Source organism: Janthinobacterium sp. NKUCC06_STL (assembly GCF_019345455.1).
GTDB lineage: Bacteria > Pseudomonadota > Gammaproteobacteria > Burkholderiales > Burkholderiaceae_D > Janthinobacterium > Janthinobacterium rivuli.
Genome location: NZ_JAHKQY010000002.1, coordinates 230,687 through 288,357, shown reverse-complemented (window position 1 = coordinate 288,357; position 57,671 = coordinate 230,687). Strand labels below are relative to the sequence as shown.

The following is a 57,671-nucleotide window of genomic DNA, read 5'->3' as shown; positions in this document are numbered from 1 at the left end:
ATCCCCATCCGCAGCCACGACCATTCGCGGCGCCACATGGCCCGCTGCAGCAGCGTCAGCGGAATCAGCCACACCAGGCAGGCGACGAAGAAAAGCGTACGAAAGGCAACTATATAGCCATTACTGTAGGCCGGCAGACCGAGGATGGCCATGCAGGCGCACACCGGCAGCGCGGCCAGCACGGGAACGAGCAAGGGCGTTTCGACCTTCACGCCGGGCTTCCAAAAATGCAACTCCGCAATTCTGTTGTGTCAGTCAGCCATCGAATGGAAGGTAAAACGCGCATGGAAAGTCCCGAGCTACGAAAGCCACCACCTTAAGCGATAGCCGGACGGCGGTCCAGTCAAATGCGCCGACCCGTGCATGCCCTGCGACCAGCCGGTTCAGGCTCCGGTAATGTGCTCGCGGGCGTCGAGTTCATGCGCATGCGCCGCAAGGGCCAGGCCACGCCGACGGTGGCCTGCCAGACAGCGCAGCCGTAGACCTCCCTGCCGCGCTGGCACTTAACAGGTAAAGCCGCCGTCGACGGTAATGCTTTGTCCTGTGATGAAGGCAGAATCGTCGGACAGCAGGAAACGCACGACGCCGACCACGTCGGCGACGGTGCCGAAACGGCCCATCGGCGTGAGACCGATGATCTTCTGTTTCTCCACTTCCGAGGTCGCATCCGCCATCTCGGTGGCGATCAAGCCTGGCGCGACCACGTTTACGCGCACCATGCGTTCGCCCAGCTCGCGCGCGAGGCAGCGGCTGAAGCCGTCGAGCGCGCTCTTGGTCGCGCCGTAGATCGACATGCCGGAAAAGCCGCGCTTGCCGGAAATCGAACCGATGTTAATGATGCTGCCGGCCCCTTCCCTGAGCAAATAAGGCGCCACGAAATGCGTGATGCGGATCAAGGCCTCGAGGTTGGTGCTCAGCAGCTTTTGCAACAGTTCCTCGTTCATCATCGTCAGCAACTGGCCGTCGCTATAGCCGGCATTGTTGACCAGCCCCGAAATGGCGCCGTAGCGGCGTGCCACTTCCTTGACGAATTTCTTGGTCTCGGCGCCGTTGGTGATGTCGAGCGCGCGCCAGCAGAAGCGGTTCTCGTCCGGATCGGCCGCGCGCAGTTCGCGGATGAAGGCCGTCTCGTTGCGGCTGCAGGTAGCTACGATGTGGCCGCATGCCAGCGCGTCGCGCACGAAGGCCTGGCCCAGGCCGCGGCTGCCGCCGGTGATGATGATCGCACCATTTTTTCGCATGAGAACTCCTTAATCGGTTTTCCAGGTGTAGTTGCTGGCACGCCGGTGGGTGCCGATGGCGTAGACGCGGCGCGCCATCAGCATGATCAGGCGGCCCAGCATGTGCGCCGGCTGCGGCATCGGGCGCAGCACGTCCACGATCAGCACGACCCGCACTTCCTTGGCGTCGTTGATGATTTCGTGGTCCCAGCTGTCGTCGAACAGCACTGCCTCGCCTTCCTTCCAGGTGTACTTGGTGTCGTGCAGCAGCAGCGACGGCGGATTGTGCTTCGGCACTTTCAGGCCGAGGTGATAGCGCAGGTAGTAGCGCGAGGGGCTGGTGTGGCGCGGGATCGACTTGCCGGGATCGAGGATCGAGAAGAATCCCTGGCACAGGTGCGGAATCGCGTCGAGCAGTTCGCAGGTCTTCGGGCACTGCTTGCGGTTGAATTCCGGCTTCTCGCCGTAGCAGTACAGCATGAACACGTTCCAGCGCTTCTCGCGGTTGTAGCGGCCCGAGGCATACAACAGGTCGATATCGATGTCGTGGTAGCGCGGCATTTCGTGCTGGTGCGGCAGCACGGCGTCAAGCTCGGCCCGGATCGCGTCGTAGTTCTGCTCGAACAGGCGCAAGGCGGGACAGGTCTCGTCGATGTCGAAGTACAGCGGCCGCTTGTCGCCCCCGATCACCCGGTTGAAGATGGGGTTGAACACGCTGACGATCTTGTAGTTGAGCAGGCGCGTCCTGGCGATGAAGTAGAGTTTTTTCAGCAGCATCATGGTTCCCCGTCGTGGCGCCCGACTGCCAGCACGCCGTTGAGTCCGCCAAAGGCGAACGAATTGCACAGTGCATGGCGCTTGCCATGCCCGATGGCCGTCCCATGGACGATGTTGAGCCTGCTGGCGGGGTCGGGAATGTGCGGCGCGCCGATCGGCGGAACCACCCCGTGTTCGAGCGCCAGCAGCGCGCTGATGCATTCCAGCGCGCCGGTGGCGCCCAAAGCGTGCCCGTGGATCGCCTTGCCGCCCGAGACAGGCACGCTGGCGCCGTGGCGGCCGAACACTGCGTGGATGGCCTCGCTCTCGGCCGCGTCGTTGAGCAAGGTGCCGGTGCCGTGCGCGATCACGAAGCCGACCTGCTCGACGTCGAGCCCGGCACTCTTGACGGCCCGCGCGATGCAGCGCGCCATACTGGCGCTGTCGGGACGGGTCCAGTCGGCGGCCGAGGCGTTCATCGCAAAGCCGCAGATTTCGCCAAGGATGGTGGCGCCGCGCGCGCGCGCCGAGGCCAGCGTTTCGAGCACCAGCACGCCGGCGCCCTCGCCCAGCACCATGCCATTGCGGTCGGCCCCGAAGGGCCGGCAGGCATCCGGCGAAAGCACGCGCATCTGGCGCCACGCGCTGTACAGGCTGTACGACGGCAACTGTTCGCTGCCGCCGGCCAGCATCACGTCGGCCAGGCCGGCGCGTATCATTTGGTAAGCCTGTCCGATGGCGTGCGTGGCCGAGGCGCAGGCGCTCACCACCGAGTGGCTCGGCCCTTGCAGGCCGAAGGCCATCGAGACAGTGCTCGCGCCGGCGTTGGCCATGGCGCGGATCAGGGTTTGTGGCGCCGGCGGACGCCGCTTGACATACACCCGGAAGCCGGCCAGGTTGCGCGCATCCTCGCCGCCCATCGCCGTGCCCAGCACCACGCCGACCTCTTCCCTGTTCTCCATCAGGTAGTCGAAGCCGGCCTGGCGCATCGCCTGTTCGGCCGCGTGCAGGGCGAAGCGTGCGAAATCGTCGATGCTTTCGGGCGATATATTGGCCGCCACCGTGCGCGCGGCCGGCAGGCTGACCTGGGCGCCGATCAGGCGTACCGGTTCCTGCGCCGTCGCGCACCACTGCTCGCCCTCGCGGCTGAGCGCGGCCACGCCGCTGCGCCCGTTGCGCAAATTGTCCCAATAACTGGCCAGGTCGTTGCCGGCGGCCGAGACCACGCCCATTCCCGTGACCACCACGCGCCGTTGGGCGGCCATGTGCAAGCTCGTCATGCCGGGCAACGCTTGATGGCGAGCACCGAATTCATGCCGCCCAGGCCGAAGGAATTGGACAAGGCGGCATCGATCCGCTTTTCGCGCAGTTCATTGGGCACCATGTCGATGTCGCACAGCGGATCGCGTTCGAGGAAATTGGCGGTCGGCGGGATCAGGCCGTGCTTGAGCGCGAGGGTGGCGGCGATCAACTCGAAGCCGCCGGTCGCGCCCAGCGCGTGCCCGTGCACCGCCTTGGTCGACGACACGGCCACCGCGTCGCGCGCACCGAACACGCTGCGGATCGCCGCGCTTTCGACCAGGTCGTTCGATTCGGTGCCGCTGCCGTGGGCGTTGATGTAGCCGATCTGATCGGGGCGCAGGCCGGCCGAGCGCATCGCCTTGTTCATGGCCGCAGCCGAGCCCTGCGCGAGCGGGTTGACCGGGTCGCCCGCGTCCGAGGTGATGCCGACGCCCGCCAGTTCGGCGTACACGACGGCGCCGCGCGCGCGCGCCGAGGCCAGCGTTTCGAGCGCCACCACGCCGGCGCCCTCGCCCAGCGCCAGGCCGCTGCGGCCGCTCGAAAACGGGCGGCAGGTGTCGCTGGCCAGCACGCCCATGGCCTGGAAGGCGAGCAGGGTCGAATAGATGACGCTGGCCTCGCTGCCGCCGCTGATGGCGTAGCCGGCGTGGCCGTGGCGCAGCATCAAAAAGGCCTGCGCGATCGCGTGCGTGCCCGAGGCGCAGCCGCTATGGACCACGAAGGCCGGGCCCGTGAAGCCAAATTCCATCGAGATGCAGCTGACCGACGCCTGATGGTTGGTACGCACCACCAGCGCAGGATTGCAGCTCTTTTTGCCGAGGTGGAACAGGCGGATCGCCTCGGCCTCGCGCGAGGCCTCGCCGCCGCTGGTGGTGCCCAGGATCACGGCCACCTGGTCGCCCGGAACCTGTTCGCGGTTCCAGCCGGCGTCGGCGATCGCCTCCTGGGCCGCCACCAGCGCGTACTGCGAGAACGGGTCGAGCAGCGGTTGCTGGCTGGTGCGTATGTGCTGCTGCAACTGGAAGCCTTCGACTACGGCGGCCGGCGCCGTGATCGTATGCCCCACCTGGGTCCGGGTGACGGGACGGATCGCCGATTTGGCATGGACCAGCGCATCCCAGAACGGCGCCACCCCGATCCCGCTCGCCGACACGCAGCCCATGCCGGTGATGACCACCCTTTGCTCGTCGCTCAGCTCATGCATCGGCGACCACCGTCCCGACCGCTCCGCTCTTGCGGCGCTCCTGGTCGACGTGGACGCAGGCGTCCTCGATGGTATCCAGGGTCATCAAGGTGTAGAGTTCGATCTCGATGTCGAAGGCGTCGTTGATCTCGAACACGATCATCGCCATTTCCAGCGACGCAATGTCGAACTTGTCGAAGCGGGTCGCGGGGGTGAGCTCGGTTTCGATCAGCGAGGGCTTGACCTTGCGGATGGCTTCGTAAATGACACGTTCAGATTCTCGCATAAGATTGCTCCATTTGGCAGGGTTGATTGATTACGACGGGCTGACGACGACACTGAGGGAACTGGTCACGACGTTGCCGTTGGCGTCGCTGACGCTGAGCACATAGTCGGTCGTGACGGCCGGGTTGACGACGACGCTGCCCTTGGCCACCTGGTCGCTGGCGATGGCACGGCTCACGCCGTTCGCGCCAAGATTGGCCGACAGCGCCAGGCTGGTTTGCCATTGCAGCGTCACCGCCGTGCCGGCGGCCACGCTATAGGCGCTGGCGAGGAACACCTGCACCTGCAGCGAAGGATAATCGCCCAGGTATTGAACCACAGGCCCGTAGGCGCCGCTGGCCGTGAGCCGGAAATAGCCGGTGAACTGGTCAACCTGCCAAACGCCGTTGCTCACGCCGACCTGGCAGGTGTTGGTCACGCCGAAGGCCGGATAGCGGAAGTAATCGACCGTCACCGGCTTGAACGGGATGTCGATCTGCGCCAGCACCGGCTGGCCAAGCCCGGTCGCGCGCAACGTGTAGGTGGCCGAATTGCCTTGCAACCTGTTGTAGGGCTGCACGGGCATGCTGCCGGAACTGCCCACCTGTACCACGCCCTTGTCCGTGGTCAGTTGCACCGTTTGGGCGTAGTCGACATTCCAGCTCAAGGTGACGGTATCGAAATAATTGATGGCCGGGCTGTTTTTGGGTTCGAAACTCTCGACCACCGGCACGCTGATCGTCACCACCACGATGTCGCGCGCGAATTCTTGCGAAGGCGTCCACGCGTAGAAAGTGTAGGCGACCTGCACCGCGCCGGGGGCCACGTCCTTCGACGGTGTCGTGACCAGCTGGTCGATGGTCTTGTACTGGTTCGGCAGCGGCGAAATCGTCACGTAGGCGGCCTTGGCCGCCGTCCATTTCAGGGTCGTACTCTGGCCCAGGCCGACAATCTGCGGGATCGCCTGCGCCACGATGCTGAGCACGGCGACGCTTTTTGATACCGGGAAGCTGGTCTTGGCCTGGCCGGCGCCGATGAACTCATCGAGCAGCACGGACACGTTGCCCTGCTCCAGATTGATGACCACCGCATTGAATTCGAAGGCCAGGAAGGCGCCCGCGGCGAGCGTGACGTTCTGGCTCGGCGAAATCAGGAAATTGTACGGGGCGGCCGAGGCGTTCTTGCTGCAGCGCCAGCTGGCAGGCGCCCCGGTGTTGACCGTGCTCAAGTCCGCCGTCAAGTCGGTAGCGCCGCTGCCCACCGGCAGGCAGATGTAGATTTCATCGTTCGGCGTCAGCTGCAAGGGCTTGGCGCCGCCGTTGCTGGCCACGAGGGTGAAATTGACGCGGCTGTTGGCCACGGCCGTGGCCGGGGAGAGTACATAAGTGAGGACTGTCGCGCTCATCGCATCTTTCTTCTATCAGGGTAAATGAAAAATCAAGCCTGGTCGCCGCCCAGGGCGCCGCTCAGCTTGAGCCAGCCTTCGCTCAGGATCGGCCGCGTGGCCGGCAGCGCCGCCACGGCGGCGGCGCTGGTGAGCGCGTCGCTCTCGCTCCAGGTGGTCACGCCGGAGCGCTCGACCCAGGTCCATACGCCTTTCACGCTGGCCGGCAGCGGCAACTGGATCTGCGGCGTTTCAAGCAATACCGGACCGGTGCGGAAGGTCGTGGACATATTGTTGAGCGCGCTGTTAACCGGACCGGCCGGCAACGACAGCCATTGCACCGGCAGGTAGCCGGAGATGGCCGGCATCCAGCCGCGCGGGTCGACCAGCATCGTCACGCTGTGGGTGGTCACGCCGTCGGCCACGGTGGTGAAGCCGGGGTCGCCCACCAGGTAGGAGTTCGGGCCAGGCGCGCCGGGCGCGCCGCTGGCGGCCAGGTCGCTGGCCATGCGCGCGAGTTTGTCGCGCGGCGCCAGAGTGCGGTCGGCCATCACCCGGCGCGGGATGGCGAGCCGGTCGTCATAGCCGTAATAGGGATAAAAGCAACTGTAGTCGTCGTCGAGGAAGTAACCCATCACGCCGTTGTTGCTCAAGCTGATGTCGCCGATGCGCAGCGGCAGCGCCACCGACGTGAAGTCCCCGGTGACGTTCATGCCGGTGTCGGCCCATGACTGGTCGTTGGCGTCCGAGCCGCTCACGCCGAGCGTGACGAGGGCGCGCACCATCGCGATCGGGCGGCCCAGCAGGATCGCCAGATTGCCCTGGATCGGCTGGCCCAGGGGGTCGACTTTCCACAGGCTCGAATCTATCACGTCGAGCAACTCCTGCAGGGCCGGACATCCCTCCGAGCCGCGCAGCAGGATGCCGTCGACGAAATCGTTCAGGTGCCGCATGGCTGGGCCGAATTCGGGCGGGCTGCCCAGCACCGCATTGCTGCCGGGCACGGCGTCCCAGCGCAAGCCGGAGCCGACATCGACCGCGTCGTTGCCGTAGTCGATGAGCATCACCTCGCCCAGGTTGTTGCCGGCCGGGTCGAACACCACCAGGCTATGGTCGATATGGTTCGGGATCACCCAACCGCAGATGGCGCTGGTGAGGTCCGACGAATTGCTGCGCACGCTGTCATCGTCCGCTTTCACCATGCGGAAGTCCAGCCGCAGCGGCTGCGTCACGCGCGGCGTCAGCTGCATGTATTTGCTGTTGCCCTCGCCCAAGGTCACCAGGCTGGCGCTGCGGATCGGTTGGAGGTTGTCGCTCAGTTGCGAGCCGCGCAGGATCTGGCCGTAGGCATCGACCACTTGCAGCTTCGGGATGCGGAAATGGCCGGCGTGGATAGGAAAGAACAGGTCGGCGCCCGCATCGGGCAGGTAGCTGGCCACGTCGGCGAGCAGTTCGGCGATCTCGGTCTTCTGGACGGAGCTGAGCTTGCTCATTTTCAGCTGTTGCATGATCAGTTGCTGGATGATGCCGGACATCGATTGGGCCAGCACGTCGAACTGGCCGATAGTGGCGGCCATGTCGCGCAATTCGTCGATCTGGTATTGCGGCAACAGGGCCGTGTTCGGATCGCTGTTGAGGAAGTCGTTGAGCTTGTCCTGCAGGCCGAGCGCGCTTTGCCCGTTCAGGATGCTGCGTCCGGTGTAGGTGGCGGCGGCGGCTGTCACGGTGGTGCCGGTCCATTCGAAATCGAGTTCGTCGAGCTGCCAGTCCGCCAGCATCGCTTGCGGGGTGGCGGCGCTCGGATGCCATTCGATTTCCCAGTCGAGGTAAATCGGCGCCCACGGCGGGGTCCAGGCGGCAACCGACAGCTTGGCCGGCGGCACGCCATACAGGCCGGCGGTCCCGGCGATCGTGCGCACGTCGACCACCTCGGCGGCCGGCCCGTTCCAGGCCAGCGTTTGCTGGCGCGCGATTTGCGCGCTCAGGTCGGCCAGCTGGGCCGCGCTCGGGACAATGTTCGCCTTTTCGAACGCGCGCGCGGCGATCAATTGGGCGTTGTTGGTGTCGAGCAGGAAGGTCTCGAACCAATAGTCATGCATTTCCTTCGGGATCATGACGCCGGCCGGCCACACGATGGCCGGGAAATCGCCCACCGCCAGCGTCACGTCAAACGGCACCGGTGTGTAGACGACGTCGATCGCGTAAATGGTCTGGCCGGTGAAGCGGGTGAACAGCTGGCCGTCGCCGGCGCTGGAGCCCAGGGCGCCGAACTTGGTGTCCTGGCTGGCGCCAGCGAGCAGAATCACCGGGTCCTGGCGGTAGTTGAAGCGCGCCTGGTTGATCGTGTTCATCGTCAGGTTCAGCGGCGCGACTAGGGTCTGCAGCGCCGCCCTGTCCTGCTCCAGGGTCAGCGTGAGCGCGGCGATCTGGTCTTGCAGCGCGCCGACCTGCGGGCTCAGTGCATCGATCTGCGCCTGCGCCTTGGCGCCATAGCCGGGATTGGTGCGCGGATAGTTTTCCAGTTTCCAGTAAGCCGCGTACAACTGCCACTTCAAGGTGGCCAGCAAGGCGGTGTCGGCGTCGAGCCGGTACTGGTCGCTGTTGAGCTTGATCAAGGCCGCGGTTGCGGCCGGATCGAGCGGCACCGAATAGGCGCCCGTCGGGATGTCGGTCGGCGACGAGGTTTGCCCGTCCTGGAAAACGACCCATTGCTTGCCGCCGCCCTGGGTGGCGAAACGCGCCGCCTGCGACTGGACCAGGAACACGCTGCGGTTGTCGACGTAGTCGTACACCATGTCCTGCTGGAACGCGAGCAGCAAAGCCTCGGCCTCGACGCTGCCGACTTCCTTGGCCAGCCAGGCCGACAGCGCCTCCTCGGCGTTGGCGCCGATCGCCACCGTGGGCGGATTGGTGCCGTCCAGGATCTTGTTGATCGGGTAAAACTCGTCGCTCCCCTTCCATTGCAAGCCATACACGAAGCCGTGGCACAGGTTCTGCGCCGGCCACTGATTCTGGGCGGCGGTCAGGGGCGGGCCGCCGCTGACCGGGTTGGCCGCCAGCCAGGCCTGCCAGTCCAGCTCGGCGTCGGCCAGGTCGGCGTCATTGCCGACGCTCCACTGCATGGTATCCATGATGGCCCGCCACTGCTCTTCGGTAGTGAAGCCGGACGGCAGGTCGACCGTCTTGCCATAGAGCGGATCGTCGTCCGGCGTGGCATACCAGCCGCAGCTGCTGTAGCTGTACACGCCGGCGGCCGCGCCCGCCATGTCGTCGTGGAAGGCAAGCACGTTGGTCATGTTGTCGTACACCGCGACATAGGTCGGGTCGCCCGGCCCCATCGCCTGCAGGAAGGCCTTGCCGTAGGTCGAGGTGGTGCCGTCCCAGGCGCTCAGGTCGAAGCGCCGGCCGATGTAGCGCAAGGTGCTGCCGCCGTCGGGATCGGGAAACACGTGCGTGCCTTCGGGCGCGGGGCCGAGGTAATCGCTCTCGAGCACCCAGGCCGTCAATTGCGGCACGTCGCCGGGCTGGGCGATGAAGCTGCGCGTGACGATCCAGCGGTTCGGCAGCGAGGGGAAGCTGACGCCGCCGAGCGCGTCCACCTGGCCATGGCGCAGCGCGCTGGGCACGGTCCAGATCAGGTGGATACCGAGCGCGGGCGGGTTCGACGCAATTTCAAACGCGCTCGGCTGCGGCTGCCCGAGGCGCAGGCCGAGCTGGTCGTACTGCACCGCGACGGCGGCCCAGTCGCCCGTCTGGTTCGGAGCGCCCACCATCAGCGCGTCGAGGTAGATCGGGGTCAGCAGGACCGGGCCGGCCCAGGTTGGATTGACGATAGGCGTGCTCATGCTTTCACCAGATTTCCGTTGCAAATTTTTCCAGTCGCGGGTTCGAATTGCTGCAAGCCCGCCCCCTTGACCATCTCGACCGCGAATTGCGAGGAAGTAAAAGCAGCGCCGGCCTGCCAGGCGCCCAGGCCGACCAGCTTGTCCACCATGGCGTCCTTGCATTTGACGATGTCGAGCACGCCGCTGGCGCGGTCGCCGTTGCGAAACGCGATCGGCGAGGTGAAGGCATCGCCGTGACTATCGTTGATCTGCTTGCCGGCCGGGAAGGCGCCGCCCAGGCCGCGCAGGGCGATCTGGTATGCGCCCGGCTCGGCCGGCACGCCGATGACGCCGAAATGCAAGCCTTCCGGCGGTTCCGAGAAGTTGACCAGCTGCGGCACGCCGTTGAACAGGGCCAGCAGCACGTTGTCGGACAGCCGGTCCAGGCGCAGCAGGGGAACCGGCCTGGTGCCCAGGACGTCGAAGAAGGCGTTTACCTCCATACCCGGCCAGCCCGTGACGGCGGCCGACCGCAGCAGCACGCCGGTCACCGTGCCGCCCACCTCCAGCGTGGGCGGCAGCGCCTTGCGGCGCAGCTTGGGGCGCACGTTGCCGACGGCGAGCGCGGCCTGCTGGGCCAGGCGCTCGAAGGTGCGCAGCACTTGCGCGTAATCCTGCGACGAGCCGAGCGCGATGTTGACGGCGCCGTTGACGGCGCAATCGGCCCAGTTCTGGTCCATGTAAAAGAAGCGGATCGATTCAGGCGGCAGCATGGCCGCGTCCGGTACCAGATATTCGAACGGCACGCCGTACAGCAGGCACAGCTCGGCCAGCCAGGCGACGATGTCGTCGGGAATGTCGAGCAGGCCATTTTCCTTATCGCCATCGGTCCTGGTCAGCGCCTGCTGGTACATCTTGAGCAACTCGGTCGCGCCGCTATGGCTGCTTGTGGTCATGTGAACTTCCTCGTTTAGTTTGGCTTGCGCACGTGCTGGTGCAACAGGTGCAGCGCGTCCTCGCCGGCGGCGATGCGCTCCTCCCAGTCCGGCACCACGCCGGGCAACAGGTCCTCGTCGCGCCGCTCATGCGCCTTGAGCGGGGCAATCGAGACGGCCTGCCCGGCCACCCTCGAGAGCACCGCCAGCAGTACCGGCGTGACGCCGGCGCGCGGCTGCTGGAACTGGTCGGCCAGGCCGTGCAGGTGGTCCGAGGCGACGGCCGACAGGGCCGCCTGGTAACTGTTGATGCGCCACTGGAACAGCGAACTGGCGAAGGCCGCGTCAGACAAGCCGAGCAACTGGCCTATTTGCCAGGCGCTGGCGTAAGACATGTTGAACAAGCCGTTGGCCGGGTCGTAGCGGATCGCGCGGTCGCTGAAGAAATACGGGCCCAGCGGGTCGGCCTTGGTGGGCACCGGCGACAGGGGGCCGCGGTACCAGGACGTCGTCACTTCGCCGCTGCGGGTCACGTTTTGCAGGGGAATGTAGCCGATCTGGAGTGCCTCCACGGCCGTTTTCTCGGCTCCGCTCAAGACGGCGGGGAATGGTCGGTGGGTCGGCTGCATCAGGTCGACCCCGCCCTGCCCGCACAGGTTCTGCATGTAGTCGAGGAAGCTGCCGCGCGGGCCGGCGGCGGTGAACTTCCAGGTCGCCAGGCAAACCAGGCGGATCGTCTTGTATTGGGCCGCGATGGCGGGGCCGCCGTGCAGATGCGCCTGCTGGCCTTCGAGCGAGACCAGGAAACAGCTGTTGTCGCAGCCGCTCCTGGGCAGCCGGTTGCCGACGGCGACCGAAAACCAGCCGTCCTCGACCATGCCCAGCACCTCTTTCTGGTCCGTGTTGACTTCGCGCACGTGGGCCAGCAGCGGCAGTTCGGCCAGCGACGGCGCGAGCGCGAGGAAGGCGGCCAGGTCGAGGTCGATGGCCAGCAGTTGCGAGGCCAGTTCATCGGCACTGAGGGTGTCCGCGTCGATCAGGGTCGGCCCCAGGATGGACGGGTCGCCCGGGTCGATCAGCTGCGCCACCGTGATCACCTGCGGGGTGGCGCCTTTGAGCTCGTCCGGATACAGCGTCAGCAGGCCGATCCAGGGCGGCGTGGTGCCGTCGTTGTCGCCCGCGTTGTTGGTGTTGCCGTCGATCGACCTGACCCACGGCAAGGTGCGGGTGCGCAACACCACGTGCGGCAGCGATTCCTCGTAGTTGCCGACCATATTGGCCGGCGGATAGACCAGCTGCAAGTCCTGGGACGGCAGCTGGAAGCGCGGGCCGCTCACCAGGAACGGGGTTTGCACGCCGAAGCTGTTGCCCTTCACATCGGCCTTGAGCCCGTCGACCGTCTGCTGCGCCTGCAACCAGTAGGAACCTGCCTGGAGCGGGGGCTCGGCGGCGCAATAGAAGCGGATCTGTCCCGCTGCGAGCGGCACATCCTCGTCGGCGATGGCGATGGCGATATCGTTCATGGACTTGTCCTTATGCTATTTGAAGTTGGCAAGACGGCGGCGCGGTATCGGCCGGCGCCCCCGCGGCGCACTGCATGAGGCCGCTCAAGCCGCCCGATTTCAGGGTCGCCGCGTCGGCGCAAAAGCCGAACACGCCCTGCACGCTGGCCGACGCCGGCGAGCGGTAACAGGCGGTGTCGCGCCCGTGCACCAGCAGCGCCAGGCCAAGCTTGCCGTCGAGGCAATCGGGCACCTGGTACACATACACCTGCAGCGCGCCGGCCTGGAGCACGAATTGCGGATCGAGGTCGTCCTCCCCGGCATACGCCGGGTCGGCGGGATCGTCGGTCCAGCGCGCCTGCACGCGTGGCCGGACCGAGCCGCCGACCAGCACCGCCACCGTCGACACCTGCTCGAAGAACAGGGTTTCGAGCCAGCCCTGCCCCAGGCTGCCGTCGGCCTGGCGCACCTGGTTGCCCTTGAGGACGTCGCTGGCCAGGATCTGGCCGCGCTGCGGTTTTTTCAGCACCGGCGCCGCTTCCGGACGCAGCAGGCAGCCGTCGGCCTGGAAGTAATAATGGTTCAGGCGCGTCCAGTCGCTGTCGTGGTACCAGCCGGCAACGCCGTCCGGGCTGGCGTCGCCGGCGATCACCACCAGCTCGCTGGTGGCGGCTGGCAGCTCGTGGTATGCGCCGCACGCCGGATCGGCGAGGCGCAGCTGCAGCGGCTCCTCGTAGCGGTTGAAGGCGAGCAGGCGCAGCGCCAGGTTGCCGCGCAGCTCCACGCTGCGCGCGGCGTCGTCGCCGAGGCGCACGATGCTGGTCGCGCCCGGCGCCAGGGTCAGGTGCAGCTTGCCGGCCACCTTGGCAGCGAACTGGCCGAGGCCGGCCACCCATTTGGCGCGGCTGCGGTAGCGCATCAGTGGCAAGGCGGTGTCGCCCTTGCCCAGCGCGTGCCGGGTGGCGCCGGCCCGGTAGCGCCGGCTGTGGCCGATCACCCGGCTGGCGCTCACGGCGGCGGGCGCTTCCGCGGCGACCCGCGGCGCCGCCTGCGCCATCGTGGTCGAGGCAGTGATCACCGGCGCGAGATCCATGCCGAGCGGCGCGATGCTGGGCGGCGACTGGAAAATGTTGCCGACGTTGTGTTGCAGCACCGACAGGTTGGGCGCCTCCAGCGCCGGCTGGCCAAACAGGCGCAGCGCGGCCAGGATGTCGTTGCGCAGCAGCACGACCAGCGGGTCCATGATGGTCGAAGCGATCACCTCGGCGCGGTCGGTTTGGAGCGGCTCCGCCTGGGCCGGGTAGTTCGGCGTCCAGGCGAACGGCAGCGGCAGCGGACCCAACGTGACGAAGGCCAGCGTGGCCATGTCCATCGGGCCGACCGGCGCATACAGCAACACCTGGGAGGCCTGCAGGGTGGCGCCCAGGATGGTGCCGGGAATCGACTTCGCCTGCGGGATGCCATTCGGATCGAAGGAGTTCTTCGACCACAGCGCATCGGGCGAGCTGCTTTGCTGCATGCCCACGTCGATCAGGCGCGCATCCAGGTCGATCGCTTCCCAGGTATTGTCCTTGACGGACCAGCCCAGCACGGTCAAGGTCAACGGCGTCGTCACGGTGACTTGCGCCATCGGCTGGATGCCGATGGCCGGACCGCTGAAGCTGGCGGCGGCGCCGGCGAAGCGCAAGGTGGTCGCCGGAACGACGGTGCCGACGGTGAGCGCGAACGGACTCTGGATCACCCAGCCGACATCCGGGTAGTCGCCGATCAGGCCGCGCGTCACTTGCGGCTTGAGCACGGCGTAGGCCTGGGTCAGCGCCGGGGTCGGCGCCTGCTGCGCCAGCGCCATCAGCGCGGCCGGGGCTGTTCTGGCGGCCACCGGCGCCGTGTCGATGCTCAGCGCGGGCAGGAAGCTGAGCTGGAAGGCGTCCCAGTCGAGCGGATTGGTGCCGGGCTGGGCCTGCTTGCTGTCGCCGAACGGGATCGTAAACGAAATCACGTACCAGTCGACCCCGACCTCGCCGGCGATCGGCGGGCCCCACAGAACCAGGCGGGCGCCGATCTGGGCCGTCAGCGACAGCTTGACGCCGGCCACTTCGGTCTCGAATCCGGCGCCGACGGTGATGTAGGCCTCGAGCTTGAAATAGAAAGGCTGCCACTGGATCAGGAAATCGACGCCGGCGGCGAACCAGGCGCGCAGTGGGCCGCTTTCGAACAACACTTTCAGGTAGCCGCCAGCCATGATGGCCGACGGGGTCAGCGCGAAATAGGCGCCGCCGTTGATGTTGAGCGAACCGATCGGCATGGCCATCGGCCAGTTGAAACCCAGGCGCGGCACGACCGGATAGTTCTCGGGCACGCTGAAGGCCGGGTTGTAGCCGCCCAGGGTGATGACGAAGTCGCCCGCGTAGAGGCCGTCATACCAGACGATGGCCGCGAAGCCGCCCGTCAACTGGCAATCCTTGGACAACACGAAGGAGTTCGGCGTCAGTTGCGCGCGCACCGACACCACGCCGTCGCTGGGACGGAACGAGACCAGCAAGCCCAGTTCCACGTAGGCGAGCGCATTGGCCGGCTTGGCCTTGGGCGGGAACGAGGCAGAGCTGATGCCGATCAGGTCGATCGAGAACTCGCGCCCGAACTTGACGATCAGCAGCGCGAACGAGTTGAGCATCTGGAAGCTGGTGAACTGGATGCCGCCTGCGGCCCAGTATTGCCCGATTTCAGGATAGACCACCTTGGAAAGCACGCTCAGGGCCGAATCCGGCGTCGCGCCCGAGCCGAACACGCTGCTGTCGATGGCGCCCTGCACCAGCGGGAATTCGGCGATGTCGCCCACGTCCGGGATGCGCAGGTTGCGGTTGTAGCCGAAACCGGCGGCCAGGCCGTTGATGAAGAAGGCCGGGGTGGGCCCGAGCGGGATGTTCAGATTGACGAAGATGAACAGCGAGGCGGCCGTCGGGCCGTCCGGCCTGGCCGGGTCGAGCGGCACCAGCGCGTACGAGCCGAGCGCCAGCAGGCCGAAGGAGCCGGCCTTGACGGTGGCGTAGCCGTCGTAGCTGAGCGGGTTGTCCTGCTTGAGGAAGCCGCCGGCGATTTCCACGCCACCGCCGCTGAACTGGATGTCGATGCCGGCCAGGTCCATGCTGTAGGCGCTCGGGTCGAGCGGGGTCTTGACAGGCACGCCGACGGACAGCGAATCGAGGCCGATGAACAGGCCCGCCATGGTGACGTTGCCGTCGAACAGCATGTCGAGCAGATACTTGTCCTGCTCCCAGCCGACCCCGATCTGGCTGGCGTACAGGGGGCCGAAGCTGCGCTGCACCGGGAACCACACCTGGGTGCCCTCGCTGCCGTCGCCGCTGAACAGCTCGACGTACAAATCGTTGACATAGGAGGTGCGCACCGAGAAGCCGGGATTGGCGACCGGGTTGGCCGACTGCGGCGAGGCATCGCTGCCGGAGCCGAGCAGGTTTTCCGCCACCGGATTGGCCTTCCCGCCCGGCACGGCCACGTTGGGCGCGAGCGAAATGCCTATATCGCTGAGCATCACGCCCCCGCCGAACGACGTGACCTGGCTGGGTTTGGCGAAGTCGAAGGTGATCAGGCCGCGCGGCGCGACCGCGCCCAGGCTGAAGCGGCTCATCTGGACCAGGTTCTGGCCTTCCTTGCCATGGAAATCCATGCCGATGTTGACCAGTTCAAGCAGCAATTTCCTGAATTCCGGCGAGTCCGTGCTGATCGGCACGTACAGCGAGACGCCGCCCTTCAGGTCTGGGTCGCCGCCGGCCTTGGCGATCCATTCGGTGTCTTCGTCGCCCAGCTGCAAGGTCACGTAGGGCACGGCGGCCAGTTCCAGGCCGGGCACCATCACGCGCAGGCCGAAATAGTCGCTGCCGTCGCTGCGCGGACCGAGCCAGATGCCGCCGGTCTTGCCGATGCTGACCAGCTGGAACTGCTGGGCCAACATGGCGCGCAGGAAACGGGCCAGGAATTGCTCAATGGTCAGGCTTTCCAGCGCGGACAGGCTGTTGAGCATGTACAGCTTGTCTTCCTGGATCATCAGTTGCGAGGCCAGCAAAATGGTGGCGGCGCTCGGCCCCTTGTCCGACGAGAACAGCGGTTGCTCCATCCACTTGCTGACGGCGGCCTGGTTCAGCACCAGGATCGACAGGTAGCGCGGCACGATGTTGAGCAGGATCGATTCGAGCCAGTCAACGACATCCTGGCTCCATTGGGTCGTATCGGGTTGACCGAAGAAGGTCGGCAGCAATTCGCGGTAGTAGCTGCTGGCGGCCAGCGCCGTGCCGGCCGGGTCGACGCCGAGCAGGAACTTGCTGCTGAGCATGTCGAACTGCATCGACAGTTTCGGTCCGCAGCCGTCCTGCAGCGGCGCCAGGATGGCCAGCTGGAAGTTCAGCTGCGGCTTGACCGGGCTGACCGGCGTGCCGTCGGCCAGCACCGGAATGCCGATCCCGGTGGGCGCGATCTCGAGCACAATGCTGTCGCCGGTGGGCAGGTTCAGTTCGACCCACAGGCCGACCTGCAAAGTGCCCGACAGGGTTTGCACCCCCGTCACCAGGGTGACCGGCAGGCTGGCCGATGGCTTGTAGCGCAACAGGCCGGCATCGGTCTCGATGCTGGCGAAATACGGCTTGAGCAGGCCGGCCACGGCTTGCACGGTGGCCGGCGCATTGGCGCTCGACAGGCGTGCGGACAGCCACGCGAGCGCCGCGCTGCCGACCGCGTCCGCGCCCTCCTCGCTGACCGCGATCAGCTGCTGGACCAGCTGCGGCACCTGCAGTTCGTCCGAGGCGCTGCGCAGGCTGGCCACGAAGGCGGCCGCGCCGCCGGCGGCCAGTTCGTCCAGCAGCACGGCGGTCAGTTGCTTGAGCAAGGCTTGCGCGGCTTGCTGCGCGGCCTCGACCACCAGCGTTTGCCATCCGGGGAACGGCAGTATCTGGAAATTCTGCCCGCTCTCGAGCTGCCTGGCCGACAGGTGGAACACCTTGTCGTAGGCGGCCTGGAGCACCAGCGTGGTGTCGCCCGCGACCTTGCCGCTGAGCGAGACCGTGCCAGCCAGGCCGGGCTGGAAGTTCGGCCCCAGCGACAGCGAGAACGCCAGCGTCAGCAACTCGACGCCGTCGGCCAGCGCCAGCGTCTTGCCGGCTGCGAGGCCGGGCGTGATGATGAATGTCTGCGCGGCAACGTCAGCCACCAGCTCGATTTGCTGGCTGTACGGCAAACCGAAAATGCACAGGCCGCCCGTGATCGGCTTGATGCCGACGCCGCTGGAGGCCTGCGAGGCGACCGTGATGGTGGAGAACACGCGCGCCAGGGCGGCGATGTTGAGCTGGCCATTAGCGCCGAGCACGGCGTCGCCCAGCAGCCAGCCGAGCGGATCGCCGAACAGGCCGAGCGGCGACTTGGTGAACCACAGGCCGGTGGCGCTGTCCTGGAATGCCAGCCCGAGCGCCGACATGGCGGTGCGCGCGACCGGATAGGCGTTGAGCAGCTGGGCGTCGACCACTTGCCCGAAAAAGGTCGAGAGCGCGAAATTGGGCGCCAGCGCGATGGTTTGCTCGAGGAACAGCGCGGCGTCGAAGGGATACAGGGTCAGCGGCAGCGGCATTGGCTGGGTGCCGTCGCCCCAGCACAGTTCAACCGCGAACGCGGCCCTGGGCGCCGCGGCGACCGTGACGGCCAGCTTGGAGCGCACTTCGAGCTGCACTTGCGCGCAATACAGGCCCAGTTCGGCGCTCAATTCGCTGCTGCGCAGGTCGAACCCCATTGCCCCGCTGATCTGCAGGAAGTTGCCCCACATCGGCAGCGCGTCGGCCAGCAGGCTGACCTGGATCAGCGCGCCCTCCGACACCGACAGTTGCACCGGCCCCACGATCACCGGCTCGATCTGCGAGCACAGTTCGGCGCTCAGCTGGGCCACGCGCGCCGGGTCATCCATCAGCGCGGTAAAACGGCTTTCCAGTTGCGCCGCCGGATTGGCGGCCAGCGCCACCCAGTCGTACAGGCAGGGGGCGAAGCCGCTGTCCTGGTCCTGTACCAGTTGCAGCGCGTGTAACAGTTGCAGCATCGGCAGCGGCAGCGCCGGAATCGTGATGCCGATGATGGATTCGAGCAGCGCCACCGCCTGGGCCCGGCTATCGGCATCCTGGAACAGCGCGATGCCGCGTTCGATGAAGTAATTGAGCGGATCGGCCAGCATCGCGGTCCAGCCGGCCGAATCGACGCCGGCCAGTGCATCGGCCCTGGACAGCGGGACGACCAGGTTCATCAGGCCCAGCACCTGGTAGGCGTTGCTGATGGCGGCGTTGCCCAGCAACGGCGTGACGAACTGGCCCACGCCCACGTTCAGCAGGCCATAGAACACGGCCACCCATTCGCTGCTCTCGTGCGTCAACTGGTCCAGGTCGTAGACCAGCGTGTCGTCCCCGCTATGCATGGTCAGCAGCACCTGCGGCTGCAGCACGAGGCTGCCCTGGTCGAGCGCCATGTCGATCCCGAGCCGCATCGACACGAGCGTCTTGACGGTGCCGTCGGTGCTCGGCACCACGACGGGCGTTTGCGGCGTGAGCAGGGTCTGCAGGCGCAAGCCTGGCAGGTAGTTGCTCTGCGGCGCGGCGCCCGTCAGGGGCACTTCGACGAAGCGCAGCAGCAGGTCGGTGCTGGTGTCGACACCGAGGGCGCTGAAGCTGAAGCTGCGCTGCAAGCCCAGGCCGAGGGTCTGGCCAAGGGCCGACGTCCACACGGCCAGGTCCAGGTCGCCCGGCAGGTCGACCGCCACCGCGAACGGCGCGGCGTAGCTGCCGCTGCCCGACACCGACGGGATTGGCGCGCCGTCGCTGACGGCCCAGCCCAGCAAGGACATGGCCGCTTCCGTGTAGTCCGCCTGCGCCAGCAGCGCCGAGATCTGGCGCTTGACGTCACCGACCGGGTCGGTGAAGCCGTCCGGCTTCATCACCGGCATCGTGGCCGGCCAGCTCAGGCCGGCGGGCACGAAGGCGCCCAGGTTCGGCAGCAGACCGAGCAAGGCGTTGAGCGCGAGGCCGGGACGGTTGCTGGTGCGGTACACGGCCACGCCGGACAGGGCGGTGACGATGGGCGCGAATATCTGTCCCTGCTTCGTGACGAGTTCATCGAGCGAATCGGCGTCCGAGAACACCATGTCCTGCCCGACCGGCATCGAGGTGCCGTCGACGATGATGGCCGGCTGGCCGACGGCGACGTTCCAGTGCCAACTGTCGTAGGGCGACCAGCTGCCGCTGAAGGAGGCGCCGTCGACGCTGACGGCGGCGCCGGCGACGGCCGGCGTGACGAGGGTTTGCGGCAGCGCGATGTGCGCGGCGATGCCCGGAAATATGCACGCCTGCACCGGCGCGCCGTTACCGAACTGCATGCTCAGCGCGTACACGTCGATGCCGATGTCCAGCGTTTGCAGGCTGGCGTAACTGATGTCCGGGCTCAGTTGCAGGCCCAAGGTGAGACGGTTGGCGCCGCCGGCCTGGCTTTCCACATACGCCAGCAGGGATGCCGGCAGGCTGGCTTCCGTGAGCGTAAACAGCCACGGGTCGGCCGCCTGCCCCTTGCCGCTCACGCTGCTCGTGACGCCGGTCTGGTCGAACAAGGCGCCGGCCGCCCGCAGCAGCCAGTACACGGGCAATTGCCCGTCGACCAGGGTGCCGCCTTGCAGCAGCGCGCTGTAATACGTGCTGAACGCGGCCACCGGGTTCTGGAACGAGGTGACCATTTGCGCGGCGCTGAACGGCGGCGCCAGCGTGGCCGGCCAGCTCACGCCCGCCTCCAGGTCCGGCGCGATCACGCCGAGAAGGATGGCGGCCTGGCGCCCATAGGAGGAGCCGCCGGCCAGGCCGAACACGCCCTGCAGGGCAGCGTCGACCAGGGTGTACAACTCCGTGATCGCCTGCTCGACCAGGGTGCCAGGCTGGGTCAGGTCGATCTGCGCGTATTGCCCATTTGGCGTCGATACATCGACCAGCTGGAACGCGGGCACCACCTTCATCGCCGCGGTACTGCTTTGCAAGACCGAAACTCCGCCAGTCAGGCTGCCAAAGCTGTACTGTTCGCCGCCCACGCTGCCGGCGAACAGCGGCTTGCCGGCGTCGGTGCTGGTCAGCGCGATGCCGACATTGAGGTTGAGGAAACTGGTGCTCACGCCAAGCTGGCCGGTGGTGGCCAGCGAAAACTGGGCCAGGTCGAGCTGGGCCTGGATCAGGATGTGCGCCGGCGCCGTGCCCAGTTGCTGGCCCTTGCCGCGGAAATTGAGGCCCGGCAGCAGGTAGCGGGTGCCGAGCGCGTCGACCTGGGTGACCATGGTCAGCGCCAGCGCGCCGTAGGCCGGCTCACTCAGCAGCGGCACCATGAACGGCGCGGCCACGCTGCCGTCGCCAGCCACCTCGGGCGCGGCCACGCCGAGCAAGGCGCCGATCGCGCCCATCCAGGCCGGGAATGCGGCCTCGTCGGCCAGCAGGCTGTTGAACCAGGCGACGAAGGGCGCGCCCAGCGAGGCGCCCGCCTTCGCTTGCGACAGCAGCGTGTCCCAGCGCAGCAGCGGCAGGCGTACCGCCGAATCGGGGACGATGGGCGACAGGCCCAGGATCGGCAACAGGTTGCTGGCGCGATTGTCCTGGCTCAGCACTTGCTGCAAGGCCGAGACGAACAAGGTCGACACCGTGCTCAGCCATTCCTGCGGCGTGATCTGGGCGATCTGGCTCAGGTTGCGGTCGGCCGGGACCAGTTCGGTCGGCAATTGCAGTTGCATCACCACCACCGACAGGTCGACCGACGGCGCACCCAGGTCGAGCTGGGCGCTGAACTTGACGCCGTTGAACGACAGGCCGTTGCTATTGATGATATTTTGCCCACCCGCGGCGGCGAACTGCACGCCCATGTTGAGCGGGAAGTCGCTGTTCCCCAGCACCATGTGCATGCCGCCCTGCCCGATTTTCAAGACCGGCAGCAAGCCCCAGGCGCTGACCTCGATGTCGCTGACGCCGTCGGCCACGCCCTGGGCCGCGAAATCCCACTGGTGCAGCACGCCGATGCCGAATACCTGGTCGCTGTTGACGAGGTCCGGATTGACGGCGTAATTGACGAGGTAAAAACCGGTCGCCGTCAGGCTGCCCGGATACGGGATCGGATTCCACACGCCCATGCTGCCCAGGTCCTGGGCCGGCAAGCCGAGCGCGCTGGCCGACACTTCGCCGAGCAGCTCGGCGAACAGTTCGGCGATCGTCGCGCCGTTGGTCGACAGATTGTCCCCGGTCAGATTCATGGGGTTCTGGAACCAGTCCGGATTGAGCTCGTAGCTGTTGGCCTGGCCCTGGACCGCGCGCAGAATGCCGATCGCGATGCCCAGCTTGAGCAGCGTGGGCGCCAGTTGCGACGCGTCGAAGGTGGCCGCGCTACCCACGATGGGCCTCACAAGAGAACGTGTTGATGAACATCATTTACTCCCGTTGCATGAGCTTCAAGGACTGTTTCCGTCAAACCAACTTTACTTCGACCACTCCGGGCGTGCCGGCCGAACCGGGATTGCCCGGCAGACCGGGCTGGCCGAATGCGCCATCCGGATGGCCCATCCCGGGAATGCCGGGCGCGCCGCCGGCGCCGGCCGTGCCGCCCGGTATCTGGTCGGCCCGGGTGGTGAAGCTGGCGCCCGGATCGATCGCCTCGATCCACACCCGCAGGCGCCCGCCGTTGCCGCCGGAACCGCCATGGCCGCCGGGTCCGCCGGCCGCGCCGGCGCCGCCCGCCGCCATCTTCCTGGTGGCCGGATCGATGCCCCCCTGTCCGCCCTGGCCGCCCTTGCCGCCGGCGCCGCCATCGCCGCCCTTGCCCGCGCTGACTTCGAACAGCGTGTTGCCGCCCAGGCGCGCGATGGTGATGAGCGCGTCGGGACTGTCGAGGCCGCGACTGCCGTTCCCGCCGGCGCCGCCAAAGGTGCCGGGGCCGCCCGGGGTATGGCTGTCAACGCCGTTCACGCCCGTTGCGCCCCGCGATCCGGCCGGGCCGGCCTGGCCGTCGGGGGCGGTCAGCAAGACCACCCTGGTTCCGCCCGGCGCCGCGCCGGGGCACCATTGATCGACCACAAGATCGGTGTTGGCCGTCAGGACGAGGCGCGCGTCGTCCGCCATCGACAGCGATGCGAGCACCAGGACCACGCGCTGCCCGGCCCTGCCACTCACCAGCAAGCGTTGCCCCGGCCCGAGGGTCAGTGCGCTCAACGCGAACACGGCCGCCTGCCTCGGTCCGACCGACTGGGGCGCCAGGTCGGACTGCGCGGGATCCCCGCTCAGGGCCAGGCCGGCATGCACCGGCCCGGCCAGCGCGGCCGGATCGACCCCGTAGTACTCCAGCTGGCGCAGAAAATACGGCGACATCGCGCGTCGCGTCACAGCGTCCATCGTTCAGCTCCCTGGATTGAGAAGGTCGATATAGTTGTACAAGCCGTGGAAAGTGCTGCCGTTGTAGCTGTCGAAATCACCTCCCGACAACGGCACGGGCGTGCCCAGGGTTTGCGGCGCGCCCAGCAGTTGCAAGGCGGGCATGATGTCGAGCGTCCTGGCCACCTGAAAATTGCAACTGCCCAGACGGCTCAAGCCATAGTTGCGCGAGAACGTGAGATCGGCCGCCGGTCCGGTGCCGAAGGTGTAGACCGAAGCGACCGTGCGATTGCCGACCAGCGGATTGGTCAGGATGTCGACCGCCATCAGGTTGGCCAGCGCGCCGCCGCAGTCGTGCCCGGTCAGGATCACCGGCTTGTTGCCCAGCACGTTGAGCGCGGCGCGCAGGCTGTCGCGGCCGCTGGCATACAGGTCGACCAGGGGCTGGGCATATTTCCCGTAATTGCCGCCGAGCCAGGCTGGCGAGGACGGGGCGGCATTGCTCACGAGGGTGATCAGTTCGATCCACGTGAACGTGCCGCGCAGCGCAATGACGAGCGTGTCGGGGCCCTCGAACAGGCTGGCCCAGACCGTCGCGCCCACGCTCAGGTTTTGCTGCAGCACGTAGGGGCTGTAAGTGAAAGCCAGGGTGCTGCCCGGATGCTGGGCCATCTGGTAGGGGATGGCCGACAGCTTGGCCATCGCAAAGGCCAGCAGCGGATCGAATCCGGGCACCACGGCCGTTGTGCCCGCGCCGTCATTGATGGGGGCCACCCCGGTCAGCAATTGCTGGTAGTACGGACCGTCGCGCTCGACCCAGGGCGAATCGTAGGTCGGGATCGCCATGGCCAGATTTTGCTGCGCGCCGGCCTGGACGTAGCCGCTGGCCGGCAGCGGCTGCGACGGAAACAGGTCGGCCGGCGCCTGCACCCGGTAGGCCGCCGGCACCATGCTGGCGAACGAGGCGGCGAAGGCGGCGTCGGCGAAGGGCGGGCAGGAATACACGTAGGACTGCAAACTGGTCACCGGCGATGGCGACAGGGTCTTGTTTGGCCGCAGGTCGAGCGACGCCAATTGCGCCACCGGCGCGCCCGGTCCGAGGCCGACCACCACCAGCGGCAACGTGGTGGCGAAGGCAGGAATGGTCCGCTGGATCTTGGCCAGGTCTACCCACAGCGACCTGCGGATGGACTGGTACATGGTTTCGAAGCCACCGTCGGCCGAGATCGCCGCAGCGGTGCCGACGACGCTGCTCGGCACCAGGAACAAGGAATGGTTGTCGGGCGTGTAGAAGGCGATGAAATCGCTCCACAGCGCGCCGAGCACCAGCACGCACATGGTCGGCGAGGAAGCTGGGCTGACCGCCAGGAAGTACTGGCAGCCGCCCATCGAAGCGGCGCCGGTGTAGCTGTATGCCAGACCCCAGTCGGACGGCAGGTACAGGTTTGCCAGCGACGCGTTGGCCAAGGCGGCCAGCGGCACCAGTTCGGCTGCCAGCGCGGCGTCGTAGGACTCGAGGGCGGCGTCGGCCATCATGCCGCCACCGCTGTTTGACTCTGCAGGATCAGCACCGCGCCGACGGCGCCGGCCACGCCGGGGTTGCCGCTCGCGCCGGCCACTCCGGCGTTGCCGCTGGCCGCGTTGCTCGGATCGCTGGTGCTCGAGGCGACTTCGTTGGCGCCGCCCAGGCCGCCGGCGCCGCCCAGGCCGCCCAGTCCGCCGGGACCGGCCAGCCCGCCGGTCGAGATCGCCACAATCGGTTGGCTCATGGTGGTGTAGGTGATGGTGACGCCGCCACCGCTGCCGCCAGACCCGGCATTGCCGCCGATGCCGCCATTGCCGCCATTGCCGCCGATGCCGCCGACCGCCGTGCTGCACTCGGGCGATTTGCCGCCGGACGCCTCCAGGCAACTCGTTTCGACCGAAGCCGGCATTTGCCCGGCCGCGCCGCCGAGCCCGCCGAGTCCGCCCACGCCGCCCGCGCCGCCTGCGGCGCCCGCGCCACCGGTCGAGGAGATCGTCAGCAAGCCCTCGACGCTGCCGACGACCATCGTGAAGGTGGGTGCCGGCCAGCCCGGCCCGCCGGGCGAACCATTATTGCCAAAGCCGCCAGGTCCGCCGGCGCTCCCGTTGCTGGAACAGTTGCAGCACTTTCCAGACGTCAAGCTGCCCGCCGTACCGGCGGCCCCCGCCGTGCCAGCGGCGCCGGCGGCGGCGTCCGGGACCGGAATCGCATCCTGGCCAAGCAGACGTATCACTGCAGTGCTGCCATCAAAAGTAGTCATCTCTTCTCCCTTTCAAGACCCCGCGCTGGCTTGCGCGGGGAGGTCACCCACAGTCGTGAAGCTGCCCTTACGCCGGTTGCAGACGCGCCGAGAGGGTACCTGGAGAACCGGTGATGCCGGGCACGCCTGCCGTGCCGGGGTTCCCGGCCGTGCCGCCGCCGGTGCCACCGCTGCCGGCCGCGCCGCCGGCGCCCGACGCGCCGCCCGAGCCGGCGGCGATCGATGAGGTGTCGATCGAAAACGTGGTGTCGGATGTGATCGAGGTGTAATAGATCGTCACGTTCGGCCCGTTGGCGCCATTGCCGCCATTGCCGCCGTTGCCGCCATTGGCGCCATTACCGGACGGGGTGCCGGCGTATGAGTTATTGCAGGGCGCAGCCGCCGCCCCGGCCGCGTTGCCGCCATTGCCGCCATTCCCGCCAGCCTTGCCGGCGCCGCCTTTGCCACCCACGCCGCCGATGTAGGTCACCTGGATCGGACCGGAGATCGCGCCCAGCGAAAACACCGAGGTGCCGGAAATGGAACCGTCCGCGCCCCGGGTGCCGGCACTGCCCGCAGTGCCGTTGCCGCTGGCCGTGGCGGCCACCGGCGAAGGATTGTTGCAATCGCAGTTATTGCCGCTCGGCGAGCCTTGCACGGCATTGCCGCCGTTGCTGCCGTTGGTGCCGGCCGTGCCGTCGGTGCCGTCGCTGCCGTTGGCACCCCGGAAGTTAATGGTCGGAACGGTGCCGCCGGTACCGCCCAACGCTGTCTGGCCGTTGAATACCTGCGAATCCATCTGGGCGGCGGTGACGACCTGGATACTGCCGCCCGGCTCCACCGTCACGACGCCGAAATTGTACAAACCGATCTGGTCGGAATCGAGCACCAGCGGATTGGCGGCGGTGATCGTGATGTCCTGGGCTGCGTAGACCGCCAGCGACATCGGAAAATGGATCGCGTTGATGATCGCCTCGTAATCCTTGACCTTGTTCGAGTTGCCCACCAGGAAAGCGTGCAAGGCCTGCACCACCGCCGCCTTCTGGGTCTCGGTCATGAAGTTCTCGATCAAAGCCACGTCGCGCCCGTGGGACGACAGCGGCGGCAGCGCCAGCTCCGAGAGCGGTTGCGGATACCTGACCTGGGCATCGCTTTCCAGCCCGCGCACATAATCTTCGTCCTTGCAGGCGCACAGGGCCTTCAATTGCGCCACATTGGCGACCTTGAGAATGTTCGCGGGAGGAAAAGTCGAATTGGCGGCAGGATGCCCGCAGTGCAGGCCGTCCTCGGCGCCGGAGGTCGTCACGCTGGTCTGAATCTTGCTCGGATCCACGCCGAGCTGGGCGCAGCGCGCATTGAATTTCGCTACTTGCTCGTCGCTCAGATCTTTAAAGTGTTTAACCATCATCTCGCTCCTTCAGATTGGATAAAAATCCGTCAAGTCATCAGCCATATTATGGGAATGAAGCCATTCATTAATATTCGCGATCTCGACACGAAACATCAACTGCCTGTGATATTGAAAATAAAACGTGACAATTACGACATTCTCGGTGACGAGATCAGGAAACGATGGTCATGGTTTGCACATTCATCTGCAATGTGGACCGCGCCTCGATATAGCCGCCCGGCTGCACCGTGACCGTGCCGAATATCAGGCTGGTGGGCGCGCTCGAATTGTCGACCAGCAATGGATTGGCAGCCGTGATTTCCAGGTCGGTCACCGCGTAGACGGCCATTTGTAGCGGAAAGTGCAGCGTGTTGATGTAGTCTTCGTACTCCGCGACGCGGCTTGAATCACCGAGCAGGTAGGCGTTCATGGCGTCGGAAACGGCTTGGAATTGCGGGCGCGAGAGGCTGTTGCGCAGCTTGACGGACTTCCCGCCAAATGCGGCCAGGTCCGGCATCGCCATCTCGGCCAGCGGCGTGGGGTAGCTGACCTCGGCCGCACCGGTGGCGCCGAGAACATCGTCCACGCCTTCACCACGGCCCAGGGCTTTCAGCTGTTTTATGCTGTCGACCTGGACGATATTATCGGGCGGGAAAGCGGAACTGGCCGCCGGATGGCCGCACAAGACGCCCTTGCCCATATTTTCGGTTGATAATGTCGCCCGAACGGCGGTTGGATCGATGCCATGGCGCCGGCATGTGGACTTGAATTGCTCTTGTTGATTCCAGGACAAGTCATTAAACAGTATTGTCATCATCGCACCCTTCAAGAATGAATCGGGAAATGAACTGGGAAAAGCCATGCTGGAAGTGCGTGAAACTGTCGAATGGCCGTAAATCAAGCACATTGCTCATTTCCGTCATGCCAGTGAATAATATAATCATAAAAAAATGCTAAAAACACTCGCATTGTCACAATTACAAATTTATTTTTAAATCATCCAGACGCGGCGCCGGAGGCTAGTCTCCGGCCGATAAGACAGGCGGAATTTAGCCGGCAACGTGGCTCAGATGCCCTTGCAAATCCGTGAAAAAAAAAGGGGGGGGTAATTTTCAGTGCAGCTTAACGCGGCGGCAGACGGCCACATCCCACCCGCGCCAGCACCAGCTCGATCAGCTCCGCGATCAAGGGCCGGAACGTGGCCGCATCGCCGCCCTGCCCCAGCATGACGGTGCGCGTGGTCAGGTGCGAAAAAACAGCATCGAAGAGGATCTGCGGCAGGTTGGAAAACGAGGTATCGGGCGCGATGCGGCCCTGGGTGCGCTGCTGTTCCAGCAGGCGCAGGATCAATGCATGCCACACTTGCGGGCCGTGTTCGTACCAGGTGAGGCCCACGGCCGGCACGGCGGCGGCACCCGTGACGACGAGGCGGTAGAAATCCACGTGGCGGCGGCTGGTGACGACGGCCACCAGTTCATCGAGAATCAGCTGCAAGCCCTGCTCCAGGCCGACTTGCGAGGTATCGAGCTGGCGTAGCGCGATGATGAAATCGGCGCACAGGTATTCGACCACGGCCACCAGCAGCTCCTGCTTGCTGCCGAAATAGCGGTAGGCGGTGGCTTTCGAGCCGCCCGCCTCGGCCACGATGGCGTCCATGCTGACGCCGTCGTAGCCGGAGTCAAGAAAGAGTCTGGATGCCGCCACCAGCAGCTTGCGCCGCCGCTCCTCGCTTCGGGTACTCGGGGAAGCTGGAACGGTGCGCAACTGGGGCATGAAGCAAACTCTTACTGTGTCTTGGGAAGCGCGTATGCTATCACGTAATCCCCCCGGTCCGGGCTCTGGCGGGCGCCGCCCGCGACCACCACGACGTACTGGCGGCCCGAGGCTGGCGACACATACGTCATCGGCGTGCCTTGCGAACCGACCGGCATGCGCGCCTTCCACACTTCACGGCCGGTGGCGATATCCATGGCGCGCAAATAATAATCCTGCGTGCCCGCATAAAACACCAGGCCGGACGCCGTGCTCATGCCGCCGCCCAGGGTCGGCATGCCCAGCGGGATGGGCAGCCTGGCGCGCACGCCGTTGATGACGGCATCCTGCACCGTGCCGGCCGGACGCTCCCACACTTTTTTCTTCGTCTTGAGGTCGATGGCGGCGAACACGCCCCACGGCGGGCTTTGGCACGGTATGCCCAGCGGCGAATTGAAGGCCTTGTGGTCGATGACGAACGGCGTGCCATCCATCGGATAGGTGCTGCCCACGCCGTGGCCAGCCGTCAGCTTGGCCACGTCCACCGTTTCGCGCGGCACCAGCCTGACCACTTGCGGCATGCGGATATCGTTGACGAACATATAGCCATTGCTTTCATCGACGGCCGCGCCGCCCCAGTTGAAGCCGCCGTAATAGCCCGGATAGATCAAGGTTTCGCGGGTGCTCGGCGCCGTGAACTCGCCCTGGTAATTGAGCTTGCGGAAGCTGATGCGGCAGGCCAGCTGGTCGAAGAAGGTGGCGCCCCACATGTCGCGCTCCGTCAGCGTGTCCGCACCGAGGGCCGGCATGCCGGTGGAGTATGGCTGCGTTTTGGATACCCAGTCGCCGGCCGCGTGCTCTTGCGGCACGGGTTTTTCCACCACGTCCGCAATCGGTTTGCCCGTGCGGCGGTCCAGCATGAAGATCTGGCCACGCTTGGTCAGCTGCACCAGCGCGGGAATTTTGCCGCCCTTGCCGTCCGGGACGTCGTACAGGGCTGGCTGCGCGGCCACGTCGTAATCCCAGATATCATGGTGGACGGTCTGATACGTCCAGCGCTCGCGGCCCGTGGCCATGTCGAGGGCAACGATGGCCGACGCGTATTTTTCCGTCAGCGGCGGACGCTTGCCGCCCCAGAAGTCCGGCTGCTCGTTCCCCGTCGGCAGGTAGACCAGGCCCAGCGCATCGTCGAACGCGGGCGCCGACCACATGTTCGGCGTGCTGCGCGTGTAGGTCTGCCCTTCCGGCGGCAGCTTGGTGATGGCCGGATTGCCCAGGTCCCAGGCCCACACCAGTTCCCCCGTGTCGGCGCTGTAGGCACGCACGACGCCCGACGGTTCATCGGTGGAGCGACCGTCAAAGACCCAGCCGCCGAGGATGATCAGGTTGCGCGCCACCGTGGGCGCGGACGTGTAGGCGTAGTACGGCACGTTCATCTTGACCTTGCCCAGGCCGACGGTCAGGTCGACGGAACCCTTGTCGCCGAAGCCCTCGCACTGCTTGCCCGTCTGCGCGTCGATCTGAATCAGGCGCGCATCCATGGTCACTTGCACGATGCGTTTGGCGCACACGCCCGCCACCGGCGCGCTGTCCGCTGGCATGCCGTCAAAGTGAAATGGCTTTGTCACTTTGGCCGGCTCGTAGTAAGCCACGCCGCGGCAGCGGTTCCACGTTTTGATGTTGGCCGGCTTCGGGTCGAAGGTCCAGCGTTCCTTGCCCGTGTCCGCGTCCAGCGCGATGACCTTGCTCGTCGGCGTACACGTGTAGATGGTGTCGCCGATCTGCAGCGGCGTGTTTTGCGATTCGGACGCGCCTTCGGCCAGCTCGCCCGAGCGGTAGGTCCACGCCACTTGCAGCTGGTCGACATTCTGCCTGTCGATCTGCGTGTACGGCGCGAAGCGCGTGCCCTTCGGCCCATAGCCGTAATGCGCCCAGTTGGCGCTGCCGCCGTTCACCGGCGCCAGCGCATCCTGCTGCGGCTGCACGGTGGCATCGAGCACGCCGTGCGGCTGGAACATGGCGGCGAAACCGGCCACCAGCACAACGGCGAACAAGGCCGCGAAGCCGCGCGACTGGCCAGTGTGCTTGCGCCCCGCCAGCCACGGATGCAGCAAGGCGGCCACCAGACCGATGACGAGGAACGGCGCCAGGCGCGGCACCATGGGCCAGAAGGCAAAACCGATTTCCCACACGGCCCAGGCCAGGGTGGCGATGACCAGCACGGCGACAACGCCGCTGGCGATGGGTTTGCGGCGCAGATACAGCACGCCGGCGAAGAGCAAGCCGAGACCGGCCAGCAGGTAATACCAGGAACCGCCGAGGGTAATGAGTTCGATGCCGCCCGCCGCCAGGGCCAGGCCGGAAAAGCCAAGAAAAGCGCCAAAAACCGTCAAGGCAAGCCGCTTGCCCCTGAAGACCGCCGGGATCACCGGCGCCCCTTTATTTACTGAAGTGTCCATTTTTTATCCATGACGCCTCCCCTGCCCAGGCAAATACGCCGGGGATGGCTGGTTTTTTCAAATCTACGTAGTGAAACTGTACTGTACGGTTTCATTTTATGCCGATTTTTGATGCAAGGAAAGAAAATTTGACGCAGGAGCTTGATTTTTGGCGGGGATGGGAGGAGGTGCTGCCGGTTTTGACGTTTAAACAAACGCCGTTGGAACGCTCGAAAAACGCCCAGGGCTAGGCGCCGCGTCGAAGACAGTACGAATAGTACGGCGAGACGCGGCAACAACGCCCTGGGCTTTTTCTCGAGCGTTACAAAGAGGCCATATCGATCACGAAGCGATAGCGTACATCGCTTTTGACCACGCGCTCAAACGCCTCATTGATATCCTGAATGCGGATGATCTCGATGTCCGACACAATATTGTGCTTGCCGCAGAAATCCAGCATTTCCTGGGTTTCCTTGATCGAGCCGATCATGGAGCCGGACAGGCTGCGGCGCGCGCCCACCAGGCCGAAGGCGTTCACGGGCGGTACGGCGCCGTCCGGGATGCCGACGATGACCATGTTGCCGTCGACTTTCAGCAGGTTGATGTACTGGTTCCAGTCGATCGACGCGCCCACGGTGCAGATGATCAAATCAAACGTGCCGGCCAGTTTGCTGAACGTTTCCGCGTCGTTGGTGGCGTAGTAATGGTCGGCGCCCAGGCGCAGGCCGTCTTCGCGCTTCGACAAAGTCTGGCTCAGCACCGTCACTTCGGCGCCCATGGCGTGGGCGATCTTGACGCCCATGTGGCCCAGGCCGCCCATGCCCAGGATGGCGACCTGCTTGCCAGGGCCGGCTTTCCAGTGGTTCAGCGGCGAGTACAAGGTGATGCCGGCGCACAGCAGCGGCGCGGCCGCGTCCAGCGGCAGGTTGTCGGGAATCGACAGCACATAGCCTTCCTTGACGACGATGCTGTCCGAGTAGCCGCCCTGCGTGGCCGTCTTGCCGTCCGCTTCCAGGCCGTTGTAGGTCTGGATCAGGCCTGGCATGTACTGTTCCAGGTCCACGTTGCGCGTCTTGCAGGTGGTGCAGGAATCAACGAAGCAGCCCACGCCCACGTGGTCGCCCACCTTGAACTTGCTGACGTTGGCGCCGACGGCCGTGACGACGCCGGCGATTTCATGGCCGGGCACCATCGGGAAGGCGGCGCCACCCCATTCGTCGCGCGCCTGGTGGATGTCGGAGTGGCACACGCCGCAGTATTTGATCGAGATGGCCACGTCGTCTTCGCGCGGGGCGCGGCGCTCGAACGTGAACGGTTGCAGTGCGGAAGTCGGGCCCAGTGCGGCGTAGCCTTTGGCGATGGTGGTCATGAAAACTCCTGTATCTAGATGTGTTTGACGAGGGGGACGCGTGCCATGCAGGCGATTGCACAAGTGTGCCCGAGAAGCCGGCCCGCCGTTACCGCGATCCTGCAAGACCTTTGCACGATCCTCCAAATCTGCGTAAGATCAGCCCCTGCCCTACTTCGCCTCACGCATACTGAACACCATGTCCACGCCACTTACTCCACAAGATGAAATCGCCGCCCTGATCAGCCGCCACGCGCCGCGCACGGGCGACTACGCGACGGCCATCGGCAACCTCAGTTTCCACCGCCAGTCCTCGGTGACGGAATCGCTGTTCCATGCGGCGCGCCCCAGCGTGGCCATCATCGCGCAGGGGGCGAAAGACGTCACCCTGGGCAGCGAAACCTTCCATTACAGCCGCATGCAGTATCTGCTGACGTCCGTCGACCTGCCGGTGCAAGTGCGCGTGGTGGAAGCGAGCGAAGACAAGCCGCACCTGTGCGTGGTGCTCGGCATCGACATCGCCGACGTGGCCGCGCTGCTCGATAGCGAAAGCAGCAGCGACAGCGCGGCGCAGCAGAAAATCCTGCCCGCCACGCGCGGCATTTCCGTCAGCGACGTGTCGGCCGAGCTGCTCGACGCCATGCTGCGCCTCGTGCGCCTGCTCGACAAACCGGGCGAGATCGCCGCGCTGGCGCCGTTGATCCGCCGCGAGCTGACGTACCGCCTGCTCAATGGCCCCGTCGGCGCGCGTCTGCGCCACATGGCGCTGGCCAGCAGCCAGTCGCACCAGGTGGGGCAAGCCATCGACTGGATCAAGCACAATTATTGCGAGCCGCTGCGCATCGAGCACCTGGCCGGCATGGCGAACATGAGCATGTCGTCGCTGCACCACCACTTCAAGGCGATTACGGCCATGACGCCGATGCAGTACCAGAAGCTGCTGCGGCTGCAGGAAGCGCGGCGCCTGATGCTGGTCGAGCAGATCGACGCGGGCACGGCCGGCTACCGGGTCGGCTACGCCAGCGAATCGCAGTTCAGCCGCGAATACAGCCGCCAGTTTGGCCGCGCGCCCATGCGCGACGTGGGCCAGGTGCGTGCGCAGCTGAGCGGAGCCACAGCCTACTCCGTCTTGCCGTAAGCGCCGCCGCCCGGCGTCTCGATCACGAACACGTCGCCCGCCTGCATATCCGTCTTGCCGATATGGGGCAGGTGTTCCACCGTACCGTCCGCCCGCTCCACGTAATTGCGCCCCAGCGCGCCCGCCGCGCCGCCGTCCATGCCGAAAGGCGGATAGATGCGATTGTTCGACAGGATCGCCGCCGTCATCGGTTCCAGGAAGCGCACCCGGCGCACGCCGCCATTGCCGCCGTGCCAGCGTCCCGCCCCGCCCGACCCTGCGCGGATGCTGTAGCTGTCCAGCCGCACGGGAAAGCGCCACTCGAGGATTTCAGGGTCCGTCAGGCGCGAATTGGTCATGTTCGTCTGCACCACGTCCGTGCCGTCAAACCCTGGGCCGGCGCCCGAGCCGCCCGATATCGTCTCGTAATACTGGTACTTTTCACTGCCGAAGGTGAAATTGTTCATCGTCCCCTGCGACGCGGCCATGGCCCCCAGCGCGCCATACAGGGCGTTGGTGATGCAGGTCGAAGTTTCCACATTGCCCGACACGACGGAGGCCGGATACTGCGGGTTGAGCATGGAGCCGGACGGGATGATCACCGTGAGCGGCTTCAGGCAGCCGGCATTCAGGGGAATCTCGTCGTCGACCAGGGTGCGGAACACGTACAGCACGGCCGCCATGCAGACGGCGGACGGCGCGTTGAAGTTGTTCGGCAACTGGCTGGACGTTCCCGTGAAGTCGATGACGGCGCTGCGCCGCGCCACGTCGACCCTGATCGCCACCTGAATGCGCGCGCCGTTGTCCAGGTCCAGCGCATAGCTGCCATCTTTCAAGGTCGTGATGACCCTGCGCACGGCTTCCTCGGCATTGTCCTGCACGTGGCCCATGTAGGCCTGCACGACAGCCAAGCCGAAATGCGCGACCATCTTGTGCAGTTCTTCGGCGCCCTTCTGGTTGGCCGCCACCTGGGCGCGCAGGTCAGCCACATTCTGCTGCGGATTGCGGGCCGGCCAGCTGGCGCCCGCCAGCAGGGCCAGGGTTTCGTCTTCCCGCAACAAACCCGTGGCGCCGTCGACCAGCTTGAAATTGTCGATCAACACGCCCTCTTCCTCGATGCGTGTGGAGTCGGGCGGCATGGAGCCCGGCGTGGTGCCGCCAATATCCGCATGGTGGCCGCGCGAGCCGACATAGAACAGGATGGCGCCGCCCGCTTCATCGAACACGGGCGAGATCACCGTCACGTCGGGCAGATGCGTGCCGCCGTGATAAGGATCGTTCAGCATGAAGACGTCGCCCGGCCGCATGGTTCCCGCATTGCGCGTCATGACGGTGCGGATGCTCTCGCCCATGGAGCCCAGGTGCACGGGCATGTGCGGCGCGTTGGCGATCAAATGGCCTTGCGCATCGAAGATGGCGCAGCTGAAATCGAGCCGTTCCTTGATGTTGACGGAGTGCGCCGTATTTTGCAGGCGCAGCCCCATCTGCTCGGCGATCGACATGAACAGATTATTGAAAATTTCCAGCATCACGGGGTCGGCATTGGTCGCTGTTGTCAAACCCTTGGCACGCCGCTCGGGCAAGGCAGCGACCCTGCGCAAGACCAGATGGCCGTGCGCCGTGACGTCCGCGCGCCAGCCCGGCTCGATGACCGTGGTGGCATTGGCGTCGCTGACGATGGCCGGGCCATCGATAGTATCACCAGGGCGCAAGCTGTCCGCCGCATACAGGCCGCTTGGCCGCCACGCGCCGGCGCAATACATGTCCACCGTCTGCACGGGCGCCAACCCACCCGCGCGCGCCGCATAGGCCGGCACGGCCACTTGCGGCGCATCGGACGCGCCGATGGCTTCCACGGAAATGGCCTCGACGATCAGGGCGCGCGCCGGCATCAAAAAGGAAAAGCGTTTTTTATATGCTGCCTCAAACTGCGCCTGCATGCTCGTTACCGTATCGAACAGCACGACGAGGGGCGAATCCGTGCCCTCATAGCGCAGGTGCACGCGCGACACCAGCGCGACGCGCTCCCCTTCCACACCCTGACGCAGCAAGTCGCCGCGCGCCAGTTCGCCCAGTTGCGCAAATTCGCCAGCCATATCCGCGCCCAGGACCGCCTCGATGGCGCGCTCGCGCATGGCGCTCTGGTCGGCCAGACCCATGCCGTAGGCCGACATCACGCCGGCCAGGCTGTGGATGAAGACCGTGCGCATGCCCAGCGCGTCGGCCACCAGGCAGGCATGCTGGCCGCCCGCGCCGCCAAAGCTGGTGAGCGTGTATTCGGTGACGTCGTGGCCGCGCTGCACGGAAATCTGCTTGATGGCGTTGGCCATGTTGCCGACCGCGATGGCGATATAGCCTTCGGCTACCTGCTCCGGCGTCGAGTTCACCGTGCGCGCCAGCGCCTCGAACTGGGCCCGCACGGTGGCCGCATCCAGCGCTTCATTCGCGTCGGGGCCGAAGACGCGGGGGAAGAAGGCGGGCTGCAGCTTGCCCAGCATGACGTTGCAGTCGGTGACGGCCAGCGGGCCGCCGCGCCGGTAGCTGGCGGGGCCGGGATTGGCGCCCGCGCTGTCCGGCCCCACCTTGTAGCGGGCGCCGTCGAAATGCAGGATGGAGCCGCCGCCGGCAGCCACCGTGTGGATGCTCATCATGGGAGCGCGCATGCGCACGCCGGCGATCTGCGTCTCGAACACTCGTTCGAATTCGCCCGCGTAATGCGACACGTCCGTGGAGGTGCCGCCCATGTCGAAGCCGATGACTTTATCGAAGCCGGCCAGCGCGCTGGCGCGCACCATGCCGACGATGCCGCCGGCCGGGCCGGACAGAATGCTGTCCTTGCCCTGGAAGGCGCGCGCATCCGTCAAGCCGCCGTTCGACTGCATGAATTGCAGATGCACGCCGGGCAGCTCCATCGCCAGTTGGTCGACATAGCGGCGCAAAATCGGCGACAGATAGGCGTCGACCACGGTGGTGTCGCCGCGCGCCACCAGTTTCATCATGGGGCTGACCTCGTGCGACACGGACACCTGCGTAAAACCGGCTTCGCGCGCCAGCTGCGCCACCCGCGCCTCGTGCGCGTGATAGCGGTAGCCGTGCATCAGCACGACCGCGATGGCGCGCACGCCACGCGCATGCGCATTTGCCAGCGCCGTGCGCGCGGCCGCCTCGTCGAGCGGTGTCACGACGTCGCCATGGGCGCCCACGCGCTCATCGATCTCGATCACGTCGCCGTACAACAGTTCCGGCACAATGATCTGACGCGCGAACAGCTGCGGGCGGTTCTGATAGGCGATGCGCAAGGCGTCGCGAAAACCGCGCGTGATGGCCAGCACGGTGGGCTCGCCCTTGCGTTCGAGCAGCGCATTGGTGGCCACCGTCGTGCCCATCTTGATGGCGCCCACCCGTTCCACGGGCAGCGGCGCGTCAGGCGCCAGGTCCATCAGCTGGCGCATGCCGGCCAGCGCCGCGTCGCGGTACTGGCCCGGGTTCTCAGACAGCAGTTTATGCGTGGCCAGGCTGCCGTCAGGACGGCGCGCCACGATGTCCGTAAAGGTGCCGCCCCGGTCGATCCAGAATTGCCAGTCCATCGTCCTGCCCCCGCGCTTATGTGAGATGGCTATTGTAGCCGCACAATTTACGGCGCACTGCAGGCGTGCGCGCCTTGCCTTTCGCCCGCTTCGGCCTTATGTTGAAGACATGCTGACTAACGGAACACGCTCCATGCCCCTGATCGACTCTGCAACACCGCTGTACTCCATCGCCGAACTGCGCGCCATCGAACAAGCGGCCATGCAAGACCTGCCGCAAGGGCTGCTGATGCAGCGTGCGGGCCAGGCTGCCGCCAGTGCCGCCCTGAAGCTGCTGCACGCCCGGGAAGATGGCGACGACGACGGCCACCGGCGCGTCCTGGTGCTGGCCGGCCCCGGCGACAACGGCGGTGACGCGCTGGAAGCGGCCGCGCACCTGGCCGGCAGCGGCACCGAGGTGCTCGTCTGGCTGGCGCCCGAGGCGCAAGCCACGTCGCCCGAGCGCGAACAGGCGCTGAGCCGCGCGCGCAACAGCGCCGCGCGCTTGATGGAAGCGGCAACGTCGATGGCCTCGGCCGCGGTGGGCGCGGCGCCATGGCACCTCGTCATCGACGGCCTGTTCGGCATCGGCGCGTCGCGCCCCCTCGATGGCGAATGCCGCGACATGGCGCAACTGGTCAACAATCTCGATTGCCCCGTGCTGGCCCTCGATGTGCCCAGCGGCCTGCACGCGGACACGGGCGCCATCGACGGCGTCGCCATCCGCGCCACGCATACGCTCACCTTCATCGGCGACAAGCCCGGCCTGCACACGGCGAATGGCCGCGACCATGCGGGGGAAGTGGAAGTGGCCGCGCTGGCCATAGCTCCCTCCCTGCTGCCCGCGGCGAAGGCGCAGCTGGGCGGCCTGCACCTGTTCGCGCGCCAGCTGCAGCCGCGCCGGCAAAACACGCACAAGGGCAGCTACGGCAGCGTGGCCATCATCGGCGGCGCGCAAGGCATGGCCGGCGCGCCCATCCTGGCGGCCCGCACGGCTCTGCATGCGGGCGCGGGAAGAGTCTACATCGCGTTTCCGGACGCTCCGCCCGCCTTCGACAGCGGCCAGCCGGAGCTGATGTGCCGGCACGCCAGGGACGTGGACTTCTCGGGCCTGCACTTCGCCGCGCTGGTGGCCGGTCCCGGCCTCGGCGACAAGGCCGGCACGGTGGAACTGCTGCAGCGTGCCATTGACAGCGACAGTCCGCTGCTGCTGGACGCGGACGCGCTGAACCTGATGGCGGCCGAGCCGGAGCTGCAATCGGCGCTGGCCGTGCGCACGGGCGCGGGGGCGACGATACTGACCCCGCACCCGCTGGAAGCGGCACGCCTGCTCGACATGACGGTGGCCGAGGTCCAGGCCGACCGCCTGGGCGCCGCGCGCCAGCTGGCCACGCAGCTGGGCGCCATCGTGGTATTAAAGGGTTCGGGCACGGTGATCGCCGCACCCGACGGCCAGGTCGTCGTCAACAACACGGGCGGCCCCGCGCTGGCGACGGCCGGCACGGGCGACGTCTTGTCCGGCCTGTGCGGCAGCCTGCTGGCGCAAGGCTGGCCGGAATGGGAAGCGGCAATTGGCGCCGTGTGGCTGCACGGCGCGGCGGCCGATGCACTGGTGGCGGCAGGCAGCGGCCCCATTGGCTTGACTGCCGGGGAATTGATACCGGCGATACGCAGGTTGATCAATGCCTTGTCGGCATAAGCTTTGGCGCGGGTGTGTTGGATTACGCTGCGCTAATCCAAGCTACACCTCGGAGGGCGGGTAGGCCGGGTAGGTCGGATTAGCGCGCAAGCGCGTAATCCGACAAACTCGCGCAACAATCACACCAATCGACCAGCAGCAATCGTGATCGTCCGCCCGCAACGGGCCGCGATCGAACTATCGTGCGTGACGAGCACCAGGGTCGAACCACGTTCGCGGTTCAGCTCGAACATCAGCTGGATCACGGCTTCGCCGGTGGCCGCATCGAGGCTACCCGTCGGTTCATCGGCGAACAGCAGCGGCGGTTCCGTGACGAACGCGCGGGCCAGGGCCACGCGCTGCTGTTCGCCGCCGGACAGGTACTTCGGATAGTGCTTCAAACGGCTGCCCAGGTTGACCCTGCCCAGCATGGCTTGCGCCTTTTCCTTCGCCTCCGGGTCGCCACGCAATTCCAGCGGCAGCATGACGTTTTCCAGCGCCGTCAGGTGGGCCAGCAGCTGGAAGGACTGGAACACGAAACCGAGCTTTTCCTTGCGGAAACCGGCGCGGCCGTCTTCGTCGAGGGCGAAGATATCGGTGCCGTCGAGGATGACTTTGCCTTCGCTGGGCGTGTCCAGTCCCGCCAGCAAACCCAGCAACGTGGACTTGCCGGAACCGGAGGCGCCGACGATGGCCAGCGTCTCCGCCGTTTGCACGGTAAAATCGACTTGATGCAGGATGGTCAGCTCACCATCGGCATCGGGTACGCGCTTGGCCAGCTGGACCACTTCGATGGCCGGCCGGGCATTTTGGCTGTTGGGTGCGGCGGGCCGCTGGGCCGCTGCGCCTGATGGGAGAAAACTGGTGGAAGTCGCTTTAGGGAATTCGGGCATGCTGATCTATCTTAAAAAATTTCGTGAACAAATAAGTGTCGAGGGCAGCAGCCGCATGCGGCGGCGCGCGCTGTCCCTGCTTCCTGCGGCAGCCCTGCTGCTGGTGTCAGGCATGACGAACGCCTATTCTGCACCAAAAACGCTGCTGGTGCTCGGCGACAGTCTCTCGGCCGAGTATGGGCTGGCGCGGGGTACGGGCTGGGTCGCGCTGCTGGAACAGCGGCTGCAAGCGCAAAAGAACGATACGCGCATCGTCAACGCCAGCATCAGCGGCGAGACCACCAGCGGCGGCCGCGCGCGCCTGCCTGCGCTGCTGGCCAAGCACCAGCCCGACGTCGTGCTGATCGAACTGGGCGCCAACGACGGCTTGCGCGGCTTGCCCGTGGCGGCCGCCGAAGCGAATCTGCGCGCCATGGGCGAAGCGGCCAAAAAATCGGGCGCGCAAGTGGTGCTGGTGGGCATGCGCATGCCGCCCAACTATGGCCGCGCCTATGGCGAACAGTTTTACGGCGTGTACGGCAAGCTGGCCAGGGAATGGAAGGCGCCACTGGTCCCCTTCATGTTCGAAGGCATCGCCGACCAGCCGCAGCTGTTCCAGGCCGACCGCATGCACCCGAATGCGCAGGCGCATCCGACGATTCTGAAAAATATCTGGCCGCGGCTGGCGCCGTTGCTGAACGCGAAGTAAGCCAGTTCATAAGCTCACTTAATGTTCACCCCGTTTTCACCCCGAAGGCCGACCCCAGTCTTACGCAGTTGGGTTAAATAAAGTTCCGACTCACTGACAAAAAAATAGCCGCTCGAAAGCGGCTATTTTTATGCGTGGAAACTAAATCTTACGGTGCTTCCGGCGCTGCGGCAACCGGCGCGGTGACCGGCTTGACGATCTTCACCTTGGCCTTGGCTTTCAGGTATTCGACATAATCGAACATTTCCTGTTGTGCCAGGATGCCGCTGATCTGGTCTTTCTCTTGCTGGCGGCGCGCTGCGTCCACTTGTGCCGGCTGCTGCACCTTGGCGATGCGGTAGATGCCGTAGCCCAGGGCTGGCAGGTCCACGCCCACATAGGCAGGCAGCTTGCTCGTGTCCGCTTTCATCACTTGCGCGATGGCGGCACGGTTGATGCCGTCCAGCTTGCTGCGCGATACCCATTGCGCCGCGCCGAAACCGGTCGCGTCGCCCGAAGCCTTCAAGGCGGCCAGCTTGGTCTCGCCCGCTTTCTTGGCCAGCTTTTCCGCTTCTTCCAGGGTCACGCGCTGACGGATCATCGCTTCGACTTCGGCCAGCGGACGCTTGCTGGCTGGCTTGAATTCCACCACGCGGCCGGCGATCAGCACGTTAGGAGCGACGGTCACGGCTTCCGTGTTGCGCTTGTCTTTGAGCGAATCGTTCGAGAAGATGGCAGTCAGGAACTTGGCGTTGTTGAACGGCGCCTTGCCCAGTGCTGGCGACGGCGTGCGCGACAGGTTGGCGACGCTTTCCACTTTCAGTTTCAGCTTGTCGGCCACCGGCTTCAGGCTGTCCGATTGCTCGTAGACCGTGTTGGTGAACGTTTCCGCCATTTCCGAGTATTTCTTGGCAGCGAATTGCTTGCGCAAGTCGGCCGTGATCTCGCCGCGTACTTCATCGAGCGCACGCACGTGCTGTGGCTTGAGCGAGGTCACGGTCAGGATGTGGAAGCCGAAATCGGAAGCGACGACGTCGCTGATTTCGCCTTGCTTCAGTTTCGAAACCGCGCTCAGCAGCGGTGCCGGCAAACCATCCTTGCCAATCACGCCCAGGTCGCCGCCCTGTTCCGCGGACGCCGGATCTTCCGACTTGGCTTTCGCCACGGCGGCAAAGCTGGCTGGCGTTTTGCGCACTTCCGCCAGGATGGCTTCGGCCTTGGCCTTGGCGGCTGCCTTGTCGGCGGCCGATGCGTCTTTCTTGACGGCGACGAGGATATGGCTGGCCTGGCGCGCTTCTTCCGTCGTGTAGGCTTTCTGGTTTTTCGCGTAGTAGCCGGTCACGTCGGCGTCGGTGACGTCGACTTGCTCGCCGGCGGCGCTGTCGTCGAGCACAACGTATTCGATCTTGGCTTGTTCCGGGATCTCGAAGAACTTGCTGTTCTTGTCATAGAAAGCCTTGATCATGGCGTCCGTCACTTTGACTTCCGGCACGTACTGGGCGATCGGCAGCAGCAGTTCCTGCACTTCACGCTCTTCCGAGGTGATGTCGGACAGGCGCTTGGAGACGGTGTTCGGCGCAAAGGCCGTGCCTTGCACGGCGCCGGCCAGTTGCTGCAGGGCCATGTCGCTGCGGCGGCGCGCATCGTACATCTGCGGCGTCATGCCTTGGGCGGCCAGCATGGCCTTGTAGCGTTCCAGGTCGAATTTACCGTCCGGCAAGGTCAAGCCTGGGATTTCCAGCACTTCCTTTTGCAGCACGGCATCGCTGATGACCAGGTGGCTACGGCCCACTTCGGCCGCCACGGCGCGCTCGGCGATCAGGTTGTCGAGGATGCTCTGGCGCGCTTCCGGCGTGTCAAACATTTTCTGGTCGAACTGCTCGCCCATCATCTGGCGGTAGCGGTCGATCTGCTGGCGTTGCGCTTCTTCATATTGCTGCTGCGTAACGACCTGGTCGCCGACCTTGGCGATGGTGTTCGCGCCGTCGCCGAAGCTTTGGTAGCCGCTGATACCGACCAGTGCAAAAGACGGGACGATGACCAGCATCAGGAGAAACTGCATCAAGCGTCGATGGGTACGAATAAATTCAAACATGGTCAGCCAATTCGGGATGAGTGGATCACTATAAAAAAAGGCGAACATGCGTTCGCCTTGATTTCTTCGGCGGAATGGACGGGACAGATGTCCACTTCCCCTTTAGATTCAACAACTTGGCGCTGGAACTAAAGCAGGATTCTGACGCCCAAGCCATTATCTCCTGATTCTACAATGCCCATAGCGCTATAGCAAGAGTAAATCAGGGCGCGCGCCCTGCCCTGGCGCCGCCTGGACGGCAAGGCGCCGGACTCGCGCATTTAACCGGACGCAGCTTAAAGGGGATTTAAATGCGGGTGTTTTTATTCAAAACGGCAGGAGGGGATTTTAAAAGCCGGCGCACCGAGATAATCTGGCGCTGAAAAAGAAAAACCCGCGCTACTTATTCAGCAGCGCGGGCTTCTATATTCTGGCGGAGCGGACGGGACTCGAACCCGCGACCCCCGACGTGACAGGCCGGTATTCTAACCAACTGAACTACCACTCCTTAAGAGCGTATTTTTTTGGCGGAGCGGACGGGACTCGAACCCGCGACCTCCGACGTGACAGGCCGGCATTCTAACCAACTGAACTACCACTCCGAAAAATACACAGTACTACTTGCACTTGCATCCAGGGTTGTTATTCGAAGAACTTCAACCCTGAAATCGCGGCACCCGGAGGCGCCGCCAAATGTTTCCGGTGATTGTCACCTCACCGAAGTCCGTTAGTTTACAGCATCCTTCAAAGCTTTACCAGCTTTAAATTTTGGAACTTTTGCAGCTTCGATCGTGATCGCTTCTTTCGTACGCGGATTGCGGCCGGTACGCTCAGCGCGTTCGCTGACCGAGAAAGTGCCAAAACCAACCAGCGTCACGCTGTCGTTGTTTTTCAAAGTTTCCGTCACGCCGCCGATAACAGCGTCGAGTGCGCGCGCAGCGGCGGCTTTGGAAATGTCAGCTTTTTCAGCAATGTGGTCGATCAATTCAGTCTTGTTCACTAGCATCCCCAATTACAAAGGTATAAAACGTTTACCGTATCGTTGCGGCACTTTTGGCACCACAGCTGTCCGGCGAAAAAAATGTGCAGGCGTATTAAACAAGCCACACTGTATATGTGTCAAGCGCTTTGGGGGCGCAATTCACGTTTCAATATAAAACAAGCGCTCTAAAAGCGCTTGTTTGGGGAAAACAGGGGTAAAACGTTAGTGTTTTACTACCTCGCCGGCCGCGTCAGGCTTGGCCGCGGCGGCCGTAACAGCCTCCACCGCAGCGACGTCCGCCAACGCTTCAGGCATGCGTTCGAGGGCGATTTCCAGCACTTTGTCGATCCAGCGCACGGGTACGATCTCCAGTTTGTTCTTGACGTTGTCCGGAATGTCGGCCAGGTCTTTCACATTCTGCTCTGGAATCAGGACCGTCTTGATGCCGCCGCGATGGGCCGCCAGCAGCTTTTCTTTCAGGCCGCCAATCGGCAATACTTCGCCGCGCAAGGTGATCTCGCCCGTCATCGCCACGTCGGCGCGCACGGGAATGCCCGTGAAGACCGACACCATCGCCACCGTCATGGCCGCGCCAGCCGAAGGACCATCCTTCGGTGTCGCGCCTTCCGGCACGTGGATGTGGATATCGCTCTTCTCGAACACGTCCGCCTTGATGCCCAGGCGCTGTGCCCGGCTGCGCACCACCGTGCGGGCTGCCTCGATCGACTCTTTCATGACGTCGCCCAGGGTACCCGTGCGGATGATGCCGCCCTTGCCCGGCATCGACACGGCTTCGATGGTCAGCAGATCGCCGCCCACTTCCGTCCATGCCAGACCGACCACCTGGCCGACCTGGTTTTCTTTCTCAGCGACACCGAAATCGTAACGGCGCACGCCGAGGAATTTATCCAGGTTCTTCGAGTTGACGATGACTTTCTTGTCGGATTTCTTCAGCAGCAGCATCTTGACCACCTTGCGGCAGATCTTCGACACTTCACGCTCGAGCGAACGCACACCGGCTTCCCGCGTGTAGTAGCGGATGATGTCGCGCAAGGCCGACTCGGCCACCGAGATTTCCTCTTCCTTCAAGCCATTGTTCTTGATCTGCTTCGGCAGCAGATAACGCTGCGCGATGCTGGTCTTTTCATCTTCCGTGTAACCGGACAGACGAATCACTTCCATGCGGTCAAGCAAGGCTGGCGGAATGTTGTACGAGTTCGACGTGGCCACGAACATCACGTCAGACAAGTCGAAATCGACTTCGATGTAATGGTCGGAGAACGTGTGGTTCTGTTCCGGGTCCAACACTTCCAGCAGGGCCGACGAAGGATCGCCACGGAAATCGGCGCCCATCTTGTCGACTTCATCGAGCAGGAACAGAGGATTGCGCACGCCGACTTTCGACAGCGATTGCAAAATCTTGCCCGGCATCGAGCCGATGTAGGTGCGGCGATGGCCGCGGATCTCGGCTTCGTCACGCACGCCGCCCAGGGCCATGCGCACGAACTTGCGGTTCGTCGCGCGGGCGATGGACTGGCCCAACGAGGTTTTACCCACGCCCGGAGGACCGACGAAGCACAGGATAGGGGCTTTGAGCTTGTCGACGCGCTGTTGCACCGCGAGGTATTCCAGGATGCGTTCCTTGACCTTGTCGAGGCCGTAGTGGTCGCCTTCGAGCACTTTTTCCGCATTCGCCAGGTCGTTATTGACCTTCGATTTCTTTTTCCAAGGCAAATTGACCAGCGTATCGATGTAGTTGCGCACGACGGTGGCTTCGGCCGACATCGGCGACATCAGTTTCAGCTTTTTCAGCTCGTTGGTGGCCTTGTCGAGCGCTTCCTTCGGCATTTTTGCCGAAGCGACTTTTTTCTCCAGCTCGTCGAGGTCGGCACCATCTTCGCCCTCGCCCAGTTCTTTCTGGATCGCCTTGACTTGCTCGTTCAGGTAGTACTCGCGCTGCGACTTTTCCATCTGGCGCTTCACGCGGCCGCGGATGCGCTTTTCCACCTGCAGAATGTCGAGCTCGCCTTCGAGCTGGCCCAGCAGGTGCTCGAGGCGCTTGGCCACGCTGAAAATTTCCAGGATGACTTGTTTTTGCTCAAGCTTCAGCGGCAGGTGCGCGGCCACCGTGTCGGCCAGGCGGCCGGCATCGTCGATGCCCGACAGGGAAGCGAGGATTTCCGGTGGAATCTTTTTGTTCAGTTTGACGTACTGGTCGAACTGCTGCACGATCGCGCGGCGCATGGCTTCGACTTCCGACTCGTCGCCCGGCTCGGACTCGAGCGGCGTCAGGTCGGCGATGAAGTGCGTCGGCGCATCGCTGATGTGGTTGATACGGGCACGCTGCGCGCCTTCGACCAGCACCTTGACGGTGCCATCGGGCAGCTTCAGCATTTGCAGAATATTGGCGACGCAGCCAATTTCATAGATATCCGAAGGAGACGGCTCGTCCTTCGCGGCTGCTTTTTGAGCGGCAAGCATGATGCTCTTGCCCTGCTCCATCGCAGCTTCCAGCGCCTTGATCGACTTTGGACGGCCAACGAACAGCGGTATCACCATATGCGGGAAAACGACGACATCCCGCAGCGGCAATAACGGCAGTTGAGTTTGCTCAGTTAATTTGGAAGTTGTCATGGCGTACCTTATAGAAAGCGTGTTTACGATGTTGGCGCTCGCTGCCAAAACACAAGACCGGCGAGAATAAATAATTCTGTGAAACAAACATTTTTCTGTTTATTTCGCAAAACACACCCGCATGACGTTAATAAATGCAGTTTTCACAGTAAAAAAGCCACGCGCAGCTAAGCGCCGCGAGTGGCTTTCCGATTGAAGCCTGCACTCATTGATTTAAATTGTACTGCCATGCATTAAGGAATCAAAATCCTTTTTATGCATTTGTCTCAGCAGTAATCAATTTTCTCCGGAGGCCTTGGCAGTCTCTTGATAAATCAACAAAGGTTTGGCGCCGCTGGTGATGGTATTTTCGTCGATGACGACCTTCACCACATTTTGTTCGCTCGGCAGTTCGTACATGACGTCCAGCAAAGCATGTTCCAGGATGGAACGCAGGCCACGGGCGCCGGTCTTGCGCGCCAGCGCCTTCTTGGCGATCGCATGCAGGGCGGCCGGACGAATCTCCAGTTCCGCGCCTTCCATCTCGAGCAGCTTCGAATACTGCTTGATCAGCGCATTCTTCGGCTCGACCAGGATCTGGATCAGCGCCTCTTCCGTCAATTCCGCCAGGGTGGCGATGACGGGCAGACGGCCGACCAGTTCCGGGATCAGGCCAAACTTGACCAGGTCTTCCGGTTCCGCTTGCAACATCAGTTCGCTGGCCGAGCTTTGCGACTTGCTGCGCACCGTGGCCGAGAAGCCGATGCCGCTCTTTTCGGAACGGTTGGCGATCACTTTCGACAGGCCGTCAAAGGCGCCGCCGCAGATGAACATGATGTTGGTCGTGTCGATCTGCACGAAATCCTGGTTCGGATGCTTGCGGCCGCCTTGTGGCGGCACGGAAGCCATCGTGCCTTCGATCAATTTCAACAAGGCTTGCTGCACGCCCTCGCCCGACACGTCGCGCGTGATGGACGGATTGTCGGACTTGCGCGAAATCTTGTCGATCTCATCGATGTAGACGATGCCGCGCTGGGCTTTCTCGACGTCATAGTTGCAGCTTTGCAGCAGCTTCTGGATGATGTTTTCCACGTCTTCACCCACGTAACCGGCTTCGGTCAGGGTGGTGGCGTCGGCGATCACGAACGGCACGTTGAGCATGCGCGCCAGGGTCTGTGCCAGCAGGGTCTTGCCCGAGCCGGTAGGACCGACCAGCAAGATATTGCTCTTGGCCAGTTCGATGTCGTCTTTCTTGCCCAGGTGCTTGAGACGCTTGTAATGGTTGTACACCGCCACCGACAGGATGCGCTTGGCAGTCTGCTGGCCGATCACGTACTGATCGAGCAAGGCGGCAATTTCTTGCGGCGTCGGCAGGTCGGATTTGGTACCGGTCACCGTCTCGATGCTCGACGTTTCATCACGGATGATGTCGTTGCACAGGTCGATGCACTCGTCGCAAATGAACACGGACGGGCCGGCGATGAGTTTCTTCACCTCGTGCTGGCTTTTGCCGCAGAACGAGCAATACAGTAATTTTTCGCCGCTAGAGGATTTTTTGTCTGACATAAGGCATTTTGGTTGGAACTGCATTAACAATATTGCAAAATCGCAAGCCGGATGATGGTTGCCGCCCGTAAAGGCCGCTAGCCATGGCGCAAGTCAACAACGCGCACAAGCTCCATGCTACCCGAAATAAAAGCGAAACGCCCGAACGTTTGATCGCCCGGGCGTTTACTTACGTACTTAGCAATACCGGTAGGGGCTCATCAAGCGCGGCTGGTCAACACTTTGTCGATCAAACCATACTCAACGGCCTCGTCGGCGGACATGAAACGGTCGCGGTCGGTGTCCTTGGCGATCTGTTCGATCGACTGGCCCGTGCGCTCGGCCATGATGCCGTTCAAGCGGGTGCGCAGGTAAAGGATTTCCTTCGCCTGGATCTCGATATCGGACGCCATGCCTTGCGAACCACCGGACGGCTGGTGAATCATGATGCGCGAGTTCGGCAGCGAGAAACGCTTGCCCTTGGCGCCAGCGGCCAGCAGGAAAGCGCCCATCGAAGCAGCCATGCCCGTGCACAGGGTCGAGACGTCCGGCTTGATGAACTGCATGGTGTCGTAGATGGCCATGCCGGCCGAGACCGAACCACCTGGCGAGTTGATGTAGAGCGAGATTTCCTTTTCCGGATTTTCGCTTTCCAGGAACAGCAGCTGGGCGACAACCAGGTTGGCCATCTGGTCATTGACCGGGCCGACCATGAAAATCAAACGTTCCTTCAGCAGGCGCGAGTAAATATCATACGAGCGCTCGCCGCGACCGCTTTGTTCCACCACCATCGGCACCAGGCCGAGCATCTGTGTGTCCAGCGCCGGATTACGGTTCATACCTGTCATTTCATTTCCTTGTGAAGCAGTTAGGGGAAGCCGCCCTCACCTTTCGGCAAGAGCAGACATCCCAATGCCAACTGGTTTACGCTTGTGCGTTGCTTCCCATCAGTTCGTCAAAAGCAACTGCTTTCGACGTGACTTTCGACAGGCCCAACACGTAGGTGACGACGTTTTCTTCCAATACAAGGGCTTCGATCTCACCCAGACGACGACGGTCGCTGTAGTAGTACTTCAGCACTTCGCGTGGGTCTTCGTAGCTTTGGGCGAAATCTTCGATCTGCGCCTTGACTTGCTCAGGCGTCGCCTGCAACTTGTTGTCGCCTACCAGTTGCGACAGGATCAGGCCCAGGCGTACGCGACGCTCGGCTTTTTCCGCGAACAGTTCTGCTGGGAAAGGCACGTCCTTGACGTTCATGCCGCGCTGCGCCATGTCCTGGCGGGTCATTTCGGCCAGACGCTCGGAATCCTGAGCGATCAGGGTTTTTGGCACTTCCAGCTCAGCAACTTTGATCAGCGCGTCCATGACGGCTTCCTTGTTGCGCGCTTTTACGCGGCCAGCGACTTCGCGCTGCAGGTTGACTTTGATGTCTTCGCGCATTTTGGCCAGGTCGCCATCGGCAACGCCCAAGGACTTGGCGAATTCGGCATCGACTTCCGGCAGGTGCGCCCATTCCAGCTTTTGCAAGGTGATGGTAAACGATGCGGTTTTGCCGGCAACGTCTTTACCGTGGTAGTCCTCTGGGAACGACAATGGGAACGTCTTGGCTTCGCCCACTTTCAGGCCCAGGGTTGCTGCTTCGAATTCTGGCAGCATGCGGCCTTCGCCCAGCACGAAAGCGTAGCCTTCAGCTTTGCCGCCTGGGAATTCAACGCCGTCGATCGAGCCGACGAAGTCAACGGTCACGCGGTCGCCATTGGCAGCGATAGCCTCACCGCCGTCGCCGTGTTCGCCAGCTTCGCCCTTGGTGTGGAAGTGCACGCGTTGCTTGCGCAGGATGTCGATGGTCTTGTCGATTTCGGCTTCCGACACGTCGGCTTGCACGGTTTCGATTTCAACGGCCGTCAGGTCACCGATGGCGACTTCCGGATACACTTCGAACGTTGCGTCGAAAGCCAGCTGGCCTTCGGCTGCTTCTTCTTTCGGCACGATGTTCGGGAAACCGGCCACGCGCAGATTGTTTTCGTTGGCGGCGTCGTTGAACGCGCGGCCGACTTTGTCATTCAGCACTTCGGATTCAATTTGGTAGCCGTATTGTGCTGCGACCATTTTCAACGGCACTTTGCCCGGACGGAAGCCCGGTGCCTTAGCCGTACGGGCTTGCACTTTCAGGCGCTTCTCAACTTCCGTGCGGACGTCCGTCAGCGGGAAGGAGATCGTGATACGACGTTCGAGTTTGCCCAAGGTTTCGACTGCAGTTGCCATGTAAAAAATCGTCCAAAAAATAAACACTGTTGGTGCGAGAAAAGAAGACCCGACCCCTTGCGCCATCACTGGCGGCAAGACATGGGTCCAGCTTCACTCGCTCGCATATTCATCTGTAAAAGTACTGAAAACAGGACGATGGACCTGGTCTACCCGGCTGAGGGAAAAACCCGCACCAGGCACCAAACAATCCGCCGCTTCCAGTACTGCGACAGGGCTCCGAGCGTCCAGCCTTGCTTCTAAGTAAATGCAGGGCCGGCCATCATTCGGTAAAGCGTGGCATTATAACAAAGGACTTCGGGAAAGTGGCTGGCTTTGCAGCCCGGCCACAGAGGATACCAGCGGCGGCGAACGAGTCGCCACAGCCTGGGGGTGCCCTGCCTTTACTCTTGCCCCGGCATTCTTTGTTTCGCCAGAGACAGGCTTTCCAGCCTGCTTCGTTCATTAGTATATGCGAACTGGCGCCCCGTCCGAAACAAAGAAATGCGCTCACGACGAAGATTTCGGGCAAAAAACCTTTGATTTACCTCAATTTGGCCATTTTTCAGGCAAATCTCCGCCAAGGTCCCGCCCCGCCGCCCGATCGCTGGCGAAAAATGGCGCAAACAAAGGCATCCCGCATGAGGGAAAAACAGGTAAGACAACAGGAAAACGGGAAAGACGCCTGCAAGGAGGCTGAAGAACAACTTGATGGTGCTGCACCTCCGGGCTGGAACAACCCAGATTGGTGCGGATGGGGAGACTCGAACTCCCAAGCCGAAGCACTGGCTTCTAAGACCAGCGTGTCTACCAATTCCACCACATCCGCATTTGTACTACTGTGTGCTACTTGCTACAAACTGCTTCCCTGATTTTAACAACTCGGGAGCGATCTGGCTACCGTGGACTTATGAGCAAGCCCGGAGCAAGCGCTCGGTAAAGCAAAGGCGGCATTCTACTGGATTTCCCAGAGGAATGCCGCCTTTTTTATGCCTGCGCCCTGGCGCTGGCTGCTAGCCTTCTTTTGCGCTCACCGGCTCCGGCTTCCTGACCCGGAACCAGGCCGCATACAGGGCCGGCAGGAACAGTAAAGTCAAGGCCGTCGCCAGGATCAGGCCGCCCATGATGGCTACCGCCATCGGGCCCCAGAACACGGAGCGCGACAAGGGGATCATGGCCAGCGCCGCGGCGGCGGCCGTCAGCACGATGGGGCGGCAGCGGCGCACGGCCGAGTCGATGATGGCATCCCACGGGGCCGAGCCATCCTTGATGTCTTGCTCGATCTGGTCGACGAGGATCACCGAGTTGCGGATGATCATGCCGAACAGCGCGATGATGCCCAGGTTGGCCACGAAACCAAGTGGCCGGCCCAGCGCCAGCAAGGCAAAGGCGGCGCCCGCCACACCCAGCGGCCCCGTCAGGAAAACCAGCAGGGAACGCGAGAAACTGTGCAGCTGCAACATCAGCAAAGTGAAGATGATGAAGATGGCCAGCGGCAGGTTCGCCGAGATCGACGCTTCCGCCTCGCCGCTGTCGGCCGCCACGCCTTTCACCACGATGCGGTAGCCGGACGGCAACTTGGCCCGCAAGGCGTCCAGCTGCGGCGCCAGTTGCGTCGACACGGTGGCGCCCTGGATGCCGTCGATCACGTCCGACTGCACGGTGATGGCCCATGCGCGCTTGTCGCGCCAGACGACACCCGGTTCCCACACAAAATGCGCGCGGGCCAGCTGCGAGATCGGCACGGACTTGCCCGTCGCCGTCGGGATATTTGTGTCATTCAACACGGAAATCGTGGCCCGCTCTTCCAGAGGCTGGCGCACCTGAATGTCGATCAGCTTGTTGTCCTCGCGGAACTGGCCGATGACCGTACCCGACAGGATCGTATTGGCCGCCTGCATCACCGTTTTCGAGGTGACGCCCAGCGCGCGCATCTTGTCCTGGTCCAGGTCCAGGCGCAATACCTTCACCGATTCATTCCAGTTGTCATTGACGCCCAGGGTGTTCGGATTGGCGCGCATGATGTCCTTGACCTGGTCGGCGATGGCCCGCACACCGGCCACTTCCGGCCCCAAGACGCGGAACTGCACCGGATACGGCACCGGCGGCCCATTCGGCAACAGCTTGACGCGGCCCCGCACTTCCGGGAAATCCTTCTTGAAGACATCGACGATTTTCTGGCGCAAGCGTTCGCGGTCAGCCAGGCTCTTCGGCAAGACCACCACTTGCGACACGTTGGTCTGCGGGAATATCTGGTCCAGCGGCAAGTAGAAACGGGGGCTGCCCGTGCCGACATAGCTAGTCACGCTTTCCACGCCGTCGAGCTTGCCCACAAACGCTTCGAACTTCTTGACCTGCTTTTCATTCGCGGCGAAAGTTGTGCCTTCGGGCGACCACAGTTCCACCATCAGTTCGGGACGGCTGGAATCGGGGAAGAATTGCTTTTCGATAAAATTGAAACCATAGATGCCCAGCGCAAAGATGGCCAGGGTGGCGGCAATGGTGGTCTTGCGCCATTCCACGCACCAGGTGACGGCGCGGCGGAAGCGGCGGAAGTTCGGCGTATCGAACAATTCATGGTCGTTATGCGCGTGCGGTTTCACTTTCAGCAAGACGTAGCCGATATACGGCGTGAAGACGACGGCCACCACCCACGAAATGATCAGAGCCAGTGCATTGACGGAGAACAAGGAGAACGTGTATTCGCCAGCGGCCGACTTGGCCAGGCCGATGGGCAAGAAGCCCGCCACCGTGATCAGGGTGCCCGTCAGCATGGGCATGGCCGTCGACGTGTAGGCAAACGTGGCCGCGTCGAAACGCGACATGCCCTCCTCCATCTTGCGCACCATCATCTCGACGGCAATGATGGCGTCATCGACCAGCAAGCCCAGCGCGATGATCAGGGCGCCCAGGGAAATCTTGTGCAAGTCGATGTCGAGCAGGCGCATGAACAGGAAGGTGACGGCCAGCACCAGGGGAATGGTCAGCGCCACTACCAGGCCCGGCCGCACGTCGATGCGCAGCGGCTTGGTGTGCAAGCCCAGCGCCACGAAGCTGACGGCCAGCACGATCAGGATGGCTTCGATCAGGGTGTGCACGAACTCGCCCACGGAGGCGGACACGGCTTCCGGCTGGTTCGACACGCGCTGCAACTCTATGCCGACTGGCAATTCGCTCTTCATGCGCGTGACCGTTGCCTGCAAGGCCTTGCCCATGTCGATGATGTTGCCGCCCTTTTCCATCGACACGCCCAGGCCGATCACTTCCTTGCCGTTGAAACGCATCTTGTCCTTGGGCGGATCGACGAGTTCACGTTTTACGGTGGCAAAATCACCGAGGCGGAAGGTGGTGCCGTTGGCGCGCAGTTCCAGGTTTTCCAGGTCCTTGACGGTCACCATGGCGCCCGTCACGCGCACTTGCAGATTGTCCGTCGGCGTCACCAGCACGCCGGTGGCGTTGATGCTGTTTTGCGCCGACAATTGCTGCACGATGGCGTCGAAAGGAATGCCCAGCTGGGCAAATTTCTTGTGCGAAAAGATGATATTGATCTTTTCATCCTGCACGCCGAACAGTTCCACCTTCGATACCAGCCCCACGGCCAGCAGTTCCTGGCGTACCTTGTCCGCGTAATCCTTCATTTCCGCGTAGGTAAAACCGTCGCCGGACAGGGCAAAGATGGAGCCGTAGGTGTCGCCGAACTCGTCATTGAAGAACGGACCCACGACGCCGGCCGGCAAGGTGCCCTGAATGTCGCCGATCTTCTTGCGCACCTGGTACCAGGCGGCCGCCGTTTCCTTGGGCGGCGCCGATTCGCGCAGCTCCAGCAAAATCAAGGTTTCGCCCGGCTTCGAATAACTGGTGATTTCGTCGATGTACGGCGTTTCCTGCAGTTTCTTTTCCAGCTTGTCCGTCACCTGCTCGGCCATCTGCAAGGCCGTGGCGCCGGGCCAGTACGCTTGCAAGACCATGGCGCGGAAGGTGAACGGGGGATCTTCATCCTGGCCCAGGCTGGCATAGCTGAGCATGCCGCCGATCAGCAGCACGGCCATCAGGTAGCGCGTCAGCGGGATGTGTTCGAGCGCCCAGCGCGACAGATTGAAGCCGCCCTTCATTTGATGGCCTCGGCAGCAACGACGGCAGGCTTGCTGGCCAGCTCGGCGCCTAGGATGGTGACTTTCTGGCCCGGCTTGAGCAGGTTGACGCCGGCCGTGACCACCGTCTGGCCCGCTTTCACGCCCGAGGTCAGCAGCAACTCATTGCCCGCCACGCCGCCCACCGTCACCGGCACGAGCTTCACGGCGCCGTTTTCCACCACCCACACGGAGCTTTGCGATTTTTCATTGAACAGGGCCGTCAACGGCACCTTGATTTGCGGCGTGGCCGTTTGCGAGGCGAACTGCACCACGGCCGTCATGCCCAGACGCACTTGCGACGCGTCCGGAATGCTGACCTTGGCTGTGTAGGTGCGCGTGGCGGCATCGGCCACGGGCGACACTTCGCGTATCTTGCCCGGCAAGCCCTGCTTCGGATCGGCCCACAGGCGCACGACCACATCCTTGACGCCACGCAAGGTTTCCACCTTGTCTTCAGGAATGCCGATCACGACTTCCTTCTCGCCGCTCTTCGCCACTTGCACGACGGGCGCGCCGGGCGCCACCACCTGCCCCACTTCAGCCTCGATGCGCGTGACGACGCCATCGACGTCCGCCAGCAAGCTGGCATAGCCGGACTGGTTCGCCTGACCACGGTACAGGGCCTGGGCCGCTTCCACATTTGCCTGCGCCGCCTTGTAGGTGGCATTCTTGCCGTCGAGCACGGCCTGGCTGACGAAGTTCTTCTCGCGCAAATCCTGGTAGCGCTTGAGTTCCGCGCGCGCCAGATCGCGGCTCGTTTCCGAACTCACCAGCGAGGCCTTGGCTTGCGCCTGCGACAGTTGCAAGTCGACGGGATCGAGCTGCATCAGCACTTGCCCCTTCTTCACGCTGGCGCCCACGTCGACCTTGCGCGCGACGATCTTGCCGCCCACGCGGAAACCCAGCTGCGACACGACGCGGGGCACAACCTCGCCCGACAGCTCGGCACTGACGTCAACATTACTGCTAGACAACACGATGGCGCGCACGGGGCGCACGTCTTCCACTTTGACGGCAGGCTTGGAACAGGCCGCCAGGGTCAGCGCCAGAGCGGCGGCGGCGATCAGCCGCAGGGCAGGAAGTGCGGAAGCGCCGGTCTCGCGGCGCAGGGTTTTCAGGGCAAACAAGGTATTTTCCTTTACTATGCGGGCTGCAATATTTTTATGCGGAGAAACTTTTTGCTTGTCCTTTGGGCCAAGCCAAACTTTTTCGCACGCGATATCCTTAAATTTGTGACAATATCAGCTTGGTCATGGCGGGGACTGCTCTTCGCCTAATGACTTTCTGGTTATTAATTATAATCGTGCGTAAAAGTTTTTAGTGACTTATGCGTCATTAATCTTGAGACGTACAACGCCCGGCCGCAATCCAGCGTTTGTGGGGGCCGGACAAACGCAAGACTAGAGAAGTGTGTTCATGCCTGTAGACCATTACGAAAATTTTCCTGTTGCATCATTTTTACTGCCGCGCCGCCTGGTGCCCGCCGTCGAAGCCATCTATGCCTTCGCCCGCAGCGCCGACGACCTGGCCGATGAGGGCGACGCCAGGCCGGCCGAGCGCCTGGCCGCCCTGCACGCCTATGAAGCGGCGCTGGGCCGCATCGCCCGCCACGAAGGCCATGGGGGCGAGAACGCCGCCATGTTCGAACGCCTGGCCGCCGTCATCGCCAAGCACCAGCTGCCGCTGAAGCCATTCCACGATTTATTGTCCGCCTTCAAGCAGGATGTGGAAACGACGCGCTACGCCAGCTACGACGACGTGCTCGATTACTGCGCCCGTTCCGCCAACCCCGTGGGGCTGCTGATGCTGCACCTGTATGGCGCGGCCGATGAACAGAATGTACGCGATTCCGATGCGATATGTTCAGCTTTGCAACTAATTAATTTCCTGCAAGACGTCGCCATCGACCAGCAAAAAGAGCGCATCTACCTGCCGATGGAAGACTTGACCCGCTTTGCCGTCTCCGCCGCCGCCTTCGAGCGGCCCGAGGCGCACGGCAAGTGGAGCGCCCTGATGCGCTTCGAAGTGGCCCGCACGCGCGCCCTGATGCTGTCCGGCGCGCCGCTGGCCCTGCGCCTGCGCGGGCGCATCGGCTGGGAGCTGCGTCTGGTGGTGCAAGGGGGTTTGCGCATCCTCGAATGCATCGAAGCCGTCAATTACGACGTGTTCCGGCGCCGGCCCAAGCTGGAGAAACGCGACTGGCTGATCATTTTCTGGCGCGCGCTGCGCATGTCGCGCAAAAGCTTGCATCAAGAGACACAAGTAAAAACGGCTTTTCCCCCGTCGCCCACTCTGTAAGACGATAGAATAGCGGCTTCGATCTGCAACCCTTGCTCTTTTGACTATGTCTCCCGACGAATACTGCCAACAAAAGGCCGCCCAGAGCGGCTCCAGCTTCTACTACAGCTTCCTGTTCCTGCCCGCCGAGCGCCGCAAGGCCATCACGGCCCTGTACGCGTTCTGCCGCGAAGTCGATGACACGGTCGACGACTGCACGGATGAAGCCGTGGCACGCACCAAGCTGGTCTGGTGGCGCAAGGAAGTCAAGGCCATGTACGAGGGCAACCCCACGCATCCCGTGATGCGCGCGCTGCAGCCGCACCTGGACATCTATAAACTGGAAGAAAAGCATTTGCAGGCCATCATCGACGGCATGGAAATGGACTTGAACCAGACCCGCTACCTCGACTACCAGGCCATGAGCCGCTATTGCTGGCATGTGGCCAGCGTGGTGGGCATCTTGTCGGCCAGCATCTTCGGCGCGACCCGACCGGAAACTCTGCTGTACGCGGAAAAACTGGGCCATGCCTTCCAGCTGACCAACATCATCCGCGACGTGGGCGAAGATGCGCGCAAGGGGCGCATCTATTTGCCGATCAGCGAATTGCAGCAATTCAATGTGACGGCGGCCGACCTGCTGAACGCGCGCCACAGCGAAAACTTTGAAAACCTCATGCGTTTCCAGGTGGCGCGCGCGCAAAAGGCCTACGACGAAGCATTCGCGCTCTTGCCAGCCGAGGACCGCCGCGCCCAGCGCCCGGGCCTGATCATGGCCGCCATCTACCGGACCCTGCTCAATGAAGTCGAGCGCGACGGCTACCATGTGCTGAAACAGCGCATTTCGCTCACGCCGATCCGCAAACTGTGGCTGGCCTGGAAGACCTGGGTTCGTGGCTAAGCGTAGCGTGAAGCAACGCTACGCCATCATCGGCGCCGGCTGGGCCGGCTGCGCGGCGGCCATGGAACTGGCGCGCGCCGGTCACGCGGTGAGCGTGTTCGAGGCGGCGCGCACCCTGGGCGGCCGCGCGCGCCGCGTCGAAAGAGAAAATACGTTGCTCGACAACGGCCAGCACATCCTGCTGGGCGCGTACACGGAAACCTTGCGCCTGATCAAGCTGGCGGGGCAAGACCCTGCCGAGCTGATCCTCACGCTGCCCCTGCAGATGCGCTATCCGGCGAACTCCGGTGGCATGGACTTCATCGCGCCGCGCCTGCCCGCGCCGCTGCACCTGGCCTGGGCCCTGCTGCGCGCCAAAGGTTTGCAGCGCGCCGACAAGCTGGCCCTGATGCGCTTTTCCACCGCCATGCGGACGATGGGTTGGCAGCTGTATAACGATTGCACGGTCAGCGAATTGCTGCAGCGCTTCGACCAGACGGAGCGCCTGAACCGGCTGATGTGGCACCCGCTGTGCCTGGCCGCGCTGAATACCCCGCCCGAGCGGGCCTCGGCCCGCGTCTTCATCAACGTGCTGCGCGACAGCCTGGGCGCAAGGCGCCGCCGCGCTTCCGACATGCTGGTCCCGAAAGCGGACCTCTCTACCCTGTTGCCCGACGCGGCCGCCCGCTATGTGGCACGGCACGGCGGCGCGGTGCGCACGGGCGCCAAGGTCGCCGCCTTGCACGCCTTGGCCGATGGCCGCTGGCGACTCGATGATGGCGGCGATGATGGCGAGCATTATGATGGCGTCATCGTCGCCACCTCGTCCGTGCAAGCAGCCAGCCTGCTGCAAGGATTGCAGGACGCACGCCTCGATGACGCAATTAACCGCATGCAAGCCTTCACGCCGGAAGCCATCAGCACCTGCTACCTGCAATACGATGCCTCGGTGCGCCTGGACTTGCCGTTTTACGCTCTCGTCGATACGCCGCAGCTGCAGCACTGGGGCCAGTTCGTCT

35 protein-coding genes and 3 tRNA genes (2 of these 38 running past the window's edge) are annotated in these 57,671 nt (G+C 64.1%); 6 read left to right on the top strand and 32 right to left on the bottom strand.

What is annotated here, in order from left to right:
• The 19 genes from KO539_RS10235 to KO539_RS10145 form a co-directional block, all read right to left on the bottom strand.
• A protein-coding gene (locus tag KO539_RS10235) for a sensor histidine kinase (RefSeq protein ID WP_374106382.1) crosses the window boundary here: on the bottom strand, nt 1–212 show its start. It extends 823 nt beyond the left edge of the window; 212 of the gene's 1,035 nt are visible here — the first part of the coding sequence; it begins with the start codon at nt 210–212; the stop codon falls past the left edge of the window.
• Between the two features lie 291 nt (nt 213–503).
• Nucleotides 504–1,241: an SDR family NAD(P)-dependent oxidoreductase gene (locus KO539_RS10230; RefSeq protein ID WP_219308978.1), complete on the bottom strand. Its 738-nt coding sequence runs from the start codon at nt 1,239–1,241 to the stop codon at nt 504–506.
• Between the two features lie 9 nt (nt 1,242–1,250).
• Entirely contained in the window at nt 1,251–2,000 is a 750-nt protein-coding gene (locus KO539_RS10225) for an aspartyl/asparaginyl beta-hydroxylase domain-containing protein (RefSeq protein ID WP_219308976.1), read from the bottom strand.
• Nucleotides 1,997–3,256 carry a beta-ketoacyl synthase gene (locus KO539_RS10220; protein WP_219308974.1) on the bottom strand — a complete coding sequence of 420 codons (1,260 nt, stop codon included), beginning with the start codon at nt 3,254–3,256 and terminating at the stop codon, nt 1,997–1,999. Before KO539_RS10220 ends, KO539_RS10225 begins: the two co-directional genes overlap by 4 nt.
• Nucleotides 3,253–4,482 carry a beta-ketoacyl synthase gene (locus KO539_RS10215; RefSeq protein ID WP_219308972.1) on the bottom strand — a complete coding sequence of 410 codons (1,230 nt, stop codon included), beginning with the start codon at nt 4,480–4,482 and terminating at the stop codon, nt 3,253–3,255. The genes KO539_RS10220 and KO539_RS10215 overlap by 4 nt, the downstream gene beginning before the upstream one ends.
• A complete protein-coding gene (locus tag KO539_RS10210) occupies nt 4,475–4,747 on the bottom strand; it encodes a phosphopantetheine-binding protein (RefSeq protein WP_176389636.1) in 273 nt (90 codons plus the stop codon). The genes KO539_RS10215 and KO539_RS10210 overlap by 8 nt, the downstream gene beginning before the upstream one ends.
• Before the next feature lie 30 nt (nt 4,748–4,777).
• Nucleotides 4,778–6,130: a hypothetical protein gene (locus KO539_RS10205; RefSeq protein ID WP_219308970.1), complete on the bottom strand. Its 1,353-nt coding sequence runs from the start codon at nt 6,128–6,130 to the stop codon at nt 4,778–4,780.
• A 32-nt stretch (nt 6,131–6,162) separates the two neighbouring features.
• Nucleotides 6,163–9,954, bottom strand: coding sequence for a hypothetical protein (locus KO539_RS10200; protein WP_219308967.1), 3,792 nt, complete (start codon nt 9,952–9,954; stop codon nt 6,163–6,165).
• Complete coding sequence (locus tag KO539_RS10195) at nt 9,951–10,889, bottom strand: hypothetical protein (RefSeq protein ID WP_219308965.1); 939 nt, start codon at nt 10,887–10,889, stop codon at nt 9,951–9,953. The genes KO539_RS10200 and KO539_RS10195 overlap by 4 nt, the downstream gene beginning before the upstream one ends.
• A 14-nt stretch (nt 10,890–10,903) precedes the next feature.
• Nucleotides 10,904–12,391 carry a hypothetical protein gene (locus KO539_RS10190; RefSeq protein WP_219308963.1) on the bottom strand — a complete coding sequence of 496 codons (1,488 nt, stop codon included), beginning with the start codon at nt 12,389–12,391 and terminating at the stop codon, nt 10,904–10,906.
• Nucleotides 12,392–12,401: 10 nt separating this feature from the next.
• Nucleotides 12,402–21,818: a DUF6603 domain-containing protein gene (locus KO539_RS10185; RefSeq protein ID WP_219308961.1), complete on the bottom strand. Its 9,417-nt coding sequence runs from the start codon at nt 21,816–21,818 to the stop codon at nt 12,402–12,404.
• Between the two features lie 73 nt (nt 21,819–21,891).
• Nucleotides 21,892–22,812 carry a hypothetical protein gene (locus tag KO539_RS30180; protein ID WP_257626223.1) on the bottom strand — a complete coding sequence of 307 codons (921 nt, stop codon included), beginning with the start codon at nt 22,810–22,812 and terminating at the stop codon, nt 21,892–21,894.
• Nucleotides 22,813–22,815: 3 nt separating this feature from the next.
• Nucleotides 22,816–24,327 (bottom strand): hypothetical protein, encoded by a 1,512-nt coding sequence (locus KO539_RS10175; protein ID WP_219308959.1) that lies wholly within the window; start codon nt 24,325–24,327, stop codon nt 22,816–22,818.
• Nucleotides 24,324–25,076, bottom strand: coding sequence for a hypothetical protein (locus KO539_RS10170; protein WP_219308957.1), 753 nt, complete (start codon nt 25,074–25,076; stop codon nt 24,324–24,326). The genes KO539_RS10175 and KO539_RS10170 overlap by 4 nt, the downstream gene beginning before the upstream one ends.
• Nucleotides 25,077–25,143: 67 nt before the next feature.
• Nucleotides 25,144–26,460: a hypothetical protein gene (locus KO539_RS10165; RefSeq protein ID WP_219308955.1), complete on the bottom strand. Its 1,317-nt coding sequence runs from the start codon at nt 26,458–26,460 to the stop codon at nt 25,144–25,146.
• A gap of 157 nt (nt 26,461–26,617) precedes the next feature.
• On the bottom strand, nt 26,618–27,307 hold the full coding sequence (locus tag KO539_RS10160) for a hypothetical protein (RefSeq protein WP_219308952.1): 690 nt from the start codon (nt 27,305–27,307) through the stop codon (nt 26,618–26,620).
• Nucleotides 27,308–27,567: 260 nt separating this feature from the next.
• Nucleotides 27,568–28,218, bottom strand: coding sequence for a TetR/AcrR family transcriptional regulator (locus tag KO539_RS10155; RefSeq protein ID WP_219308950.1), 651 nt, complete (start codon nt 28,216–28,218; stop codon nt 27,568–27,570).
• Nucleotides 28,219–28,229: 11 nt separating this feature from the next.
• Entirely contained in the window at nt 28,230–30,656 is a 2,427-nt protein-coding gene (locus KO539_RS10150; RefSeq protein WP_257626222.1) for a membrane-bound PQQ-dependent dehydrogenase, glucose/quinate/shikimate family, read from the bottom strand.
• A gap of 301 nt (nt 30,657–30,957) precedes the next feature.
• Nucleotides 30,958–32,004: an NAD(P)-dependent alcohol dehydrogenase gene (locus tag KO539_RS10145; RefSeq protein ID WP_092716513.1), complete on the bottom strand. Its 1,047-nt coding sequence runs from the start codon at nt 32,002–32,004 to the stop codon at nt 30,958–30,960.
• A 178-nt stretch (nt 32,005–32,182) separates the two neighbouring features.
• Here KO539_RS10145 and KO539_RS10140 point away from each other — a divergent pair, with 178 nt between their 5' ends.
• Nucleotides 32,183–33,121 (top strand): AraC family transcriptional regulator, encoded by a 939-nt coding sequence (locus KO539_RS10140; protein WP_219308948.1) that lies wholly within the window; start codon nt 32,183–32,185, stop codon nt 33,119–33,121.
• On the opposite strand, the gene KO539_RS10135 is transcribed toward KO539_RS10140, so the two are convergent.
• Nucleotides 33,103–36,687 carry a hydantoinase B/oxoprolinase family protein gene (locus KO539_RS10135; RefSeq protein ID WP_219308946.1) on the bottom strand — a complete coding sequence of 1,195 codons (3,585 nt, stop codon included), beginning with the start codon at nt 36,685–36,687 and terminating at the stop codon, nt 33,103–33,105. The genes KO539_RS10140 and KO539_RS10135 overlap by 19 nt on opposite strands.
• A gap of 133 nt (nt 36,688–36,820) precedes the next feature.
• Here KO539_RS10135 and KO539_RS10130 point away from each other — a divergent pair, with 133 nt between their 5' ends.
• Complete coding sequence (locus KO539_RS10130; protein WP_219308944.1) at nt 36,821–38,365, top strand: NAD(P)H-hydrate dehydratase; 1,545 nt, start codon at nt 36,821–36,823, stop codon at nt 38,363–38,365.
• A 119-nt stretch (nt 38,366–38,484) separates the two neighbouring features.
• On the opposite strand, the gene KO539_RS10125 is transcribed toward KO539_RS10130, so the two are convergent.
• Complete coding sequence (locus tag KO539_RS10125) at nt 38,485–39,237, bottom strand: ABC transporter ATP-binding protein (RefSeq protein ID WP_257626221.1); 753 nt, start codon at nt 39,235–39,237, stop codon at nt 38,485–38,487.
• Here KO539_RS10125 and KO539_RS10120 point away from each other — a divergent pair.
• Nucleotides 39,236–39,925, top strand: coding sequence for an arylesterase (locus KO539_RS10120; protein WP_374106381.1), 690 nt, complete (start codon nt 39,236–39,238; stop codon nt 39,923–39,925). The genes KO539_RS10125 and KO539_RS10120 overlap by 2 nt on opposite strands.
• Before the next feature lie 148 nt (nt 39,926–40,073).
• Here the strand turns inward: KO539_RS10120 and KO539_RS10115 are convergent, their stop codons facing one another.
• The 11 genes from KO539_RS10115 to KO539_RS10065 all read right to left on the bottom strand — a co-directional run bounded on the left by KO539_RS10115 (nt 40,074) and on the right by KO539_RS10065 (nt 54,622).
• Entirely contained in the window at nt 40,074–41,999 is a 1,926-nt protein-coding gene (locus tag KO539_RS10115; RefSeq protein ID WP_219308942.1) for a SurA N-terminal domain-containing protein, read from the bottom strand.
• Nucleotides 42,000–42,409: 410 nt separating this feature from the next.
• Nucleotides 42,410–42,486: transfer RNA gene (locus tag KO539_RS10110), tRNA-Asp, on the bottom strand.
• Between the two features lie 17 nt (nt 42,487–42,503).
• Nucleotides 42,504–42,580, bottom strand: a tRNA-Asp gene (locus KO539_RS10105).
• A 125-nt stretch (nt 42,581–42,705) separates the two neighbouring features.
• On the bottom strand, nt 42,706–42,978 hold the full coding sequence (locus KO539_RS10100) for an HU family DNA-binding protein (RefSeq protein ID WP_010398442.1): 273 nt from the start codon (nt 42,976–42,978) through the stop codon (nt 42,706–42,708).
• Between the two features lie 204 nt (nt 42,979–43,182).
• Nucleotides 43,183–45,594 carry an endopeptidase La gene (gene lon, locus KO539_RS10095; RefSeq protein ID WP_034787304.1) on the bottom strand — a complete coding sequence of 804 codons (2,412 nt, stop codon included), beginning with the start codon at nt 45,592–45,594 and terminating at the stop codon, nt 43,183–43,185.
• Between the two features lie 276 nt (nt 45,595–45,870).
• Nucleotides 45,871–47,139: an ATP-dependent Clp protease ATP-binding subunit ClpX gene (clpX, locus tag KO539_RS10090; RefSeq protein ID WP_010398446.1), complete on the bottom strand. Its 1,269-nt coding sequence runs from the start codon at nt 47,137–47,139 to the stop codon at nt 45,871–45,873.
• Nucleotides 47,140–47,339: 200 nt separating this feature from the next.
• Complete coding sequence (gene clpP / locus KO539_RS10085) at nt 47,340–47,957, bottom strand: ATP-dependent Clp endopeptidase proteolytic subunit ClpP (protein ID WP_374106380.1); 618 nt, start codon at nt 47,955–47,957, stop codon at nt 47,340–47,342.
• 85 nt (nt 47,958–48,042) lie between these two features.
• Nucleotides 48,043–49,383 carry a trigger factor gene (gene tig, locus KO539_RS10080; protein ID WP_219309771.1) on the bottom strand — a complete coding sequence of 447 codons (1,341 nt, stop codon included), beginning with the start codon at nt 49,381–49,383 and terminating at the stop codon, nt 48,043–48,045.
• A gap of 725 nt (nt 49,384–50,108) precedes the next feature.
• A tRNA-Leu gene (locus tag KO539_RS10075) sits at nt 50,109–50,191 on the bottom strand.
• A gap of 184 nt (nt 50,192–50,375) precedes the next feature.
• Nucleotides 50,376–53,474 (bottom strand): efflux RND transporter permease subunit, encoded by a 3,099-nt coding sequence (locus tag KO539_RS10070; protein WP_219308940.1) that lies wholly within the window; start codon nt 53,472–53,474, stop codon nt 50,376–50,378.
• Nucleotides 53,471–54,622, bottom strand: coding sequence for an efflux RND transporter periplasmic adaptor subunit (locus KO539_RS10065; protein ID WP_219308938.1), 1,152 nt, complete (start codon nt 54,620–54,622; stop codon nt 53,471–53,473). Before KO539_RS10065 ends, KO539_RS10070 begins: the two co-directional genes overlap by 4 nt.
• Before the next feature lie 289 nt (nt 54,623–54,911).
• On the opposite strand from KO539_RS10065, the gene hpnC reads away from it, so the two are divergent.
• The 3 genes in view from hpnC to hpnE are tightly spaced (at most 46 nt apart) and all read left to right on the top strand, a layout consistent with a single transcriptional unit that may run on beyond the window.
• Nucleotides 54,912–55,793: a squalene synthase HpnC gene (gene hpnC / locus KO539_RS10060; RefSeq protein ID WP_219308936.1), complete on the top strand. Its 882-nt coding sequence runs from the start codon at nt 54,912–54,914 to the stop codon at nt 55,791–55,793.
• Nucleotides 55,794–55,839: 46 nt separating this feature from the next.
• Complete coding sequence (hpnD, locus tag KO539_RS10055; protein ID WP_219308933.1) at nt 55,840–56,673, top strand: presqualene diphosphate synthase HpnD; 834 nt, start codon at nt 55,840–55,842, stop codon at nt 56,671–56,673.
• Nucleotides 56,666–57,671: the 5' portion of a hydroxysqualene dehydroxylase HpnE gene (hpnE, locus tag KO539_RS10050; protein ID WP_219308932.1), read on the top strand. It continues 380 nt past the right edge of the window; 1,006 of the gene's 1,386 nt are visible here — the first part of the coding sequence; its start codon is at nt 56,666–56,668; its stop codon lies beyond the right edge, outside the window. The genes hpnD and hpnE overlap by 8 nt, the downstream gene beginning before the upstream one ends.

Excerpts from the sequence above, each read along its gene's own strand:
- KO539_RS10150 (WP_257626222.1), bottom strand. The coding sequence starts at position 30,656 with ATGGACACTTCAGTAAATAAAGGGGCGCCGGTGATCCCGGCGGTCTTC.
- KO539_RS10125 (WP_257626221.1), bottom strand. The coding sequence starts at position 39,237 with ATGCCCGAATTCCCTAAAGCGACTTCCACCAGTTTTCTCCCATCAGGC.
- KO539_RS10165 (WP_219308955.1), bottom strand. The coding sequence starts at position 26,460 with ATGGTTAAACACTTTAAAGATCTGAGCGACGAGCAAGTAGCGAAATTC.
- KO539_RS10200 (WP_219308967.1), bottom strand. The coding sequence starts at position 9,954 with ATGAGCACGCCTATCGTCAATCCAACCTGGGCCGGCCCGGTCCTGCTG.
- KO539_RS10140 (WP_219308948.1), top strand. The coding sequence starts at position 32,183 with ATGTCCACGCCACTTACTCCACAAGATGAAATCGCCGCCCTGATCAGC.
- KO539_RS10170 (WP_219308957.1), bottom strand. The coding sequence starts at position 25,076 with ATGACTACTTTTGATGGCAGCACTGCAGTGATACGTCTGCTTGGCCAG.
- KO539_RS10160 (WP_219308952.1), bottom strand. The coding sequence starts at position 27,307 with ATGGCTTTTCCCAGTTCATTTCCCGATTCATTCTTGAAGGGTGCGATG.
- clpP (WP_374106380.1), bottom strand. The coding sequence starts at position 47,957 with ATGAACCGTAATCCGGCGCTGGACACACAGATGCTCGGCCTGGTGCCG.
- KO539_RS30180 (WP_257626223.1), bottom strand. The coding sequence starts at position 22,812 with ATGGACGCTGTGACGCGACGCGCGATGTCGCCGTATTTTCTGCGCCAG.
- KO539_RS10155 (WP_219308950.1), bottom strand. The coding sequence starts at position 28,218 with ATGCCCCAGTTGCGCACCGTTCCAGCTTCCCCGAGTACCCGAAGCGAG.
- KO539_RS10220 (WP_219308974.1), bottom strand. The coding sequence starts at position 3,256 with ATGACGAGCTTGCACATGGCCGCCCAACGGCGCGTGGTGGTCACGGGA.
- KO539_RS10120 (WP_374106381.1), top strand. The coding sequence starts at position 39,236 with ATGCTGATCTATCTTAAAAAATTTCGTGAACAAATAAGTGTCGAGGGC.
- tig (WP_219309771.1), bottom strand. The coding sequence starts at position 49,383 with ATGGCAACTGCAGTCGAAACCTTGGGCAAACTCGAACGTCGTATCACG.
- KO539_RS10115 (WP_219308942.1), bottom strand. The coding sequence starts at position 41,999 with ATGTTTGAATTTATTCGTACCCATCGACGCTTGATGCAGTTTCTCCTG.
- KO539_RS10070 (WP_219308940.1), bottom strand. The coding sequence starts at position 53,474 with ATGAAGGGCGGCTTCAATCTGTCGCGCTGGGCGCTCGAACACATCCCG.
- hpnC (WP_219308936.1), top strand. The coding sequence starts at position 54,912 with ATGCCTGTAGACCATTACGAAAATTTTCCTGTTGCATCATTTTTACTG.
- KO539_RS10205 (WP_219308970.1), bottom strand. The coding sequence starts at position 6,130 with ATGAGCGCGACAGTCCTCACTTATGTACTCTCCCCGGCCACGGCCGTG.
- KO539_RS10230 (WP_219308978.1), bottom strand. The coding sequence starts at position 1,241 with ATGCGAAAAAATGGTGCGATCATCATCACCGGCGGCAGCCGCGGCCTG.
- KO539_RS10175 (WP_219308959.1), bottom strand. The coding sequence starts at position 24,327 with ATGATGGCCGACGCCGCCCTCGAGTCCTACGACGCCGCGCTGGCAGCC.
- clpX (WP_010398446.1), bottom strand. The coding sequence starts at position 47,139 with ATGTCAGACAAAAAATCCTCTAGCGGCGAAAAATTACTGTATTGCTCG.
- KO539_RS10145 (WP_092716513.1), bottom strand. The coding sequence starts at position 32,004 with ATGACCACCATCGCCAAAGGCTACGCCGCACTGGGCCCGACTTCCGCA.
- KO539_RS10130 (WP_219308944.1), top strand. The coding sequence starts at position 36,821 with ATGCCCCTGATCGACTCTGCAACACCGCTGTACTCCATCGCCGAACTG.
- KO539_RS10190 (WP_219308963.1), bottom strand. The coding sequence starts at position 12,391 with ATGAACGATATCGCCATCGCCATCGCCGACGAGGATGTGCCGCTCGCA.
- KO539_RS10210 (WP_176389636.1), bottom strand. The coding sequence starts at position 4,747 with ATGCGAGAATCTGAACGTGTCATTTACGAAGCCATCCGCAAGGTCAAG.
- KO539_RS10195 (WP_219308965.1), bottom strand. The coding sequence starts at position 10,889 with ATGACCACAAGCAGCCATAGCGGCGCGACCGAGTTGCTCAAGATGTAC.
- KO539_RS10225 (WP_219308976.1), bottom strand. The coding sequence starts at position 2,000 with ATGATGCTGCTGAAAAAACTCTACTTCATCGCCAGGACGCGCCTGCTC.
- hpnD (WP_219308933.1), top strand. The coding sequence starts at position 55,840 with ATGTCTCCCGACGAATACTGCCAACAAAAGGCCGCCCAGAGCGGCTCC.
- lon (WP_034787304.1), bottom strand. The coding sequence starts at position 45,594 with ATGACAACTTCCAAATTAACTGAGCAAACTCAACTGCCGTTATTGCCG.
- KO539_RS10135 (WP_219308946.1), bottom strand. The coding sequence starts at position 36,687 with ATGGACTGGCAATTCTGGATCGACCGGGGCGGCACCTTTACGGACATC.
- KO539_RS10215 (WP_219308972.1), bottom strand. The coding sequence starts at position 4,482 with ATGCATGAGCTGAGCGACGAGCAAAGGGTGGTCATCACCGGCATGGGC.